The organism is Streptomyces sp. NPDC085900, from assembly GCF_044540925.1.
Classification (GTDB): domain Bacteria; phylum Actinomycetota; class Actinomycetes; order Streptomycetales; family Streptomycetaceae; genus Streptomyces; species Streptomyces gilvifuscus.
In genome coordinates this window covers 451526-508639 of record NZ_JBITSP010000001.1, presented here as the reverse complement: position 1 = coordinate 508639, position 57114 = coordinate 451526, and the positions used below count along the sequence as shown (strand labels likewise).

Sequence of the window (57114 nt, the reverse complement as noted above, 5' to 3'; positions counted from 1 at the left end):
GTACCGCGGGTCGGCGACCGGGAAGTCCCGGTGGACGACGGAGTCGGTGTGGCCCAGCCTGCGCCACAGCTCCTCGGCGATGTGCGGGGCCAGCGGGGCGACCAGCAGCACCAGCGGCTCGGCGACCGAACGCGGCACCGCCCCGCCCGCCTTGGTCAGGTGGTTGTTCAGCTCGGTGACCTTGGCGATCGCGGTGTTGAACCGCATGCCCTCCAGGTCACCGCGCACGCCGTCGATCGCCTTGTGCAGGGCGCGCAGCGTCTCCTCGTCGGGCTCGGCGTCGGTGACGGTGACCTCGCCGGTCGCCTCGTCGACGATGTTGCGCCACAGCCGCTGCAGCAGCCGGAACTGGCCGACCACCGCGCGCGTGTCCCAGGGCCGGGAGACGTCCAGCGGGCCCATCGCCATCTCGTACAGGCGCAGCGTGTCGGCGCCGTACTCGGCGCAGATCTCGTCCGGGGTGACCGCGTTCTTCAGGGACTTGCCCATCTTGCCCAGCAGCCGGGAGACCTTCTCGCCCTGGTAGTAGTAGGCGCCGTCGCGCTCCTCCACCTCGGCGGCCGGCACGGCGATGCCACGGGCGTCGCGGTAGACGTAGGCCTGGATCATGCCCTGGTTGAACAGCTTGTGGAACGGCTCCGCGGAGGAGACGTGCCCCAGGTCGTACAGCACCTTGGACCAGAAGCGGGCGTACAGCAGGTGCAGTACGGCGTGCTCGGCACCGCCGACGTACAGGTCGACACCGCCGTGCGGCTGGCCCTCGCGCGGGCCCATCCAGTACTGCTCGATCTCCGGGTCGACCAGCTGGTGCTCGTTGTGCGGGTCCAGGTAGCGCAGCTCGTACCAGCAGGAACCGGCCCAGTTGGGCATGGTGTTGGTCTCGCGCCGGTACTTCTTCGGCCCGTCGCCCAGGTCCAGGGTGACGTTGACCCAGTCCTCGTTGCGCGACAGCGGGGTCTCGGGCTGGGTGTCGGCGTCGTCCGGGTCGAAGGTGCGCGGGCTGTAGTCCTCGACCTCGGGCAGCTCCAGCGGCAGCATCGACTCGGGCAGGGCGTGGGCGATGCCGTCCTCGTCGTAGACGATGGGGAAGGGCTCGCCCCAGTAGCGCTGCCGGCTGAACAGCCAGTCGCGCAGGCGGAAGTTGACGGTCCCCTCGCCGATGCCCCGGCGCTCCAGCCACTCGGTGACGCGTGCCTTGGCGTCGACCACGCCCAGGCCGTCCAGGGAGACGCCCTCGCCCAAGGAGTTGACGATCTTCGCGTCGTACGACACGAAGGCCTCGTCCCAGGTCGAGGTGTCCGTGCCGCGGCCGTCGGTCGGCTCGACGACGCACTTGATGGGCAACTCGAAGGCGCGCGCGAACTCGAAGTCACGCGTGTCGTGCGCCGGGACGGCCATGATCGCGCCGGTGCCGTAGCCCATCAGGACGTAGTCGGCGATGAAGACGGGGATCTGCTCGCCGTTGACCGGGTTGGTGGCGTACGAGCCGATGAAGACGCCGGTCTTGTCCTTGGCCTCGGCCTGCCGCTCGACGTCGGACTTCGAGGCGGCCTGCGCGCGGTAGGCGGCGACGGCCTCGCCCGGGGTGGCGTGGCCGCCGGTCCACACCTCGTGGGTGCCCTCGGGCCAGGCGGCCGGGGTGAACTTCTCGACCAGCGGGTGCTCGGGCGCCAGCACCATGTAGGTCGCGCCGAACAGGGTGTCGGGGCGGGTGGTGAAGACGGTGACGTGCTCGCCGTCGATCGGGAAGTCGACGCGGGCGCCCTCGCTGCGGCCGATCCAGTTGCGCTGCTGCAGCTTGATGGCCTCGGGCCAGTCCAGCGCCTCCAGGTCGTCCAGCAGCCGGTCGGCGTAGGCGGTGATGCGCATGTTCCACTGGCGCAGCTTGGCCTTGAAGACCGGGAAGTTGCCGCGCTCGGAACGGCCGTCGGCGGTGACCTCTTCGTTGGCCAGCACGGTGCCCAGGCCGGGGCACCAGTTGACGGGCGCGTCGGAGGCGTAGGCCAGCCGGAACTCACCGAGGACGTCGGCCTGCTCGACGGCGCTCAGCTCGTGCCACGCGCGCGTGTGGCCGGGTACGCCCCGGTCACCGCTCTCGAACTGGGCGATCAGCTCGGAGATCGGGCGCGCCTTGTTCGCCTCGTCGTCGTACCAGGAGTTGAAGATCTGCAGGAAGATCCACTGGGTCCACTTGTAGTAGTCCGGGTCGATCGTGGCGAACGAGCGGCGCTTGTCGTGGCCCAGGCCCAGCCGGCGCAGCTGCGCCTTCATGTTCTCGATGTTGGCTTCGGTGGAGACACGCGGGTGCGTGCCGGTCTGCACCGCGTACTGCTCGGCGGGCAGGCCGAAGGCGTCGAAGCCCAGGGTGTGCAGGACGTTGTGCCCGGTCATGCGCTGGAAGCGCGCGAAGACGTCGGTGGCGATGTACCCCAGGGGGTGGCCGACGTGCAGGCCCGCGCCGGAGGGGTAGGGGAACATGTCCATGATGAACTTCTTGGGCCGGGCGACGATCTCGGGATCGCCCGCCAGGTCACCCTTGGGGTTCGGCGCCGCGTACGTGCCGTCGGCGTCCCAGAAGTCCTGCCAGCGTGCCTCGATCTCGGCTGCCATGGCGGCCGTGTAGCGGTGCGGCGCGGCATCCACCGGCGTACCAGTGGCGGCAGCGGGGTTCGTCTCGCTCATGATCCTTAAGCTCCATCGATCGTCTCTGCCAGCGGCTTCGTCGTTCCGGAAACGAAAAATCCCCTCGCACAGGAGGGGACGCCGCGCCGACTCCGACCAGGCGGTTCGCCGGTGGTCGGGACTGATCAGCGCGGCTCGCTAAGCAGAAGGCGTACGGCACGCATGGCGTTAGGGTACCGCAGCGCTTGAGCAGGATGCGACGCGCTTGCGTATGCATCCTTGGCACCGGGCCACCCCTCCCGGCGACAACTGAATCAAGGACGCAGCTTACTTCGCGTAACACCCACTACCCGGACATCGCAACAATCCCGTGCTCCTCTGATAACAACGCAATAACTCAAACCTCGTACCGATCGGTATGGCGCCACTTAAAGTTCGGCAGCGGGACCGCTTTCCCGAAACTGCTCGGAGTTGCCCCCATGAACCCTCGTCGTAGTAACACTTCGCTCCCCAGGCCGGGCCGGTCGGCCTACGGGGTGGCGACGGCTGTCGTCCTGCTGCTCATACCCGTCGTCGTGCTGCTCGGAGGCGGCTGGCTGCAGCAGTTCCTTAACTTCGGTGCGGGCGTCCTGTCGCTCGTCTGCCTCACCTGCTCGTGCATCTGGGGACTGGTCGCCCAGGACCGGCTGCTGCTCAACATCCGCCAGCGGATCGTGGCGCAGGCCATCCACCGGGTGACGGCGGTGGGGTCGATCGCCTTCCTGGTCGTGCACATCGGGATCAAGCTCGCGCTGGACCACGCCGACTGGATCGCGGCCCTGATCCCCTTCGGCTGGGTGCTGACGGGCAGCGGCGGCGCCAACCCGGGCAGCGCGACCCTCATCGGCATGGGCTCCCTGGCCGCGTACCTCATGATCTTCGTCGGCATCACCGGCGCACTGCGCAACCAGTTCGCCTCCCCGGCGCCCGTCGCGGCCCGCTGGCGCGCGATGCACATGCTGGCCTACCCGGCGCTGTGCTTCGCGGTGATCCACGGCCTGTTCGCGGGGCGCCCGGCGAAGCCGTTCTTCATGATCTCCTACGAGCTGTGCCTGGTCGGGATCATCGCGGCGCTGGGCCTGCGGGCCGCCCCGCGTCCGGTCAAGCGCAAGATCGCCGACCGTCTCGCCGTACTGCTGGGAAATGACCCGATGGCGGCCCGCGACGAGCTCGAGGCCAGCCGCGCCCGCCTCTCCGAGACCTCCTCCCTGCCGGGCTACGAGTCCGCCCGGGCACCGAAGCCGTCCCCCGCGCAGCCGGCGACGGCCCCGGGGGCCGCGTTCTACGACACCGCCGCCTCCCGCGCCATGACGCCGGAGCCCTCGAACGGCTTCGCGGCCGCCTATCGCGCGGTCACGCCCCAGCAGCCCCTGCAGCAGCCCTTCGGGATCGACCAGACCGCGCGCATGGACCTGCCCATGGAAATGCAGGCCACCGCGGCCGTCCCGCAGGTCGACGGCAGCACCTCGGGCAGCTGGCCGGTCCCCTCGCCCCCGCCGGTCGGCGAGGCTCCCCCGTCGGCGTACGACCCCATGCAGGACACCGGCTACAACAACATCCCGACCTACGGCAGCACGGGCACCGCCGCGTACCGGAACAGTGATGTGTACGACACCGGTGAGACGAACACCGGCTACGGCGCGTACAACCAGAACGACACGTACAACAGCGGTCCCGCCAATCAAGCAAGGCCCGGTGAGTCCTTCGACGCATCGGGCTCGGGCGAACCTTGGAACACGCCTTCCGGAGGCTATAGGTGAACGAGGCCCTGCCCGACGTCCCAGAAGTCCGCGTGGTCGGTCTTCCTCAGCTCACGTCGGGCTTCGACCTTGTGGAACGACTCGACCTGTCCATGCACCTGAAGGTGCACGGACCGCTCGAGCCCCTCGGTGGCGAGCAACTGGCCAAACTCTCCGAGGACATCAATCTGAAGGGCCGCGGCGGCGCGGGCTTCCCCTTCCACAAGAAGCTGCGCTCGGTCGCCGAGGCGGCGATCAAGCGCGGTGTACGGCCGGTCGTGGTCGTCAACGGCAGTGAGGACGAACCGGCCTGCCGCAAGGACACGGTGCTGATCAACCGTGCCCCGCACCTGATCCTGGACGGCGCACTGCTGTGCGCCGAGGCCCTGGGTGCCCGCACGCTCGTGGTGGGGGTCACCCGTGAGTCGACGCAGCGCTCCATGGAGGCGGCCCTCGCCGAACGCGGCCTGAGCAACGGACGCCGCTCGGCCCTGAAGGCCTTCGTCCAGCGCAACCCGGTCCGCATGGTCACCGGCGCCGCGGCCTCCCTGATCCGCTCCGTCGACGGCGGCCCGGCGATCCCGCCCGGCCGCAAGGTCAGCGCCTCGCAGAACGGCGTCGGCGGAGCACCCACGCTGCTGTCGAACGCCGAGACCTTCGCCCAGCTGGCGATCGCCGCCCGCATCGGGCCGGAGCGCTACGGCAACACCGGCCTGTACGACGAGCCGGGCACCGTCATGCTCACCGTCTCCGGCGCGGTCGCCCGCCCCATGGTGATCGAGGTCCCCACGGGCGTGCCGCTCCGCTACGTCCTGCAGCTCGCCGGCGCCCCGCAGGTCCCGCAGGGCGTGCTGACCGGCGGCTACCACGGCAAGTGGATCGACGCGGCGACCGTCAACGAGGCGATCATCTCCCGCAACTCCCTGGACGCGGTGGGTGGTGCGCTGGGCGCCGGCGCGATCCTGCCGATCAGTCAGGAGACCTGCCCGCTGGGCGAGTCGCTGCGCGTGGCGCAGTGGCTGGCCGAGGAGAGCGCCGGCCAGTGCGGCCCCTGCTACCTCGGCCTGCCCGCCGCGGCGCGCGGCATGGAGGACATCATCAACGGCGGCGGCCCGGCCGCCCTGGAGGCCCTCAAGCAGGTCGCCAAGAACGTCAAGCGCCGTGGCGCGTGCTCGCACCCGGACGGCTCGGCGATGTTCCTGGAGTCGACCATCAAGGCGTTCACCGACGACCTCGCCGCACACGTCCTCGGAAACGGCTGCGGACGGCCCGTGGAGGGCGTTCTGCCGCTCTTCGAGGGGGGCAGGGCCCCTACGGGCCTCCCAGGCGGCGCGGAGGCGTCCGAGCAGACCGGAGCCAGCCGGCAGAAGATCTACGTCGACTGGACGCTGTGCCGCGGCCACGGCCTGTGCGCGGACATCCTCCCGGAGGTCTTCGAACTCGGTGCCGACGGCTTCCCGACCGTCGCCCAGGCCCAGGTGCCGCGCTACGCGGAGGCCAAGGCGCTGCGCGCGGTGCGCCGCTGCCCGGCGCTGGCCCTGCGCATCGAGGAGGAGTCTCCCCGGGACCGCGCCCCGGCCCGGAACCTGCCGGTGCTCTCCCAGGGCCGTGGACGGCGCGCACTGGGCCGCTGAGGCACACGTCACGAAGGGCCGCCCGGACCGGGCGGCCCTTCGGCGTTCCGAACTGCCCCGGCCCGGGCGGGATTCACGGGAAAACGAAAGATCCCGCCGGATCGATACGATCCGGCGGGATCTTGCTGTGGAGCTAAGGAGAATTGAACTCCTGACCTCCTGCATGCCATGCAGGCGCTCTACCAACTGAGCTATAGCCCCTTGCTGTGTCGCCCCGGTTTCCCTGGCGGCGACGCCAACATTACACGGTCGACCGGGTGGAACACCAAATCGTTTCCCGCGGCCCGCGCGCGACGGACCTCAGGCCGTCACGAACGAGTAGAACCGCTTGAGAGTGCAGTGCTCCTCCAGGAGGCGGCCGTAGATCGGTTCGCCCTCCAGCTCGCGGTACGTCTCGATCGGGTCGCCTTTTATGATCAGCGCCCGCGCGCATTCCTCGCACCAGTACTGGTAGTCGGGGTTGACCGGTTCCATGTCGCGGACGATCGGCGTACCGCTGCCGCACCAGTCGCACTTTCGCCTGTGTGCACCCATCGATCAGCTCCAGCTGTGGCCGCAGGCCGTGCACACGTAGGAGATCCCGCCGTTGTCGCCGAGAACCTGGGCGACATGGACGGAACCGCAGGAAGGGCAGCGCAGGCGGGTGACCGTGTCCCGTGTCGACGCCGCTTCGAGGAGGTGGCCGACCTCCTCGAGGATGCTCGCAGGCATCACTGCTCCCTCCCGTCGGGCCGCGCCCCCTTCCGGCCGTTTGATTCTGCCACGGCCGGGCCGATACGGTCAGCGACGCCTCAGTACCAGTCCGGACACGGCACCCACCGCGGCCGTCCCGGCCAGCGCGAACATGCACGCCAGAAGCGCCTTCGCAGAGGTATACGCCTCCGGGGCCCCAAGTGACTCAAGCCGGTTCAGGAACAGTGTGCCGAACGCGGCGACTCCGGTCAGCTGTCCGAGCTGTGCGACCGTGGCGAGCAGTCCGCTGGCATCGGCCGCGTCCTCGGGGCGTACGGCGGCCAGGGCCCCGGTGAGGGTCGGGCTGAAGCCGAGCGCGAGTCCCGCTCCGACGCCCGCGTAGGCGACGTACAGCCATGCTCCGCCGTCGCCGCCGCCCTTCAGGACCAGACCGACGCCGGCCACGGCCAGCGCCGCGAGCACGAACCCGGCGGGGCTCAGGTACCGCTGCCAGGACGCCGGCCAGCGCCGCCAGGTCAGCCCGACCAGGCCGAAGACGACCGCCGTGGGCGCGAAGGCGAGACCGGCGCGCAGGGCGCTGTAGCCGAGGCCGCCCTGGATGTGCAGGGTGAGCGCGAACAGGAAGCCGCCGTTGACGGCCATGACCGCCAGGATGCGGAACACGGCCAGGCCCATGCCGGGCAGCCGCAGGACGCGCGGGGCGATGAGCGGGGCGCCGCCGCGGCGGGCGAGCCCGGACTCGTAGGCGCAGAACAGGGCGAACAGGAGCACCGAGGCGGCCAGCGACGCCCACGACCACAGCGGCCAGTCCTCCTCCTGCCCGAGCACCAGCGGCACCGTGAGCAACGACACGGCCGCGCCGAGCAGGAGCAGCCCGGGCAGGTCGAGGCCGCGGGTCCGGTCGCGCTCCGCCGCGTCCCGGGCGGGCAGCACGCGGCTGCCGAGGACCAGAAGGGCGAGGCCCACCGGCACGTTCACCAGGAACACCGGCCGCCAGCCGGTGCCGAACAGGTCGGCGTCGACGAGGACTCCGCTGACCACCTGTCCGGCCGCGGCGCCGACCGCGATGACCGCCGAGTAGGCGCCGAGCGCCCTGGCCCGGGCCTCACCGGTGAAGTTGCGCTGAATGAGGCTGAGCACCTGCGGGATCATCACGGCCGAGCCGGCGCCCTGCACCAGCCGAAAGAAGATGAGTTGGCCTGCGCCCTGGGCCAGCCCGCAGGCCAGCGAGGCCGTGGTGAACAGCGCGAGCCCGGCGAGGTGGACGCGGCCGTGCCCGAACCGGTCACCGAGGCGGGCGCCGGTGATCAGCAGCACCGAGTAGGTGATGGTGTAGCCGGCGATCACGAGCTGCAGATCGGCGCCGGAGGCATGGAGTTCGGTGCCGATGGTCGGGGCCGCGACGTTCACGATGAACACGTCGAGGACGGCCATGAACTGGGCGGCGAGGACTAGCGCCAGCAGCGGCCCGGGCCGGTTGTCAGTGGCGGGTGCTTCACTTTTCGCAGGACCTGGAACGGGCGTGAAACCCGGCCCGGTCTCGGATGTGGTCGTCATGCCGTCGAGCCTGACGACGCTCCGGTACGGGTGCCGAGAGCCCGCCGATGCTGGTACCGACAGCACCTGGCACCGGACAACTCCGGCATCGAGGATGGTCGTACGACGGTGACGTGACGCGGGGGACGTGACGATGACGACGACACAGCGACGGCGGCCCGAACTGGCCGCGTTCCTGCGGGGCAGGCGGGCCCGGGTGACACCGGCGGACGTGGGCATGCCGCCGGGTTTCCGGCGCCGCACACCGGGGTTGCGGCGCGAGGAGGTCGCCCAGCTCTCGGGCGTCGGCGTGACCTGGTACACATGGCTGGAGCAGGGCCGCCCGATCAACGCCTCGGCGCAGGTCCTGGACGCCGTGGCGCGCACCCTGCGGCTCGATCCGCCGGAGCGGGAGCATCTGTACCGCCTGGCGGAGGTGCCCTTCGAGCCGGACCCGGAGCGGATGACCCAGACCGTCGGCCCCGAGGTGCAGGGCATCGTCGACGCCCTCGATCCGATGCCCGCGGTGGTCTACAACTCGCGGTACGACGTCCTCGCCACCAACGCGGCGTACCGCGACCTGTTCACGGTGCCGCAGGCGCGCGGCCTCGCGGTTCCCAACGTGCTGTGGACGCTGTTCACGGTGTCCGAGGAGACCTGCCCGCTGGTGCACCGGGAGCGGGAACTGCCGGTGATGGTGGCCACACTGCGGTCCCACTACGGCAGACATGTGGGCGAGCCGGCCTGGGAGGGTTTCGTGCGCCGACTGTCGGCGGCCAGCCCGTACTTCGCCGAGCTGTGGGCGAGTGGCGAGGTGATACAGCCGGGCCGCCGGGTCAAGACGTTCCGTCACGAGGCCGTGGGCGAGGTGCGGCTGAACTCGCAGTCCCTGTCGGTCGACGGCATGCCGGAGTGCCGCATCGTGGTCTACACGCCGGAGGACGACATGAGCCGGGCGAGGATCGCGCTGCTGCGGCAGCACAGGGAGCCGCTGTGGCCGCCCACGGAGGAGGGAGTGCACGAGATCATCCGGATGTGGCAAACGGAAAATCCCGCCTCCTGAGGGAGACGGGATCCTCGTCCACCGATCTTTGACAACTCCACAGAGTGCCGATCGGCTTCACCGATATGTGGAGCTAAGGAGAATTGAACTCCTGACCTCCTGCATGCCATGCAGGCGCTCTACCAACTGAGCTATAGCCCCTCGCTCTTCCCCGCTGGGCGGGGCGAACAAGAAGAACTTTAGCCTGCGACCTGCCGGAAAGTGAAATCCGCTCAGTCGTCGTCGCCCAGCACCGGCTCCGGGAGCGTGCCGGCGTTGTGCTCCAGCAGGCGCCAGCCGCGGGCGCCCTCGCCGAGGACGGACCAGCAGCAGTTGGAGAGGCCGCCGAGGCTCTCCCAGTGGTGGGTCTCCAGGCCGAGGAGACGGCCGATGGTGGTGCGGATCGTGCCGCCGTGGCTGACCACGACGAGCGTCCCCTCGTCGGGCAGCTTCTCGGCGTGCCGCAGCACGACCGGGGCGGCGCGCTCGGCCACCTCGGCCTCCAGCTCGCCACCACCGCGCCGCACCGCCTCGCCGCGCTTCCAGGCGGCGTACTCCTCGCCGTGCCGCTCGATGATCTCCTCGTGCGTCAGCCCCTGCCAGACGCCCGCGTAGGTCTCGCGCAGCCCCTCGTCGAGGGTGACCTCCAGGCCGGTGAGCCCGGCCAGCTCGGCGGCCGTGTTCGCGGCGCGCTGGAGGTCGGAGGCGACGATCGCGTCGGGCTTGAGGGAGACGAGCAGCCGGGCGGCGCGGCGGGCCTGGGCCACGCCGGTCTCGGTGAGCGGGACGTCCGTGGTGCCCTGGAAGCGGCGCTCCACGTTCCAGGAGGTCTGGCCGTGGCGCCACAGGATGATGCGGCGGCCCCGGCCGGGCCGGCCCGCGGTGACCTCGCCGGTGGCGGTCATCACCACTCACCGCCCAGGTCGGCGGCCTCCTCGGCGGCCTGCACCTTGGCGTGCTCCGCAGCCTTGCCGCGGGTGGCCTTGGCGTCGGCGGGCAGCTCCAGCTCGGGGCAGTCCTTCCACAGCCGCTCGAGGGCGTAGAAGACGCGCTCCTCGCTGTGCTGGACGTGGACGACGATGTCGACGTAGTCGAGCAGGACCCAGCGGGCCTCGCGGTCGCCCTCGCGGCGCACCGGCTTGGCGCCGAGCTCCTTCTGCAGCCGCTCCTCGATCTCGTCGACGATCGACTTGACCTGACGGTCGTTGGGGGCGGAGGCCAGCAGGAAGGCGTCCGTGATCGACAGCACGTCGCTGACGTCGTAGGCGATGATGTCGTGCGCGAGCTTGTCGGCGGCCGCCTGGGCGGCGGTGTGGATGAGCTCGAGAGATCGGTCAGTGGCGGTCACTACATGGCTTTCCGTCGGCGGTCACTTGGCACCAAGGATCTCACGGACAGCCGGGAGCACCCCACGTGATTAAGGGATCACCTGGGGCGTTCGCCCGTGCCACCTGCCGTTTCCTGCGAGTTCCTACGAAGAGGACGGCTTGTAGTCCTGGCCGAGGGTCACCGAGACGTCCGCGTTCGAGGCGGTCTTGCCCTTGACGACGGAGCTGGTGGGCAGGCCCAGGGTCTTGGCGACCTCGGTGGCGTTCTGTTTGTCGGCGGCGTCCGTGTAGACGACCTTGGAGCTGGCCGTGGGGGTGGCGGTGCCGCCGCCGAGGAAGGTGAAACCGCCGTTGAGGAGGACCACGCGGGCCTTCTCGGTGTCGTCCTTCACGCCGCTGGCGTTCTCGACGTAGACGCGGACGGCGGAGCCCTGGTCGGGGCTCTTGGCGGTGCCGCCGAGGACGTCCTTGACCACACTGGCGGCGGCCTGCGCACTGAGCGTGCCGTCGCCCTGGACGGGCAGCAGGGCGGTCTTGTAGTCGCCGCCCTTGGCGAGGTCGGCGAGCTTGGCGAGGAAGGTGCCGAGGTCCTTGTCGGTGAGGGACGGGTCGAGGATCTGGGCCAGCGTCTGCACGGTGGTGGTCGCCGCCGTGGGGTCGGAGGACATCTTGCGCAGGACGCCCTGCATGACCTGGCCGAACCGCTCCAGCTGGGCGTTCTGGGCCTCGCCGGAGGCGCGGTAGGTGGCGTAGGCGACGGCCATCTTGCCGCTGAGGGTCTGGTCCGAGCCCTTGTGGACGAGAGGGGCGGTGCCCTTCTTCTTGGCGTCCGGGTCGGGCACGTCCGCGTTGGTGTCGATCTCGATGTTGCCGACCAGGTCGACGAGGTTCTGCAGGTAGGGGGTGTCCAGCCGCCAGGTGCCCTCGATGTTGGTGCCGAGGACGGTGTCGAGGGCGTCGCGGGTGCCGGAGGAGCCGTCCTCGTCGACCGACTTGGCGAGGGTGGTCGAGGTGCCGTCCTCGTCGGTGACCGCCAGGGAGTTGGGCAGCAGGACGGTGGTGCCCTGTTTGGTGGTGGTGTTGTCGACGAGCAGCGCCGTGGCGGTGCCGCCCTTCTTGGTGTTGTGCAGGTGGACGACGATCACGTCGCGGTTCTGGGCGCCCGCGGCCGTCGCCGTGCCGGTCTTGGAGTGCGAGGTGGACAGGCCGGGCAGCTTCCCGGCGTACCAGAGGTAGCCGACGCCGCCGACCGCGACCAGGGCCAGGACGACCACGAGGGCGATGAGCCGGCTGCGGGCGCGGCGCTTGGCCTCCTCGCGGCGCTCGGTGCGGTTCTCGGTGAAGTTCAGCCAGTCGATGACGTCTTCGGGGTCGCCGTCGGCTTCTTCGACGAAGGCGAACTGCTCGGTGTGGTAGTCGCGTTCGGGCCGGGAGGGGGGCGCTGTGTCCTCGGTCGGCGTGGCCGGGCCGGCCTGCTGCGGGATGTACGCGGTCTGTTCGGCGACCCGCGGCTGCTGACCACTGGCCGCGGTCTGCCCGTAGGGGTCGTACGGCTGGGCCGGCGCCCCGCCCTGGGGTCCGCCGGCGGCGTAGGGGTCGTAGGAGGGCACGGCCTGCTGCCGGCCGGTGCCGTACGGGTCGTACGGCGGCGCCGGCTGCCGGACGCCGGTCGCGTACGGGTCGTAGCCGTAGCCCTGCTGCTGCGCGTACGGGTCGTACTGCTGCTGGGGTGCCTGCTGCGGGGCGACCTGCCGGTACACGGGCCGGCCGTACTCGTCGTAGCCGACGAGTTCGTACTGGTCGCCCTGGTCGCCGCCGTGGCCCGCGTCGTATCGGTCGTTCACCGGTAGCCCCTCTCGGCTCACTCGCCGCGGTACAGCTCGCGCTTGTGGATATAGCGCACGACTCCGTCCGGCACCATGTACCAGATGGGGTCTCCCTTGGCGACTCTCGCACGGCAGTCCGTGGAGGAGATGGCCAGTGCGGGAACCTCCACCAGCGAGACGCCGCCCTCGGGCAGGCCGTGGTCGGTCAGATGGTGGCCGGGGCGGGTGCAGCCGATGAAGTGCGCGAGGGAGAACAGTTCCTCCGAGTCGCGCCAGGTGAGGATCTGACCCAGGGCGTCGGCGCCGGTGATGAAGAAGAGGTCGGTGTCCGGGTTGAGCGCGCGCAGGTCGCGCAGGGTGTCCACGGTGTAGGTGGGGCCGCCGCGGTCGATGTCGATGCGGCTCACCGAGAACTGCGGGTTCTCGGCGGTCGCGATGACCGTCATCAGGTAGCGGTCCTCGGCCGGGGAGACAGTGCGGTGGGTCTTCTGCCACGGCTGGCCGGTGGGTACGAACACCACCTCGTCCAGGTGGAACTGCGCGGCGACCTCGCTGGCCGCCACGAGGTGCCCGTGGTGGATCGGGTCGAACGTTCCGCCCATGACGCCGAGGCGGCGCTTGCCGGGGTTCGACGGGCCGTTCACCGGGCGGGTCTCGGTGCCGCTCGCCCGGCGGGCCGTGGTGCCGCTCGCGATGTCCATCGCCGGACCGGTAGGCATGTCCTGCTCTCCCATGCGTGCAGACCCTACCGGCCCGGCCTGAGCACTCCGTTCGACGGATGCCCGGGTTGTCCCGGTACCGGGCGATGCGTGGTTCAGCGGTCGCGGTTGAAGCGGGTGGTGATCCACAGCAGGAGCAGCAGGACGGCGAGGGCGCCGCCACCGGTGAGCGCGGGGTTGAGGCTCTCGTGGTTGCCGCCCTCGGCTTCGGCGAGGGTGACCAGGTGGGCAGCGGTGGTGTGGAGGCTCATCTTCGGCAGGACCTATCGTCGGGGTCCCCCCGCTCGAGAGGAGTCGAGAGTGGGGGAGGGCGGGATAAGACGTCGGCCCATGGTAAGCGGGGGCCGTGTCGGCGATCACGCCGACTCCGCCGTCGGGGAACCCTGGGCGGCCCTCAGTCGTCTTTCCGCTTGTAGCCCCGCAGCAGGAACCACCCGGCGAACGCGCAGCCCAGGATCATCACCACCAGCACGACCCGGAGCAGGTAGCCCGATCCCTGGTGCTGGGGGGCGCTGGCGGCCGCGGCGAACCAGGCGGCTGCTGGGATGTGCTCCATGGTGCGGGACTCTCCTTCGGTGTGGTGCCCGTCCACGGTAACTCCGCCTAGGCTGGGCCTTGCTTCGGGGGCGCAAAGGGCCACACAAGGGTCCGCAAAGGGCCACTCACACGCACATGGGGGAAGACATGTCCGACGACGGCCACGAGCACAACGGGCACGAGCACGTACCGAGCAGGCAGCGCCGGCGCTTCCCGGGGATCTCCTCGCGTGCGTACGAGCACCCGGCCGACCGCAGCGCGCTCGTGGCGCTGCGCAAGCTGAGCGGGTTCGACACGGTCTTCAAGGCGCTCAGCGGCCTGCTGCCCGAGCGCAGCCTGCGGCTGCTGTTCCTCTCGGACTCGGTACGGGTGTCCGACGAGCAATTCGCCCACCTCAACGACATGCTGCGGGACGCCTGTTACATCCTGGACCTGGAGAAGGTCCCGCCGATGTACGTCAACCAGGACCCGCAGCCGAACGCCATGTGCATCGGCCTGGACGAGCCGATCATCGTCGTCACCACCGGGCTCGTCGAGCTGCTCGACGAGGAGGAGATGCGGGCGGTCGTTGGCCACGAGGTGGGCCACGCGCTGTCCGGGCACGCGGTGTACCGCACGATCCTGCTGTTCCTGACGAACCTGGCGATCCGGGTCGCCTGGATCCCGCTGGGCACGCTCGCGATCATGGCGATCGTGACGGCGCTGCGCGAGTGGTTCCGCAAGTCGGAGCTGTCGGCCGACCGGGCGGGGCTGCTGGTCGGGCAGGACCTGCGGGCGTCGATGCGCGGCCTGATGAAGATCGCGGGCGGCAACCACCTGCACGAGATGAACGTGGACGCGTTCCTGAAGCAGGCCGAGGAGTACGAGTCGGGCGGCGACCTGCGCGACTCGGTGCTGAAGATCCTGAACCTGCTGCCGCGCTCCCACCCGTTCACCACCATCCGGGCGGCGGAGCTGAAGAAGTGGTCCGAGACCCGGGACTACCAGCGGATCATGGACGGCCACTACCCGCGGCGCGACGAGGACAAGGACACCTCGGTCTCGGACTCGTTCCGGGAGTCGGCGGCCAGCTACGCCGGCAATGTGAAGAGCTCCAAGGATCCGCTGATGAAGCTCGTCAGCGACATCGCCGGCGGGGCCGGTGGCCTCGGCGGCCGGGTGCGGCGCGGCTTCGACGGCTTCACGAGCTCGGCACCGGGCGAGGAGCGGCCGCCGCAGGACGAGCCGCCCACGGACGCTCCGCCGCGCACCGAGGACTGATCGACGCCGGGCGTTCGATGCCCCGGGGGCGCGGGGGCTGCGTGGGATGTGCAACCGCCGCGTCGGCGGGGCGAGCCCCCACCGGGCCGTAGTCGAGAACCCGCCCCGCGCCCCGTCACACCTTCGGCTGCGCCCCGGTGGCCAGCGTCCCGCACAGTGCCGTGGTGCCGCCCGTCGCGTACGGGTCGGTGCCCGCGGGGCCGCCCGACCTGGCCGTCTGGCCGGCCAGCAGCGGGTGGAAGTGGTTGGTGGAGTCCTCGGCGCAGGACAGCGGGCCGGCCTGGACGTAGGAGACGACGAGCTGTGCCTGGTGCAGGCGCAGGTCGTCGCGGTCGAAGCGGAAGTGCAGCTCGCGCCGGACGGTGAACAGGGAGGCCGGGGCCTTCGCGGCGGAGCCGGTCGGCTTCAGTGCGTACACGAAGGTGTGGTCCGCGCTGACCTCCAGGGTGGCGGAGTCGGTCTCGGTGGCCTCCATCGAGCCCTGGACGCGGATCCTGCGGTCCGCGAGCTCGGCACGGGTCTGGTCGAAGCGAACCAGCCAACCGGTGGGCTGGTGGCGGCCGTCGGCGGTCGGGCGGGCGAAACTCTGGTCGAACTGGTCGAGTTGGGCGCTGTCGAGCATGACGCGCACGGCGCGCACGTCCTGACTGCCGATCACCTCGGGGTAGAGCGAGGAGCGGACGATGTAGTCCTTGGCCGTGGTCAGGGCGGCGACCACCTGGCTGTCGGAGAAGTGCGCGGTGCGCCGGGCGGCGGGCAGGGGGATGCCCTCGGCGCCGATGCGGAACTGCGCGGCGGGGCTGTGCGCGTACAGGAACTCGGCGTCGGCCGTCCCGGGCACCTTGCCCTGTGGGGTGAGCGGGATGACGGTCATCCGCAGGGGTTCGACGGGCCGGCGGGCGACGGAGGTCTGGTAGGGGTGGCGTACGCCCATGTAGATCGCGGTGCCGAAGGCGACGGCGATCAGCACGACCAGGATCAGTGCCTGCCGGGACAGGCCCCGGTGCAAGGGCGGGCGGCGGCGCACTGCGGGGGCGTGGTCGGCCATGCGCTCGTGCGCCGAGTACTCCTGGAGGCGGGCAGCGCGGACGAACGACTCGTCGAAGACGACGGATCGATACTCGTCCTCTCCACCTCCGGGGCCGCCCTCGGGTGTCCCCTCAGGTGGGTCTCCAGGCCCGCCCATACATTCAGGGTAGGTCTCCGGACGCCCCGATAAACGCCCTGGTACACGACAAGTTCTGACAGGTTCTCACCAGGGCGGGAACCGTACGGGACCGGACGGCTCGGGGCCCCCGCTCAGGGGGTGCGCGGGATGACCGGTATGGCCGGCTGGGAGGTTTCGGCGGAGGCGGAGGGCGGCGGCGCGCTGCCCTGCTCCAGACCGGTCGACGCGGGCGGTGGAACCTGGTCCCGGCTGCTGGAGGAGGCGCCCCGGTAGACGGCGGCGAAGGCCAGCGCGACCATGCCGATCCCCATGACGAGGGCGAGCATCCAGGCGACCGGGCGGTGCCAGCGGACCTGTTTGCCGTAGGGGCCGGAGGTGCCGTAGCGGCCCTCGAGGACATCGGTGTCGTCCAGGTCGTCGAGCTCTGGATCATGGCCGAATCCGGAGGGTCGGTATCCCTCGTCGTACCGCTCGCCCCGTCCATGGGCCCGGCGGGCCTCCGCCTCGGAGGCCTCGGCTCTGGCCTGGGCTGCGGCCAGGAGGCGTTCGACGGCGGTCGGCTCGTGCACCACGGCCGCCCGCACGAAGGCCTCGTCGAAGACCACGGAGGCGAACTCTTCGTCCGACACCCCGCGGTCGTGGTCGTCGTCGGGCTCCCAGCCGTCAGGGAACGGCGTGCCCCCCACGTCCTCCGGCACGAATCCAGAGTAGACCTGGGGGGTCAATTTGGGCAGACGGTATGGAAATTCATCCGCCCTGTGAGACACCTCTCGCGGACAGGGGCGCATGCGAGGCGCACGTGCCGAGTGCATATGCGCCCCGCCGCGGGCCCCGGTCTCAGCGGCGGATGTGGCCGTCCCCGGTGACGATGTACTTGGTGCTCGTCAGCTCCGGCAGGCCCATCGGGCCGCGCGCGTGCAGCTTCTGGGTGGAGATGCCGATCTCCGCGCCGAAGCCGAACTGCCCGCCGTCGGTGAAGCGGGTGGAGGCGTTCACGGCGACGGTGGTGGAGTCGACCAGCTGGGTGAAGCGGCGGGCGGCCTGCTGGGAGGTGGTGACGATCGCCTCGGTGTGACCGGACGACCACAGCCGGATGTGCTCGACGGCCTTGTCGAGGGAGTCGACGACGGCGGCGGCGATGTCGTAGGAGAGGTACTCGGTGTCCCAGTCGTCCGGGGTGGCCTCGACGACGGTCGCCTTGGTGTCCTCGGCGTACTCCAGCACCCGCGGGTCGGCGTGCACGGTGACGCCGGCCTCCGCGAGGGCGTCCAGGGCGCGCGGCAGGAACTCGGGGGCGATGTCCCGGTGGACCAGGAGGGTCTCGGCGGCGTTGCAGACGCTGGGCCGCTGGGCCTTGGAGTTGATCAGGATGTCGACGGCCATGTCGAGGTCGGCCTGCGCGTCGACGTAGACGTGGCAGTTGCCGGTGCCGGTCTCGATGACGGGGACGGTGGACTCGTTCACCACGGTCTGGATCAGCGAGGCGCCGCCGCGCGGGATCAGGACGTCGACCAGGCCGCGGGCCCGCATCAGCTCGCGCACGCTCTCGCGGCTCTCGCCGGGCACCAGCTGGACGGCGTCGGCGGGCAGCCCCGCCCCGCCCACGGCATCGCGCAGCACACGGACCAGGGCGGTGTTCGACTCGTACGCGGAGGCGGAGCCGCGCAGCAGGACCGCGTTGCCGGACTTCAGGCACAGGGCCGCGGCGTCCACGGTGACGTTCGGGCGGGCCTCGTAGATGATGCCGACCACGCCGAGCGGGACGCGGACCTGGCGCAGGTCGATGCCGTTGGGCAGGGTCGAGCCGCGGACGACCTCGCCGACCGGGTCGGGCAGGGCGACGACGTCCCGCACGTCGGAGGCGATGGCGCGCACCCGCTCCGGGGTGAGCGTGAGGCGGTCGACGATGGCCTCGCTGGTGCCGGCCTCGCGGGCCTTGGCGACGTCCTTGGCGTTGGCCTCGACGATCTCGCTCGTACGGACCTCCAGCGCGTCCGCGATGGCGGCGAGCGCGTCGTCCTTGACCGCGCGCGGCAGCGGGGCGAGGTCGGCGGCGGCGGCCTTGGCGCGGTACGCGGCCTGGGCGACCGGGGACATGGAGTCGTACGGCGAGAGCGTGGTCATGAGGGAAGCGTAGTGCGCCGGACAGGGCCGTCCACCGCTCGTCCCACACCCCGAGACGGTCTCAAAAGGGGTGAACTCCGACAGGGGTCGCCGGTGGCGGCCCGTACCCCTCCGCGAGGCGCTGGTGGTAGGTCTCGCGGTCGATGACCTCCAGGCCGACGATCTCCCAGGGCGGCAGCTTGGCGGTCTGGCGGTGCTCGCCCCACAGCCGCAGGGCGACGGCGGCCGCGTCGTGCAGGTCGCGGGCCTCCTCCCAGTAGCGGATCTCCGCGTGGTCGGTGGCGTACCTGCTGGTCAGCAGAAAGGGGTGGTCGTGGGCGAGCTGTTCGAGGGCGCGCCGGACCTCGTGCAGCGAGGCGGCCTTGCCGGAGACGCTGAGGGTGATGTGCCACAGCCGGGGCAGGTCGGCGGGCTCCTCGTAGGACTCGCCGGCCGTGACACTGGTCAGACCACCGCGGGACGCCGCCGCCCCAGGGCGTACTCGTCTCACGACGGCCTCCTTTGCGCGGCATCGAGCGGTGCTCGTGCGGAACTTGTCCCTGAGACAAAGTTGAGCAGGCCGCAAGGGCTCGTGGGGCGGTTTTGCGGAACGTCCACCTCAGGGCGGGCCGTTTTGCAGGTCGTTCACCCTGTTTTCGGCCGCGGAACGCCCTGGCCGGGCATCCGGTGGGCGCGTCAGGGACGAAGGATCACCAGGTCGTCGCGGTGGACGACCTCGCGTTCGTAGGCCGGGCCCAGTTCGCGCGCCAGCTCTCGCGTCGAACGCCCGATCAGCTGGGGAATCTCCTTGGCGTCGAAGTTGACGAGCCCGCGGGCCACCGCGCGCCCCTCGCCGTCACGCAGCTCGACCGGGTCGCCGGCGACGAAGTCGCCCTCCACGCCGGCGATGCCGGCCGGCAGCAGCGACTTGCGCCGCTCGACGACCGCCCGTACCGCCCCCTCGTCCAGGGTCAGGTGACCCTGCGGGGTGGAGGCGTGCTGCAGCCACAGCAGGCGGTCGGCGTAGCGCTTGCCGGTGACGTGGAAGTAGGTGCCGGTGTCCCCGCCGGACAGCGCCTCCGCCGCGTGCACGGCGCTGGTGAGGACCACGGGGATGCCGGCCGCGGCGGCGATGCCGGCCGCCTCGATCTTGGTGACCATGCCGCCCGTGCCGACGCCGGCCTTGCCCGCGCTGCCGATCTCGACGTGCGCGAGGTCCTGCGGGGTGCGCACCTCGGCTATCCGCGAGGTGCCGGGGCGGCCGGGGTCGCCGTCGTAGACACCGTCGACGTCGGACAGGAGCACCAGCAGGTCGGCATGGACCAGATGCGCCACGAGCGCCGCGAGGCGGTCGTTGTCGCCGAAGCGGATCTCGTCGGTGGCGACGGTGTCGTTCTCGTTCACGATCGGGAACGCGCCCATGGCGAGCAGCTTGTCGAGGGTGCGGGAGGCGTTGCGGTGGTGGGCGCGGCGGCTCATGTCGTCGCTGGTCAGCAGCACCTGGCCGACGCGGACGCCGTAGCGGGCGAAGGAGGCGGTGTAGCGGGCGACGAGCAGGCCCTGGCCGACGCTGGCGGCGGCCTGCTGGCGGGCCAGGTCCCTGGGGCGGCGGCGCAGGCCCAAGGGGGCGAGTCCGGCGGCGATGGCGCCGGAGGAGACCAGGACGATCTCCCTCTCTCCCCCGCTGCGGCTCTTGGCGAGGACGTCGACGAGCGCGTCGACCCGGTCGGCGTCCAGACCGCCCGAGGCGGTGGTCAGCGACGAGGAACCCACCTTGACGACGATCCTGCGGGCTTCCGCCACGCCCTGCCTTGCCCCTGCCACCTGCTTGTCCGTCCCCTCGCGCGCTCGGGTTGCCCCGCCAGGCAATCTACGCGAAGGGGCACGGGCGGCGCGCATCGGTCCACTCACCGGACACGCGCCACGTAACCGGTTGCTCACGCGGTGCGTACGGCAAAAAGGTTGCACTGGTTGCCTATAGAAATAAAAGTCCCGGCAAACTTAATTTGAATGTCGTGTCACCCAGAGATCACCAGGCCCGTCCTGCACAGCGCATCCTCCTCCGGTCGGGGAAGAGTCCCTATGACGTCTTCTCGGTGGAGGAGGCTCTGCACCAGGACGTCATCGCCACCAACTCCGGCAACCTGATCTTCAGCGACGCCGCTCACAAGATCCTCGAGACCCCCGGCACGGAGGTGGTCTCGAACGGCATCCGGACGGATGTGTCGGCGGCGGAGCGGATCAACGAGGAGTACGACGTCTTCGTCGTGCCGCTGGCCAACGCCTTCCGGCCGTCCTTCGAGGGGCAGCTGAAGCGGCTGACGCGGCTGATCCGCCGGCTGCGCATCCCGGTGGTGGTGCTGGGCGTCGGCGCGCAGGCCGGGCTGAGCTACAACGCGGAGCGGCTGAAGCCCATGGAGGAGTCGGTGCGCGACTTCGTCTCCGCGGTGCTGGAGCGCAGCGCGTCCATCGGGGTGCGCGGCGAGTTCACCGAGAAGTACCTGCGGGACCTGGGCTTCCACGACGTCGAGGTCATCGGCTGCCCGTCGCTGTTCCTGTACGGCGATCGGCTGCCCGTGGACAAGCGGGTGCCGGAGCTGACCGCCGGGTCGCGGATCGCGGTCAACGGTTCGCACAGCGCGGTGCAGAAGCAGGGGCTGGGCAAGGTCATCGACCGGGCCCACGCCCGCTATCCGCACCTGACCTTCATCGGCCAGAACCTCAGCGACGCACGGCAGTTGCACTGGCGGGACCTGTCGCACCCGAACGCATCGGTGACCGCGATCCCGACCCACCCGGACCACCCGATGTACCGGGAGGACAAGGTCCGCGTCTACGTCGACCCGGTGACCTGGATCGACGACCTGCGCGGCTACGACTTCTCGTTCGGCTCCCGCATCCACGGCAACATCGCCGCGCTGCTGGCCGGCACGCCCGCGACGGTGCTGTGCGGCGACTCTCGGACGCTGGAGCTGTGCCGCTACTTCGAGATCCCGCACCGCAGGATCGACAAGCTGCCCGAGGACCTGGACCCGGCGCGGCTGTACGAGGAGGCCGACCTCACCGGTCTGACCGGCGGCCACGCGGAGCGGTTCGAGCGCTTCGCGGCGTTCCTGGGCCGCAACGGCCTGGAGAACACGTTCACCCACGGCGACGGCGGCGCGGCCTTCGAGGCCCGCATGGGGAAGCTGTCCTTCCCGGCGGGCATCCGCCCCTGGAACGACGCCGACCTGGCCTCGCTCACCTCCCGGTTCGGCTGGATGCAGACCCGGCTCGCCGAACTGTCCCTGGACAACGACCGGTTGAGGCGCGAGCTGGAGCGCACCGCGACGGCACCGGCCCCGACGTCCGTCTACCGCAAGGCCCGCCGCGTGGTGGCCCGCCCGATCAGACGAGCGCTGCAGACGGGCCGCCAGTAGCGGTGTCAGGCCGCCGCGGGCGCCTTCAGCACCCGGCGGGCCTTGCGCACCGCGCGGCGCAGGACCGAGGAGGGCGTGTGCTCGCGGTAGCCGGGGAAGGCCCTGGCCTCGCGCGGGGTGGCCAGGTAGACCGAGTCGGGTATGCCCGCCGAGGCGTCACGGAAGTACGGGTAGGCGAGGTAGACGTGGTGGCCCCGCTTCTCCAGCAGGGCCGCCGCCTGCTTCTTCGCCTTCACGAACTCCACGACGGGCAGCAGGAGTTCGGGCTTCTCCTCGGCCACCAGGTGCAGCCGCAGGCGCTCGTCGACCTTCAGCCGGCGCGCCACGCCCTCGGTCCAGAACTGCTCCATCAGCGGCTTGGCCAGCTCGAACTTGTGCCGCCGTACCTTCTCGCTGTCCTTGAGGTACTTGGGGCCGAACTGCGGCAGGAGGGTGACCACGAAGGGCCGGTGCATGAGGGAGTCGCGTCGCTCCCCGGGCGGCACCATGTCGGCTATCAGGTTCATCAGGGCGCGCGCGGAGTCGAAGCGCAGGGTGTAGCCGCCGCTCTTGGTCACGTGCTTGCCGTCGTCGCGGCCGACCAGGTAGTAGCAGGTGTGGTCGGCGATCACGGAGACGCCGTCGGCCCGCAGATAGGCCTCCATCGTGAACAGCGCGTCCTCGCCGGTCCACAGGGACTCGTCGAAGCGCATGCCGTGCCGCTCCAGGAGTTCCCGCCGGAACAGCTTCTGCGCGCTCAGCGTGAACTTGATGTTGGAGGAGAAGACGTCCGTACGTTCGAGGGTCTTGCCCCACATGGACTGCGGCGGCTTGCGGTTGATGCCCTCGACCCTGCCGAGGACGACGTCCGTGCCGTTGCGGTCGGCCATGTCGACCATGCGTTCCAGGGCCTCGGGGCCGAGCCGGTCGTCGGCGTCGAGGAAGAACACGTAGCGCCCGGCGGCCTTGCTCAGGCCGACGTTGCGGGGGCCGCTGGGGCCGCCGGAGTTGGCCTGCCGGATCACCGTGACGGGCATGGAGACGCGGTCGGCGAACTCCTCCAGGCACTCCCCCGTGCCGTCGGTGGAGCCGTCGTCCACCGCGATGACCTCGATGCGCCCCGGGTCGATGGTCTGTGCCTCGACGGACGCGAGGCATTCGACCAGGTAAGGCATCGCTTCGTACGCTCCGATGACGACAGTCACATCAGGCTGCGTCACGGTCACATTTCCCCCTCGTCACGGGATCTTTCCCCCGTATCGTCTTATTGGCTACCTGCTAGACGGACGACCAGGGGCGTGGGTTGCCCGTACGTACGTAAAAAGGGCCCGGTTTTCGAGGATCACTCCTCGGAAACCGGGCCCTTCTCACCGTTTTCACATACTGGGCCTCACGCGGTGGTGGGCGGCTGCGCCGACAGCGCGTCCGACAGTTCGTCGGCGCCGGGGGTGCCGGCCGCGGCGGCGCGGGACTCCTGGCCGAGGTTGCGGGTCTCGGCCTTGAGCGCCAGGTCGGCGACCGCGGTGTTGAACTGCTCGATGGAGGTCGGCTCGTCCGGGCCGAGCAGGTACTCCTTGAGCTCCTTGCGGTCCTCCGCCAGCGGGTCGGCGGCGGGGTCGCGGACCGCGGCCAGCAGCTCGCCCAGCTCGGCGGCGGAGTTGGACAGGATCGTGGCCGCGCGCACCGCGGTGTTCTGCCGCTTGAACTCCTCCACGCCCAGCTCGGCGGAGTCCGTCACCGCGTACGGCTTGCCGCTGGCGATGAAGTCGGAGACCACGCTGGAGATGTCGGAGACCATCGCGTCGGAGACGTTGAAGCAGTCGTACAGGCGCGGCTCGGCGCCCGTGACCACGCGGTGCTCGAAGCTGCCGCAGGAGCGCCAGTAGGCGTCGTTCCACTCGGCGCGCAGCCGGGCGACCTCCTCGTGCTTCTTGAGGTCGACCACGCCGTCACGGGTGGCCTCGGCCTCGTCGCCGCGGTCGCCCGCGGTGCCGGAGAGCTCGGCCAGGCGCGCCTCGACACGGGCCAGTTCGGCCTTGGCCTGTGCCTGGGCGGCGGTGTCGGCGGTGAAGCGGGGGTCGGCGGCGCGCTCGGCGGCGGCCTTCTCGACCAGCGCGGTGATGCGCTGGTGCGCGGCGCCGGCCTCCTTGCTGACGGTGCCGGTGAACGGGTGCGGCTTGTACAGCACACGGACCGGCGGGTCGGCCTTGATGAGCTTCTTCACGATGTTCTCGCCGGCCAGCACGAGCGAGGTGTTGCCCGGGTTGCCGTCCCATCCCTCCCAGGTGGGCGCGTACAACACGGTGGGGACACGGCCGTCGGGGACGCCCTGCCGGCCCTGGATCGGCGCCAGCTGCGGACGGCCGACCTCCACGATGTCGTCGTCGCGGACGCCGACATCCGCTATGGCATAACGGTCGCGGCCCGCGCGGCCGGCGGTCCACACCTCGTCGTACACCTTGCTGAAGGGGTTGACGCTGGCGAGCTTGTCGCTGTCGCCGTGGCCGATGAAGACGTGCTTCATGGTGGGCACGCGCAGCAGGTGGATGTTCTTGCCGACGTTGGCCGCGTACAGCGCGACGCGCACGGTGGTCAGGTCCATGTTCATCAGATGGACACCGCCGGGCACGCAGATGACCGGGGCGGTGGTGGGCGCCAGGTTGGCCAGGATGACCCGCTCGCGCAGGATGACCAGCGGCCGGGAGTCGAGCTGCTCCATCGTCTCCAGCCACATGTTGACCTGGTAGGCGGAGTCCTTGGAGCCGGAGAAGTACAGCACCGTCTCGGGCTTGTACTCGCGCAGCCAGTCGTCGACGGCCGCCAGAACCTTCTCGGCGTTCGGCGGGATCTTGCTGCCGCGGACGTACGGCATCAGGGCGAGGACGTACAGGCAGCCCAGGAAGATGGTGACGCCGATGCCGATGAAGCCGGGCACCGACGACTTCGTCTCCGCGGCGACCAGGATGCCGACGACGGCCGCGAGGTCGAGGTGGAGCATCTTCTCGGCCGAGCGGTTCAGCAGGAAGCGCGGCGGGGCGTCCGGGATGCGGATGCGGGACTTCAGGTCGACGTTGCGGGTGGCGACCGGCATCCGGCGGCGGTTGCGGATCAGGGTGACCAGGGCGCCGTGCGGGGCCTGGAGGCCGTAGAAGGCGATGAAGCAGGCGACCGCGCCGTAGTAGATCAGGTTGTCCGCGAGGGACAGCCGGGCCAGCAGCAGGATCAGCAGCAGCTCTCGGATCAGGAAGCGGATCGAGAGGCCGGCGCGGACCTTGCTGAGCCGGTTGACCAGGTAGCTGCCCTTGCGGTGCAGATAGTGGTCGGCCACGTACGTCACGGCGGCGGCCGCGGCGAAGGCGGGCACGCTCGGGACGAGCGCGGCCAGCATCAGCGCCGGGAAGCCCAGCATCATGAGCGCCGCCGCGGCCAGCTCGGCCGCGCTGCCCACCCGGGCGACGCGAATAGCGGTGGATATCACGGAGAACCTGCTCTGGGAGGGAGTGCCGGTTTTGAATGTATTCAGGCCTCTGCGAAGACCCGGACGATGCACTGCTCAATGCACTGCATTAACCCCGGAAAGCAGAGGCCTGAATAACGGAAGATTAATTCCCGTCGATTATTACACGCCGTCCTGGCGGTCCAGCACCGAGGCCAGGGCCTGCTCGAAGCCGGAGGCCTTCGCCGCGCCCGCCGTCGGGTCCTGCTGGCGGACGTCGATGACGTGCCCGGTCAGCTCGGACAGCAGCACGTCGAGCGAGGTGCGGGCGACCGCCTCGGAGGAGAGCAGGGTGCCCGCGGGCTCCTGGCCGAAGGCCTTGGTGCGCATCGGCGTCGCGGTGCGCTCCGGGTTGATGCAGTTGACGCGGATGCCGTCGCCGGCCCACTCGTCGGACAGGGCCTGGGTGAGGTTCACCATGGCGGCCTTGGTCGAGGAGTAGAGGCTGTACTCGGCGCGGCCGCGGGTGTAGCTGCTGGAGGTGTACAGCAGCAGCTGGCCCTTGGTCTCCGCCAGGTACTTGTACGCCGAACGTGCGATCTGCACCGGGGCGAGGTAGTTGACCTTCAGCGCTTCCTCGATGGTCGCGTTGTCGGTCTCGGCCAGCTTGCCGATGCGCAGCACGCCCGCGGTGTTGACGACGTAGTCGATCCGGCCGGTCTCCCCGTACGCCTTGGACAGCGCGTCGTCGACCTCCTCCGGGTTCTCGACGTGGGTGCCGGTGGTGGAGCGGCCGAGGGCGTACACCTTGGAGCCGTAGGACTCGGCGAGCTCGGCGATGTCCTTGCCGATGCCGTACGAGCCGCCGAAGATCACGATCGTCTTGCCGGTGAGCAGCTCGCGGTAGGCGTCCTCGCTCACCTGCTCGGGCGCGGCGGTCGAGGCCAGCTGGAACAGCTTGTCGGCGATGAAGACGTCGACGGGCTGGGTGACCTTCATGTTGTACTCGTCGCCCGCGACGACGTTGATCGGCACGTCGGGCAGGTACTTGAGCACGACGGAGCAGTCGTCGGTGGCCTGGAAGTTCGGGTCGCCGGCCGCGACCTCGTAGGCCCGCTTGATCGTGGACAGCTTGAAGGCCTGCGGGGTCTGGCCGCGGCGCAGCCGGGAGCGGTCCGGGATCTCGGTGATGAACTCGCCGTCCTGGCCGTGCGTGCGGGTCACGATGATGGTGTCCGCGGACGGGATGGCGACGTCGACGGCCTGGTAGCGCTCCAGCGCGACCACGCAGTCGTCGATCACGCGCCGGGAGAGCAGCGGGCGGACGGCGTCGTGGAAGAGGACGTTGAGGTCCTCGCCCTCGGCCAGGCCCTCACCGAGGGCCTCGATGGCGCGCTCGGTGGTCTCGTTGCGGGTCGAGCCGCCCTCGATGATCTTCTTGACCTTGGTGAACCCGGCCTTGGCGACGATCTTCTCGACGTCGGGCACGTAGCCCGGCGCCATCAGCACGATGATGTCGTCGATCGAGTCCGCCTGTTCGAAGGTGGTCAGGGTGTGCTCGATGACTGCCTTGCCGGCGATCTTCAGCAGCTGCTTGGGGATGGAGAGACCCACGCGCTGGCCGGTGCCACCGGCCAGGATCACTGCGGTGGTACGGGGCTTGGCTATGTGCTGGGACACAGAGGACCTACCTTGGGGCGACAGGGAACCTGGAAATGGTCCCACTTGCGGTAACCGCTGTGCAAGGTGAGCGCCGTTCACTGCATATGTGCGCGCCACCTGACATTCACCTTGCACTACTGGTGACACCGGGACACTCGCCGGGAGCGTCCGTGGAATTGCTGTGAGTAACCGCACAGGGGATCAGTGCCGTCGCGGCTTCTCGCTCAGTGCCCTCGCAGCTTCTTCAGGCAGCGGTGTCCGAGCACCTTCACGAGTTCCTTGGAGGACGTCTGGTGAACCGTGCGCGCCTTGGCGGGATTCGCGTGCCGCACGGGTGCCTCCGCGGCCGCGGCGAGGGCTCCGTAGAGCGCCTGGGCGGCCACCTCGGGAGCGATCCGCGCCTCGCCCGAGGCCGGCGGCGGTGACGTCGGTACGGCGGAGAGCAGCGCAGGATTCCCGAGGACGCGTACGCCCGTACGGGCGATGCGCTCCGCCATCTCGGCGGCTCTGGCCGCCGCGGCCTCGACGGCCCAGACGGGGGTGTAGATCTTCACGTCCCGGGGGCTCGGACTGCACGCATTCTTCATATGCATCACCGCGCCGTTGCGCACAAGCTTGGAATACAGCTCGTCCGGCAGCCCATTGCCGCGGAATTCCTTGTTAAGATTCCGCAGCATTTCGGTCTCGGCGAGGGTAAGGGAACGATTCGCCGTGTCCGGAACCGGTTGCAGCAGGTTCTCGGGCAGCCCGAGCAGCGCCTCGAAGGTGCGCATCAGGCCGCCCCGGTCCCGGTCGTCGACCACGACGACGGTGACCCGCTCCGGGCCCACCACCGCGGCCCAGCGCTCGACCAGCCGGTCGTGCCCGTGGCGGCGCCAGAAGCTGGGGGTGGGCTGCTCGTACGGCGCCTTCCGCAGCATGTGCCGGAGCCAGTCCTCGTAGCCCATGCGCAGGCCGTTCTGCACGTACTGCTGCCACTGCGAGGGCATGATCTTGGCCAGCGGGCGCAGGGTGACCAGGATGTGCGCCCGGTCGCCGCCGAGTTGCCCCACGATCCGCGCGACGGTCGCCTCGTCCTCGGCGTCGGCGAAGAACTCGCTGCTGACCACCGAGGTGCGCCTGCCGGCGGCCTCGACCTGTTTCACCAGCTTCGTCCAGTGCCCGTCGGTGGGCACGATGTCGCCCATCATCGCGGGCCGGGCGCAGGCGGCCAGCGCGGCCTCCATGGGGTGCCGGGTGTGCGCGGGGAACTCCACGCCGTGCGCGGGCAGTTGGTCCTTCGCGGCGAACAGGGCGCCCTGGATCGAGGTGGTCCCGGTCTTGTGCGGGCCGATGTGCAGCAGCCGGGTGCCCGCGGGCAGCGGATCGGGCCGCTTCACCGGGGCGTCATCTCTCGTACAGTCCGTCTCCATGGTCAGGGGATGGTAAGAGCCTTACCTGAGACTTACCTGAGAGAGACCTGGGACACGGATGAGCCCCAGGCCCCGTCGCGCACGGACGTCAGGCGAGTTCGACCCCGGGGCTGCCGTTCTCCACCCGCAGACGGGCCAGGGTGCTCGCGGACGCCGTCGGCCGCACCACCGTGTCGACCACCCTGACCTGCGCGTCGATACCGTGCCGGTCGATGTCGAAGAGGTGGTAGCCGCGGTGGGCGTCGATCAGCTTCCAGTGCGGGTTGTCCGGCATCAGCGGGTCCCACTGGGCGTGGAAGGCGGCCTGGTCCTGGTCGCCGTTGCTGGAGATGGACGTGCCGACGAACTCGGCGCCGACGACGTCGGATCCGGGGTCGGAGTAGTCCGTCCTCAGGTCGCTGATCATCGTGAGGTGGCGGTCGCCGCTGAGCACGACCGGGTTGCGGATGTCGGCGAACTCCCCCAGCAGGGCGTTGCGTTCGACCTGGTAGCCGTCCCAGGCGTCGTAGTACCAGAGCTTGCCGTCGCCGATCTGAAGGTCGGTCTCGGCCATCATGATCTGCGAGGCGACGATGTTCCAGCGGGCGGGCGAGCCTTGCAGCCCGTCCAGCAGCCACTGCTTCTGCTCGGCGCCCAGCATGGTCATCGACGGCGACTGGGCGCCCTCCTGCGTGGTCGCCTGGTCGGTGCGGAACTGGCGGGTGTCCAGGACGTTGAGGCGGGCGAGGCGGCCGAACTCCAGGCGGCGGTACATCTGGATGTGCGGGCCGTCGGGGACGGCGCTCGCGCGGACCGGCATGTGCTCGTAGTACGCCTGGAAGGCCGCCGTCAGCCGGGCCACGAAGGCGTCGTGCGGCTGTTTGGCGGGGTCCTGGGGGATCTCCCCGGCCCAGTCGTTGTCGACCTCGTGGTCGTCGAAGGTGACCACCCAGGGGGCGTTCGCGTGCATCGCGGCGAGGTCGGGGTCGGAGCGGTACTGGGCGTACCGGTTGCGGTACTGCTCCAGGGTGTACGGCTCCCCCGTGCCCTCGTGCCGGCGCGGGCCCGCCGACGACGGCGTGGACTCGTAGATGTAGTCGCCGACGAACAGGACGAAGTCGGGGTCCTGGTCGAGCATGTCGGCGTACGGCGTGAAGTAGCCGTGCTGCCAGTTCTGGCAGGAGGCCAGGGCGATGCGCAGCGAGCCGCCCTTGCCGCGGGGGTGGGGGGCGGTGCGGGTGCGGCCGGGCGGCGAGATCTGCCCGCCCACCCGGAAGCGGTACCAGTACGAGCGGTCCGGACGCAGACCGCGTACGTCGACGTGAACACTGTGCCCGTTCTCGGGGCGGGCCTGGGCGACGCCCCGGCGGGCGGTCTTTCTGAACCGCTCGTCCTCGGCGATCTCCCACTGCACCGGGACCACCTCGTCGGGCATGCCTCCGCCGTTCAGCGGGTCCGGGGCGAGGCGGGTCCACAGCACGATGCCGTCGGGCAGCGGGTCGCCGGAGGCGACACCGAGGCTGAACACACCGTCGGGCACGGCGTTTTCCGCGGCTCGGGCGGTGCCCGGGAGCCACAGCTGGGCAGAGGCCGCGGCGCCGAGAACGGCGGCACCGGCGGTCAGAAAACGGCGTCGGTCGGGCGAGATGGCTCCGGTCATCGTCGAACTCCCTTGCCTCGCTGGCCTCTTGGACTCGTGAAGGCTCACGCACCCGGGCGGTCCACCCGCTGAACGTGACCCTTCGCGTGCATGACAAATAGGCAGACAACAGAAGACCCGTTGCGACACGGGAACAACAGAATGAACCCGATCTTGTCGCAACGGGCCTCATGAACGAGCCGCGTGCGGTGATCCCACCAAGTTGGCCGAAAGACCCAGGGCGTCTACAGCGGCCCCGTCACGGCACCGAAGGCGCCGTCCCCTACTCCGCGAACGGATCGAAGTCGCCGTACTCCCGGTCCGCGTCGTCCCGCTCGGCCTGCCGGTCGCGCCGCCGCTGCGCCGCGGGCCTCGGCGCCTCGAAGCGATGGTCCTCGCCCCGGCGCCCCAGCATCTCCGCACCGGCCGTCAGCGTCGGCTCCCAGTCGAACACGACGGCGTTGTCCTCGGGACCGATGGCCACGCCGTCCCCGGAGCGGGCCCCCGCCTTCACCAACTCGTCTTCCACACCGAGGCGGTTGAGCCGGTCCGCGAGGTAGCCCACGGCCTCGTCGTTGTTGAAGTCGGTCTGCCGCACCCAGCGTTCGGGCTTCTCGCCACGCACCCGGAACAGCGGCTCGCCGCCGACGTCCTCGCGCGTCACGGTGAACCCGGCGTCGTCGACGGCCTTCGGCCGGATGACGATCCGCGTCGCTTCTTCCTTCGGCTTGGCGGCGCGCGCCTTCGCCACCATCTCGGCCAGCGCGAACGACAGCTCCCGCAGCCCGAGATGGGCCACCGCCGACACCTCGAAGACCCGGTAGCCCCGCGCCTCGAGGTCCGGCCGCACCATCTCGGCGAGGTCCTTGCCGTCCGGTACGTCGATCTTGTTGAGGACGACGATCCGGGGCCGCTTGTCGAGCCCGCCGTACTGCTTCAGCTCCTCCTCGATGATGTCGAGGTCGGAGACGGGGTCACGGTCGGACTCCAGGGTCGCCGTGTCCAGCACGTGCACCAGCACGCTGCACCGCTCCACGTGCCGCAGGAACTCCAGACCGAGTCCCCTGCCCTGGCTGGCCCCGGGGATCAGCCCCGGCACGTCGGCGATCGTGTACACGGTCGAACCGGCCGTGACGACGCCGAGGTTGGGCACCAGCGTCGTGAACGGGTAGTCGGCGATCTTCGGCTTGGCGGCGCTCAGCACCGAGATCAGCGACGACTTGCCGGCGCTCGGGTACCCCACGAGCGCCACGTCGGCGACGGTCTTCAGCTCCAGGACGATGTCCTGCAGGTCCCCCGGCTCGCCGAGCAGCGCGAATCCGGGCGCCTTGCGCCGCGCCGACGCGAGCGCCGCGTTGCCGAGGCCGCCCCGGCCGCCCTGTGCGGCGACGTACGAGGTGCCGTGCCCGACCAGGTCGGCGAGGACGTTGCCCGCCTTGTCGAGGACGACGGTGCCGTCCGGCACGGGAAGGACCAGGTCCTGGCCGTCCTTGCCGGAGCGGTTGCCGCCCTCGCCGGGCTTGCCGTTGGTGGCCTTGCGGTGCGGGGAGTGGTGGTAGTCGAGAAGCGTGGTCACCGACTGGTCGACGGTGAGGATGACATCTCCACCGCGTCCGCCGTTGCCGCCGTCGGGTCCGCCGAGCGGCTTGAACTTCTCACGGTGGACGGAGGCACAGCCGTGACCTCCGTTACCCGCGGCGACATGCAGTTCGACGCGGTCCACGAAGGTGGTCATGGTTCGGTGCCTCCAGAGACGTAAGTACTACTCGTGTTAACACGCGAAAGGCGGACCCGCCTTCCCGACCGGGAAGTGAGGTCCGCCTCGCGAAAAGCTTCCGATCAGCCGACTCAGGCGACCGGAACGATGTTCACGACCTTGCGGCCACGGAACGTGCCGAACTCCACCGCACCGGGCTGCAGCGCGAACAGCGTGTCGTCGCCGCCACGGCCGACGCCCGAACCGGGGTGGAAGTGGGTGCCGCGCTGGCGGACCAGGATCTCACCCGCGTTGACGACCTGACCGCCGAAGCGCTTCACGCCGAGCCGCTGGGCGTTCGAGTCGCGACCGTTCCGGGTGGACGATGCGCCCTTCTTGTGTGCCATCTCTCCTCAGTCCCTTACTTCGCAGCCGTGGGGATCTCAGTGACCTTGATCGCCGTGTACTGCTGGCGGTGGCCCTGACGACGGCGGTAGCCGGTCTTGTTCTTGTAGCGCAGAATGTCGATCTTCTGGCCCTTGTGGTGGTCCACGACCTCGGCCTGGACCTTGATGCCGGCCAGCACCCACGGGTCGCTGGTCACAGCGTCGCCGTCGACAACGAGCAGGGTCGAGAGCTCGACCGTGTCGCCAACCTTGGCAGTGGAAATCTTGTCAACCTCAACGATGTCGCCGACAGCAACCTTGTGCTGGCGACCACCGCTGCGCACGATGGCGTACACGCGGATCTCACTCTCTCGCTCGGGAACGGCACCCCCGCAGTCCAGCCACCCGGCACGGGCAGCCTCTCCGGAACGGCCGGCGCGGAACGCCCGGCGCTCTGGAGGAAGAGGTTTACGGGGATGTGGCGCGTCCTATATCCCTGGACACACCGAGGGTCAAGGTTACGGGGCCGTGGCCGAGGGGGTCAAACCGGACCGGGTCCCGCGGGTATGCGGCCGATCACACCGACCGGCCGCACCCCGCACCTCGTACTGCTCAGCTCTCGTCGGCGGCGGCGGAGACCGAGGTCTTCTTCGCCGTCGACTTGGCCGCGGCCGTCTTGGTGGTCTTCGCCGCCTTCTTGGCCGTCGTCTTCTTCGCGGCCGTCTTCTTGGCCGCGGTCTTCTTGGTGGCCGCCTTCTTCGCGGTCGCCTTCTTGGCCGTCTTACGGGCCGTCTTCTTGGCCGGAGCGGCCTCCTCGACGTCCCCGTCGGCGGCCGGATCCTCGTCCGTCGCGGCCGACGGGACGACCACGACGGCCGCCTCCTCGGACGCGGTGGGCGCGGTGGCCTTGCGGACCGCACGGCGCCGGGGCCGGGCCGGGGCGGCGCTCTCGGCGACCGTCTCGGAGGGCTCCTCGGCGGGCTCGGCGGCCGTCTCGGCCTCGACCTGCGGCTCGGCCACGGGCGCGGCCTCGGTGACCGTCACCACGGCCGCCTCGGCACCGGCCGGCGAACCGGCGGGCGCCGACACCTTGCGGGTGGCACGACGGCGGGTACGGCCCTTGGGCGCGGCGTCCTCGGCGGGCTCGGCGGCGACCACCGGGTCCTCCGCGGCGATCGGCTCGGCCTGCGCCTCGGCGGCCGTCTCCGGCTGCACGGGACGCTCGGCCTCCACCGCGGCCGGCACGACCTGGGCGGTGGGCACCTCGGCGACCTCGGTGTCGGACTCGGCCTTGGCCGCCTCGGACCCGGCCCGGTCGCCCTCCGGACGCGTCCGCCCCTTCGGCGCGCCGGCCGGAGCCGACGCACGCCGGCCGGACCGGCGCCGGGAACGGCCACCGCGCACGGCGGCCTCCGCCTCGGCGACGCTGCTGTACAGCTCCTCGTCGGGCTCGAAGACCGGCGCGGGAAGCGCGATCGGCTCGGCGGCCTCGGCGGCGACCTCGGCCTCCGTCTCCTCGGCCTCGGCCTCCGGCGACTCGACGGCCACCGCGGCCTCGTGCACGTGCTCGTGCCCGTCGCCGCCACGCCCGCGCTTCTTGCGCTTGCCGCCGCCCCCGCCGGAGCTCGGCTGCTCCATGTGGACGATGACACCGCGGCCGTTGCAGTGGACGCAGGTCTCGGAGAACGACTCCAGCAGGCCCTGGCCGACCCGCTTGCGGGTCATCTGGACCAGGCCCAGCGAGGTCACCTCGGCGACCTGGTGCTTGGTCCGGTCCCGGCCCAGGCACTCCAGGAGGCGCCGCAGCACCAGGTCCCGGTTGGACTCCAGCACCATGTCGATGAAGTCGATCACGATGATGCCGCCGAGGTCGCGCAGCCGCAGCTGACGCACGATCTCCTCGGCCGCCTCCAGGTTGTTCCTGGTGACCGTCTCCTCCAGGTTGCCGCCCTGGCCGGTGAACTTGCCGGTGTTGACGTCGACGACGACCATCGCCTCGGTCCGGTCGATCACCAGCGAACCGCCGCTGGGCAGCCAGACCTTGCGGTCCAGGGCCTTGGCGAGCTGCTCGTCGATCCGGTAGGTGGCGAAGACGTCGACCTCGGAGGTCCACCTCTGCAGCCGCTCGGCGAGGTCGGGCGCGACGTGCGAGACGTAGCCGTAGACGGTCTCCCACGCCTCGTCACCGCTGACGATGACCTTGGAGAAGTCCTCGTTGAAGATGTCGCGGACGACGCGGACGGTCATGTCCGGCTCGCCGTACAGCAGCGTCGGCGCGTTGCCGTTCTTCGACTTCTTCTGGATCTCCTCCCACTGCCCCTGCAGCCGCTCGACGTCCCGGCGCAGCTCGTCCTCGCTCGCGCCCTCGGCGGCGGTGCGCACGATGACACCGGCGTCCTCGGGGACGATCTTCTTGAGGATGGTCTTCAGCCGGGCCCGCTCGGTGTCGGGCAGCTTGCGGCTGATGCCGGTCATGGAGCCCTCGGGGACGTACACGAGGTAGCGGCCCGGCAGGGAGACCTGGCTGGTCAGACGCGCGCCCTTGTGCCCGATCGGGTCCTTGGTGACCTGCACGAGGACCGACTGGCCGGACTTCAGGGCGGACTCGATGCGGCGCGGGCCGTTGGCCATGCCCAGCGCCTCGAAGTTGACCTCACCGGCGTACAGGACGGCGTTGCGGCCCTTGCCGATGTCGATGAAGGCGGCCTCCATCGAGGGCAGGACGTTCTGCACCTTGCCCAGGTAGACGTTGCCGACGTACGAGGTCGCCTGCTCCTTGTTGACGTAGTGCTCGACGAGCACGCCGTCCTCCAGGACGCCGATCTGCGTGCGCTCGCCGCTCTGGCGGACGACCATCACGCGCTCGACGGCCTCGCGGCGGGCCAGGAACTCGGCCTCGGTGATGATCGGGACGCGCCGGCGACCCTGCTCGCGGCCTTCGCGGCGGCGCTGCTTCTTGGCCTCCAGACGCGTGGAGCCCTTGATGGACTGCACCTCGTCGGACGGCTCGGACTTCGGGCGGGGCTCGCGGACCTTGACGACGGTGCGCTCGGGGTCGCCCTCGCCGGGCTCGGTGTCGACGGAGGTGTCTCCGGCGCGACGGCGGCGACGACGGCGACGGCGGCTGCTGGAGCTGGAGCCGCCGGGCTCGTCGTGAGCGTCCTCGGCGTCCTCTTCCTCCTGCTCGGCGGTGTCCTCGGCGTCCTGGTCGGCCTGCTCGGCGGCGACGTCGTCGGAGTCCTCGTCCTCGCCGGAGGCGTCCGCGGACTCACCACGGCGGCGGCGACGGCCACCGCGGCGACGGCGACGGCGCGAGCCGGTCTCCTCGGACTCGTCGCCCTCGTGGGCGTCCTCGGCCGACTCCTCGGCCTCCTCCGGCTCGTCCTCGTCCGTGGGCTCGACGCGCTCCACGGTCTCGGCGGCGGCCGGCGCCTCGGCCTCCTCGCCGAACGCACCGCCCCGGCGGCGGCGACGGCGCCGGGCCCCGGTCTGCTCCTCCTGGAACTCCTCGGGCTCGGCGGTCTCGGTGGCGGACCCGGCCTCGGCGGCCGCCTCCGCGGCGGCCCGCTCGGGCGTCTGGAACTTCGGCTCGGTGAACACCGGCGCCTGGAAGACGGCGACGGCGGGCCGCGCCGGACGCAGCCGGCTGTCCTCCTCGGCGGACGCCTCGCCGGTCGTCCTGGCGGGCTCGGAGAACCCGGTGGCGGCCTTGCGGGCGACCCGGCGGCGGCGACGCGGGGAGGCGTCCTCCTCGGCCGGGGCGGCGGCGGGCTCCTGCGCGGCCTCGGGGGCCGGGGCGCTGACCGCTGCCTCCGTCTCCTCCTCCGGCGTCCCCGCGGGCGCGGTCACGCGACGCGTGGCACGCCGACGGGCGCGGCGCGGAGCCGCTTCCTCGTCACCGGCCACGGTGGGCTCGGCGGTCTCGGGGGCACCGGCCGTGTCGGCCTCCGTGCCCTGCTCGACCTGCTCGCTCCCGGCCTCGGCCGGCTGAGCGGCCTCGGGGGCTCCGGCGGGCGCGGTCGCGCGGCGGCCGGTACGGCGGCGGGTGCGGGCGGCGGGCGCGGCCTCCTCGGCAGGCGCCTCGGCCACGGCCGCGGGCTCCTCGGCGCTCTCGCTCTCGGCGGCAGCGGCGGGTACGACGGTCTCGGCGGCCTCCGCGGACGCAGCGGCGGCGGTCGGCGAGGTGACCCGGCGGGTGGCGCGACGACGGGTGCGCGGCGGAGCGGCGTCCTCACCGGACACGACCGCCTGCTCGGTCTCGGCGCTCACGGCAGCCTCGGAGACCTCGGCGGCCGCTGCGGGCACGACGGTCTCGGCCGCCTCGGCGGATGCCGGAGAGGCGGTCGGCGCGGACACGCGGCGCGTCGCACGGCGACGGGTGCGGGCGGCGGGCGCGGGCTCCTCGACGGGCGCCGGTGCGGCGGCCGCCGTCTCCTCGGCACCCTCGGCCTCAGCGGCCTCCTCGAGCTCCTGCGGCTCTGCGGCCTCTACGGCCTTCTCCTCGTCCTCGGCCGGTATGGCCGGCACGGTGACTTCCTCCGGCGTCCCGGCGGCGGCACCCGCAGGCGGGCCCGCCGGGCGGGAAGCGGCACGGCGCCGACGACGCGGCGGCAGGGTGTCGCTGGGAGTGTTCAGTTCTTCGGAACCCTCGGTGGGTTCGGTCGGTTCGAGCATGCGGGCTTGTCTCCCGTCAGGCTCCCGGGCTCCGCGCCTGGTCCGGCGTCGATGACTCGACCGCCGTTGACGTCCGCGGCTCGCGCGATGCGCGGTGCCGCCGTCCGGGGCGCGGGCGCCGCACGGGAGCTCTCCGTGTCTTGTCTCGCCGGTTCCGTACACCCTGTTGGGTACGGCCTGGCGAAAGTCTTCTGTGTCGGTGCGCTGCCCGACCCAGGTGGCTCCCGAGTACGAGGGCGGCGCTACGACGTCCGTCCTTCGCGAGACCTTCCTTACGCCGGCGCCGTCGCGGCGGCAGCGGCCGTGTGGGCCTCAGCTGCCTCGCGGTCGGGCGCGAGCGGGTCGGTCACCGTGCCGGTCTCTTCATCGAACAGCCCCTGCGCCAGCCTGGTCACCGCTGCGGGGACCGGCGGCGCCAGGTCGGCCACGGCGCGGAGACCGGACAGGACGTCGTCGGGTCGTACGGCAGGCGTCACGTGCCGAACAACCAGCCGCAGTATCGCACAGGGCTGGTCGGTCGGCCTATCAGCCGGTTCACTGTGCGTTTCGAGATCTGCCCGCGCCTCGAGATCCGCGACCGCGGAACGGGCGTCGAAGGTCCGGACGCCGTTCTTCGTCGTCCGCTGGACCTCGACGGTCCCGGCGACCTTGAAGGCGGCGACCGCGCGCTCGGCGTCCTCGGGCGCCACGCCGTCCAGGCGCAGCTCCCACACGGAGGCGGTCAGCCGGTCGGCGAGCCCGGAGGTGCGGGCCTCGACGGCGTCGACGACGTCGAGCCCGGCGGGCAGCGACTCGTCGAGCAGGATCCTGAGTTTCTCCGGGTCCCGCGCCTCGGTGAGGGCGATCTCCAGGTACTCCGCCTCACTGCCCGTGCCGGTGGGTGCGGCATTGGCGTACGACACCTTCGGATGCGGTGTGAACCCCGCCGAGTACGCCATGGGCACCTCGGCGCGGCGCAACGCACGCTCGAAGGCGCGCTGGAAGTCACGGTGGCTGGTGAACCGGAGGCGGCCGCGCTTGGTGTAGCGCAGTCGGATGCGCTGCACCGCGGGTGCGGGCGGCCGGCCTTCGGGCTGTCGCTTGCCCAGTGTCGTTCAGTCCTTCGTGAGAGCGGTCGTACTTCTACCAAGAGTACGTGTCTCGCCGCCCGTGGGTTCCCGCCGGTCGATCCTCTCGGGTCGCGCGGGCTCCCCGAACAGCATCCGGCGGAAGTCCGCCCGTGCCTGCCGTACGGACTCCCGGGCGGAGGCCAGCGCCTCCCTGGTGGCCCGTCCCACACTGCGCGCGACGGCGGCGGCGGGCCGCAGCACGGCGTCCCGGACGGCATGGCCGACGGGGGTGAGCACCGTGCGGTACACCCACCGCACCGGCTCCACGAAGACCAGCCGGAAGAGGGTGGCGAGGGCGCGGCCGACGGCGAGCGAGATCCGTCCGGCCACCCGCCAGGCGTGCCCGAGGGCGTCACCGACCTCGCGGGCGACGACGGCGAGGACGCGTCCGACGGGGACGAGGACCCAGCGCCACAGCGCCGGCGCGGGCAGGACCAGCAGCACCCGGGCGAGCCAGTACAGCGCGACGCCGATGCCGGTGGCGACCGTGCCCACGAGCCACGCCAGCCCCTTGGCGCACGCGGCGATCGCGTGCCCCACCGGGGTGAGGATCCACGCGTACACCCATCCCGCGGGGAGGACGAGGAGGTACCGCGCCAGCCAGGCCAGCCCGGTGTACACCCCGGCCCCCAGGGCCGCGAGCAGCCACCACACGCCACGCGCGACAGGGGTGATCACCCGTGCGTACACCCAGGCCAGGGCATGTCCGACGGGCGTCAGCACCGACCGGTACAGCCACACCAGGGGGATGACGACGAGCACCTTGCCGAGCAGTCCGAGCGCCTTGCCGACGGGCACGACGACGTATCGCCACAGCCCTATGAGCGGCCAGACGAACAACGCCCGCCCCACCCACAGCAGGGCCCTCCCCACCGGCCTGAAGACGGTGTCCGTCAGGAACCTGCCCGCCACCACCAGCGCGTCCCACACCATGCGCACCGGGACGACCAGCACGAGCACGACGATCCGCACCGGCAGGCGGATCGCGACGACGAGACACCCTTCCGGTGTCTGCGGCGCGGGCCGCTGCGGGGGTTTCTCCAGGTCCATACCGACGTAGACGCGCGGGCGGCGCGGATGGATGCGGTCCCGGGGCCGAACGGCCCCCACCGTGGCAGCGACAGGCCCTGGGAACGGGCCTACCGTCATCTGCACCCGCCCGCGCCGGCGGCGCACGCTGACCACATGACCGGCAATCACACATCCCCAGGCACCGGGTCATGGCACCTGAAGGGCTTCATGATCCTCACTCCGTCGCAGATCGAGGTCACGGCCGGAGAAGAGTTCACTTCGTCCGTGAGCGTGTGGCCCGCGGGGCCACGGCACGTCGTCAGGGCGTCCGCGCCCGCCGGCTCGGACCTGCGGGTCTCGGTGGAGGGCCACAAGGTCACGGTCACCGGGCGGCTCGGGCGTACGGGCGAGAAGCACACCGTTCAGGTGTCGATGAGCGACGGGGCGGACGTCGCGCACGACACCCTGACCATCGAGGCCACCGACCTGCACCGGCCGATCCCGCCGTTCCTGCACTCCACCACCGGCTGACCACGGCCGGCCGCCACGACCGAGCCGCGCGTGCCGCACCTGCCGGGAAAGTCCATACTTGTGGCAGGAACGTCGCCATCCTCGTCAGAGGGAGGTGGGTGCGGACATGTGCCGCTGGATCGCCTACTCGGGCACGCCCATCCTGCTCAGCCGCGTCCTGTTCGAGCCGCAGCACAGTCTGATCGACCAGAGTCTGCACTCCCGCCTGGGCGTGGAGACCACCAACGGCGACGGCTTCGGAGTCGGCTGGTACGCCGAGGATCTCGTCACCCCGGCGGTGGTGCGGGACGTGGGCCCGGCCTGGAACAACCGCAATCTGCAGGAGGTCGCCCACCACGTCCGTTCGGGACTGTTCTTCGCCCACATCAGGGCGACGACCGGAACGGCCGTGCAGCAGACCAACTGCCACCCCTTCCGATGGGATCGCTGGCTGTGGATGCACAACGGCGTGATCAACGATTTCCCACGGCTGCGACGTGAACTTGCCCTCGCCGTCGACCCCGCCCTCTACCCCGAGATCGAGGGTTCGACCGACTCCGAGCTGATGTTCTACCTGGCCCTGACGCTCGGTCTCACCGACGACCCGCCGGACGCCGTGGCCCGCATGGCCGGCCTGGTCGAGGAGACGGGACACAAGCACGGCGTGCGGCACCCGCTCCAGATGACCCTCGCCGTGTCCGACGGCGATCGCCTGTGGGCCTTCCGCTACTCCAGCGAGGGCTCCTCGCGGTCCCTGTACTACAGCACCCGGGTCGACTCCCTGCGCGCCCTCCACCCGGACGCCGCGTTCCTGCGCGAGGTCGGGGAGGAAACCCGCCTGGTCGTGTCCGAACCCCTGGGCGACCTCCCCGGGGCCTGGAACGAGGTCCCCGAAAGCAGCTACGGCATCGTCCATCCGGACCAGGACACCCTCCACGCCTTCCAGCCCCGGTCCGACCACCGGTGACACCGCTGCGCGGGGTCCACCACCGTCCGGGTGCGCTTCGAGGCCCTGCCACCAGGGCCTGCGGACCAGCGACGTCCGGGTGCCCCCCGGCGCGAGGAGTACTGTGAGGAGTACGAGGGTGGGGCGTGCGGACCCGACACGTCGTCCTCAGCACACCACCCACCCCAGGGGCAGCCCTTGACCCCGGCCGCACCTCCTTCAGAGCGGCCTCATCGAGGGCAGGAGCCCCGGCCATGACACCCAGCTCCCTCACGTCCGTCACGGCGCCCCCGCCGGACACCGCCTCGCCGCCCCAGGGCTACGACGGCACCTCCCCCTTCCCCGCGGACGCGCCGTCCCCGCCCCGCACCGGCGCCGACCGCGTGTACGTGGCCGTGACCGGGCTGATCGTCGTCCTGCCCTTCGTGGCCCTCGGCCTGGCCGGCCGGCTGCTGTGGGGCAGCCTGATCCACCCCACGGACATCGTGCTCGCCGCCGTCCTCTACACGATCACGGGCCTCGGCGTCACGGTCGGCTTCCACCGCGGTCTCACCCACGGCGGCTACCGGGCCGTCCGCCCCCTACGGATCGCACTGGCCGTGGCCGGTTCGATGAGTTTCCAGGGCGACGTCATCGGCTGGGTCGCCATCCACCGCCGCCACCACGCCTTCACCGACCGCCCCGGCGACCCGCACTCGCCGTACCGCTACGGCACGCACCTGCGCGGCCAGTTGCGCGGGGTGCTGCACGCCCACGTGGGCTGGCTGTTCCGCAACGACGGCACCCCCGTCGAACGGTACGCCCCCGACCTGCTCGCCGACCGCGACATCCGCGCCGTCTCCCGCGCCTTCCCCCTGCTGAGCGTCCTCACGCTCGCCCTGCCCTTCGGGCTGGGATGGGCCATCGGCGGCAGCTGGCTGTACGGCGTGACCGCCCTGCTGTGGGCGGGACTTGTCCGCATCGCCCTGCTCCACCACGTCACCTGGAGCGTCAACTCCCTCTGTCACCTGATCGGTGAGCGCCCCTTCCGCACCCGCCGTCACGACCGGGCCACCAACCTGTGGCCGCTGGCCCTGCTCTCCTTCGGTGAGAGCTGGCACAACCTCCACCACGCCGACCCCACCAGCGCCCGGCACGGAGTCGACCGCGGCCAGATCGACGTGTCCGCCGCCGTCATCCGCCTCTTCGAACGCCTCGGCTGGGTGCACGACGTGCGCTGGCCGACGCCGGACCGGATAGCGGCCCGCCGCGTCTGACGTCGACCGTCCACTCCCGCACGGCAGCCGACAGGAGCCCCTCATGACCGCCGCACTGCAACCCCCGCTCCCCTCACACCCTGTCCTGCGCCTGCGCCTGGCCCCCGACGGCCCGCCCCGGTCCATCGACGGGGCGTGGTGGCCGCGCTCCTACGACCTCCTCACCGAACTTCCGCGCCTGCTGGCCGGGTTGCCCCGGGAGTGGGGTCATGTCACCAACGTCACCGTCAACGGGGCGACATGGGCCGCCGGGCCCGGCCGGATGTTCGTCGCCGACCAGGTCGTACGGCTGCGCAGGAACGTGGCCGCGTCCGCTCCGCACACCGTCGTCCTGCTCGCCCCCGGCCGAGGTCGCTGGGACCTGCTGGTGGTGCCCCCGGACACCACCGAGGAGGCCGCGGAACCGCTCATGGCGGCCGCGGCGGACGCCATCGGGGGAGGCTCGCCATGGGCACCGGATCCGATTCCCCCCGGGTGACCTCGCTCCCACCGGACGCCGCCCTCCCCCAGCCCGTGAAGCCCGGTACGGCCGTCGTACGACTGGAGACCACGACCGACCGGCAGGGCGTTCTCGACGGCGCGTGGTGGCCGCGCTCCCGTGACATCGCGGCCGAGCTGCCCGCCCTGATCACCGCGCTGACCGACCTGCTGGGCCCGGTCACGCGGGTCGGCCTGGACACCGACGCCTGGGACGAACTGCCGAGGCGACTGGTCGTCGGCGACCGCGTCGTCCGTGTCGACTCCTTCCCGGTCGGTGACGACACCGTCCTCATCACCCGGGGCGAGGCGGACCACTTCTCCCTCCTCGTGGTCCCGCCCCACGCGACGCCCGAGGCGGCACGCGCCGCGATGGCCGCGGCGGTGCGCGCCGACAACGTCACCGGGGCCGCGCAGATCCTCATCGACACCGGCACCGGGGCGTGAGAGCGGTCAGCCGTGACGGTCCGCGGAACGGTCCGGTGCCGGTGGCGGGATGGCCGCGGTGTCGAAGCCGCCCGAGATGATCTGCGTGGCGAACTCCGACAGACGCAGGTGACGGGCGCGGGCGTACGCGCGGAACGCGGCGAAGGCGTCGTCGACGGAGCTGTCCCAGCGCTCCGCCAGCACGCCCTTGACCTGTTCGATCAGGATGCGGCTGCTCAGCGCGGTCTCCAGCTGGCTGTTCTCCACGTGCGACTGCTCCAGCGTGCGCTGCTGCAGTATCGCGATGGTGGCCACGTCGGCGAGGGCGCGGGCGAGCGCGATGTCGTCGTCGCCGAGTCGGTGCGCCCTGGTCTGGAAGAGGTTGAGCGCGCCGACGACCCGGTTGCGCAGGCGCAGGGGGATGGCGTGGGTGGCCACGTACCCGGTCGCGCGGGCGCGGGCGGCGAAGCGTGGCCAGGCCACGGTCGTCTCCGGGCGCGTGAGGTCGATGTTGGTGCGGGCGTTGCCGGTGCGGTAGCACTCCACACACGGGCCCTGGTCGTGCTGGAGCGCGAACAGCTCCAGCAGCCGGGTGTGTTCGTCCGAGGCGGCGATGATCTGCAGTTCGCCGTTCGCGTCGGCGAGCAGGATGCCGGCCGCCGCCACGTCGAGCAGCTCGACGCAGCGTGTGGACAGCCGTTGCAGCAGGTCGATCACGTCGAAGTCGTCGACGAGGGAGTCAGCGACCTCCACGAAGATCTCGGCCAGACGTCGTTCGCGGGCCATGCCGATCATCCCTTTCCTCCGTCGGGCGAATGCGGCCCGCTTCCATCGTCGTCGAAGTCGTCGGTGAAGTCGCCGGTGGAGCCGCCGGTGGGTTCGTCGCGGAAACGGAGCCGGCGGGCGACCACGTCCTGGGCCACTTCCCCGAGGGGGCGTTCGCTGCCGTAGGCGTGGGCCCGCAGGCGCAGCAGCGCCTCCTGCATGGACACGCCGAGCTGGACACTGATCATGCCCGTGGCCTGGTGCACGGCCGGGCGATGCAGGCCCGACGGCGGCTCCGGAACGTCGAGCGCCGAACCGTCTGCGTCGCGGCGCAGGTCCCCGCCCAGGAACACACTGGTCAGCGCCGCCGCGAGGGCGCCGGCGTCCGCGTACTGCTGCGCGCCCATCCGCCGCTCCCCGTCGCACAGCACGGTCAGCACACCGACCCGGATGGCGCCGAGGCCGAGCGGGAAGCAGCAGACGCCGTGCACACCCATCTTCGCCGCGGCGGGCAACAGCGCGGGCCAGCGTGCGAGGCGCACCCGGTCCAGGTCCGGCTCCAATACGGGCAGGCCGTTGTGGATGGCCTCCGGCCCCGGTCCCTCGCCCAGCGTGAACTGGAGCTCCTCGAACCGGGCGCTCAGATCGGGGTGACACCACAGTGGCTCCGGCGTCCGCTCGGCGCCGACGAGCAGGGTCAGCGCGACGCCCCCGGCGCCGAGGGCCCGTGCCCAGGCCGGCGTCGGATCACCGGGCCTGTCGAGGTGCAGCCGACGCAGCACCTCGGCCATGCCGTCGCTGATCACGGCGCCCGATTCTGCCACGGGCCGGACTCCGTGCCGCGGTCGCGCGCGAAGGCCGGCGCGGTCGTCCCGTCCAGCTCGGAGCCTGCCCGGACCACGCGGCACTCGTCGCACAGATCGCTCATGCGCGCCCATCTCCTCGCGAGAGTGGCTTCGGCTTTGCGCAGGGCCTCTGTTGCGCGGGACGGTCGTGCACGGAGAGGGCCGGGGGCACGGGCGGCCGTATCCCCAGCGTACCGCCGCACACAGGGGCGGCGGGGCCCGTCGGCGGGGCAGCCGGGCACATGGCTTGTTCCGGCGGTGCCGAGCGACACCTGAGGCGACCGCGTGCACCAGGGCCCCACGACGATCCCCGGGCCCCGGCGCTCGCCCCTGTCACGGAGTCGGCAGACGCAGGGCCATCAGGGCCACGTCGTCCGTACTGCCGGGGGGCATACGCGCGAGCAGCTCGTCGCACAGCGCGTCCAGCGGTGCGTCGGCGAGCGCGAGGGCGTGGTGGCGCAACCGGACCAGACCGGAGTCGAGGTCGCTGCCGGGGATCTCGATCAGGCCGTCGGTGTAGAGGAGGAGGGTGGAGCCCGGCGGCAGGGGCAGCGTGGCGTTCGGCCTGCTCGCGCCGGTGGTCGGGGGAGCACCGAGGACGAGTCCCTGGCCGGCTTCGAGGTACCGCGCCTGTCCGCCGGGGACCAGCAGGAGGGGCGGCGGATGTCCGGCGCTGGTCCACCGCAGGGTCCAGGGGCCGGTGTGCGGGTCGCCTTCGATCCGGGCGAGGACGAGGGTGGCCATCGGGACGGTGGTGATGGCGGGCATGGCGTCGTCGAGACGGTCGACGACGGCGCCGGGCGGCTCGCTGCGGTCCCAGGCCAGGGACCGCAGGATGCCGTGGAGCTGGGCCATCCCGGCAGCCGCGGTCAGGTCGTGGCCGACGACGTCACCGATGACCAGTGCGAGCGCGCCGTCCTTCAGCTCGAAAGCGTCGTACCAGTCGCCGCCGACCTGGGAGCCGACCGGGGCGGGCTGGTAGCGGGCGGCCAGTCGCAACCGACCCGGCTGGGGCAGCGGGGCGAGCAGGTTGCGCTGCATCGCCTCGGCGACGGCGCGCTGGCGCCCGTACCGGCGGGCGTTGTCGACGACCAGGCCGACCCGGCGGCCGATGTCGCTCACCACACCCAGGTCGGCGGTGTCGAAGGGGTGCGCCGCGTCGGTGCGCACCAGCGTCAGGGCGCCGGTGACCGGCCGTCTGGAGCCCAGCGGCACCGTGATGAAGGATGTCGCGTGCACCGTCCGCAGGAAGTCGCTGTGGAGGGCGGACAGGGGCGAGCCGGACAGGGCTCCCGCCTGGGTGTCGTACGTCCGGGTGTCCCGCCTCTGCGTGTCGTCCTGCTCGTGCCACAGAACGGGGGATCCGCCGTTCAGCACCTGGACGAGAGGCGAGCCGTCCGCCTCCGCCGGCTCGGGAAGGCGCTCGCGCCCGCCCTCCAGCTTGGCCTCCGGGCCCGTCGGCCCCGACACCGTCACCCGGTGGACCTGCCCGGAGCCGGTCCGGAGATCCACCGCCGCCCAGTCGGCGAGGCGAGGGACCAGCAGGCGGCCCAGCCGGGCCAGGGCCTCGTCGGTCTCCAGGGTCTGCCCCAGTACGTCGGTGATCTCCGCGACCAGCGTCAGCCGCTCGTTGAGGTCCTCCAGAGCGCTCGTGTAGGCCGCGCGTTCACTGCGTGCGCCGTGGTCGCCCTGGACGTCGGTGAAGAGCAGGACCATGCCCTCGAGGGAGCCGTCGGCCAGCAGCGGAGAAGCGGACCAGGAGATCGTGACCAGGCGCCCGTCTCCGCGCAGATAGCTGTCGCCCTCCCCGCGTGCGGCGACCCCCGCGGCCAGCGACTGAAGCAGCGAACACTGCTTGCGCGGCTGTGTGCCCCCGTCCGGGTCCCGGTGCAGCAGCTCGTGAGCGTCCATCCCGCGCATCGCGTCCGCGGGCCGGTCCAGCAGGCGTTCGGTCTCCGGGTTGACGGCGAGGATCCGCCCGGCCGGATCCACCACCATCAGGGCGGTGCCCAGCTGCTCGACGACGCGCGACCAGAGCCCCGGCCCGGCCGCGGGCCACGGCGGCCCGTCGCCTCCCAGGTCCTCCACCATCGCGCCCTCCGTTCATGGCGGCCGTCAGCGACGGTACGCCGTCCAGCGCGCCGGAACAGCCGTACCCGCGCAGAGGGCCACGTGAACGACGAAGATCCCGGTGGCGACGGCCCTGTCATGGTATGGCCGAAACATCCTGCCGTCCTGAGGTGGCTGCCGGGCCGTACGACCGACCCGGCGGGGCCGTGTCCACCTCGTCCTCGCTCACCTCAGTGCGTGTGCCCGCTCGAAGCCGGCGCCGGACCGGCGTTCTTGACCGTGAGAGGCAGCAGCTTCTTGCCGGTGGGCCCGACCTGGATGTGGGTGTCCATCTGCGGGCACACCCCGCAGTCGAAGCACGGTGTCCAGCGGCAGTCCTCGACCTCGGTCTCGTCGAGCGCGTCCTGCCAGTCCTCCCAGAGCCAGTCCTTGTCCAGGCCGGAGTCGAGGTGGTCCCAGGGGAGGACCTCCTCGTAGGTGCGCTCGCGGGTGGTGTACCAGTCGACGTCCACGCCGAAGGGGGCCAGCGCCTTGTCGGCGCAGCTCATCCAGCGGTCGTAGGAGAAGTGCTCGCGCCAGCCGTCGAAGCGGCCGCCGTCCTCGTAGACGGCGCGGATGACCGCGCCGATGCGGCGGTCGCCGCGGGAGAGCAGGCCTTCGACGATGCCCGGCTTGCCGTCGTGGTAGCGGAAGCCGATCGAGCGGCCGTACTTCTTGTCGCCGCGGATCTTGTCGCGGAGCTTCTCCAGGCGGGCGTCCGTCTCCTCGGCGGAGAGCTGCGGGGCCCACTGGAAGGGGGTGTGCGGCTTGGGGACGAAGCCGCCGATGGAGACCGTGCAGCGGATGTCGTTGGAGCGGGAGACCTCGCGGCCCTTCTGGATGACCCGCGTCGCCATGTCGGCGATCTGCAGGACGTCCTCGTCCGTCTCCGTCGGCAGGCCGCACATGAAGTACAGCTTCACCTGGCGCCAGCCGTTGCCGTAGGCGGTGGCGACGGTGCGGATGAGGTCCTCCTCGGACACCATCTTGTTGATGACCTTGCGCATGCGCTCCGAGCCGCCCTCGGGCGCGAAGGTGAGGCCGGAGCGACGGCCGTTGCGCGTCAGCTCGTTCGCCAGGTCCACGTTGAAGGCGTCGACCCGGGTGGAGGGGAGCGACAGGCCGATCTTGTCCTCCTCGTAGCGGTCCGCGAGGCCCTTGGCGATGTCGCCGATCTCGCTGTGGTCCGCCGAGGAGAGCGAGAGGAGGCCGACCTCCTCGAAGCCCGTCGCCTTCAGGCCCTTGTCGACCATCTCGCCGATGCCGGTGATGGAGCGTTCCCGGACCGGGCGGGTGATCATGCCGGCCTGGCAGAAGCGGCAGCCGCGCGTGCAGCCGCGGAAGATCTCCACCGACATGCGCTCGTGGACCGTCTCGGCCAGCGGGACCAGCGGCTGCTTCGGGTAAGGCCACTCGTCGAGGTCCATGACCGTGTGCTTGGACACGCGCCACGGGACGCCCGACTTGTTGGGGACCACGCGGGCGATACGGCCGTCGGGGAGGTACTCGACGTCGTAGAACGCGGGGATGTACACGCCGCCGGTCTTCGCGAGGCGGAAGAGGACCTCCTCGCGGCCGCCGGGGCGGCCCTCGGCCTTCCACTCCTTGATGATCCGCGTCATGTCCAGCACGGCCTGCTCGCCGTCGCCGATGATCGCCGCGTCGATGAAGTCCGCGATCGGCTCGGGGTTGAAGGCGGCGTGACCGCCGGCCAGGACGATCGGGTCGTCCAGCCCACGGTCCTTCGACTCCAGCGGGATGCCCGCCAGGTCCAGGGCGGTGAGCATGTTGGTGTAGCCCAGCTCCGTGGAGAAGCTGAGCCCGAACACGTCGAAGGCCTTCACCGGGCGATGGCTGTCCACGGTGAACTGCGGGACGCCGTGCTCCCGCATCAGCGCCTCCAGGTCCGGCCACACGCTGTAGGTGCGCTCGGCGAGGACGCCCTCCTGCTCGTTCAGGACCTCGTAGAGGATCATGACGCCCTGGTTGGGCAGGCCGACCTCGTAGGCGTCCGGGTACATCAGCGCCCAGCGGACGTCGCAGGACTCCCACGGCTTGACCGTGGAGTTGAGCTCTCCGCCGACGTACTGGATCGGCTTCTGCACATGGGGGAGCAGAGCTTCGAGCTGCGGGAACACCGACGCAGCGACTTCGGCAGGCATCTCGCGAACCTTCGTGGGATGGGCTGGATGGACTGGACTGACAGGGGTGACCATCTAGCGTAACGCGGCCACGGCCCCTCCCCGACCGCCCGGACGCCCGTGACCGCCTCCCCCGTCCTCGACCGACCGTCAGATGTCCGTCGCCTCCGTGATCTTCCGCCAGGCCACGGGCAGCGCCAGCTCCGTGGCCGCCGCCCGCTGCTCCTCGCGCCCGTAGAGCACCCCGTACGTGAAGGAGCTCTCCCCCGCCGCGTGCGCCAGGGCCGACAGCTCGCGCAGGCTCTGGCGGGCCATGACGCTGTCCTGGTGGTCGCCGAGCAGCGTCTGGACCGACTTCATGGACTTGACCAGGGCGGACGCGCGGTCGCCGAGGGCGCCGACGGCGGCCTCGGCCGAGTACCGTGCCCGCTTGGCCTTCTTGCGGGACTCGTGCAGCGCCAGGTCGCGCTCGGTGCCGGGGTCGAGGGCGACGGCGCGTTCCACCAGCTCCGACAGTCTCCCGAAGTCCTTGCGTACGGCCTTGGCGATCACCTTCTCCGGCTTGCCGCCGGCGTCCTTGAGAAAGGGCGGCTCGTCGACCAGCGCGTCCAGGGTGTCGAGCAGGGCCAGGTACCGCGACGAGTCCAGTACGCCGGTCAGCCGTCGGCGGGAGCCGCCGCGCCGGGCGTCCGCCCACCGCCCCAGGCGGGTGCGGACGGGACCGTTGACCAGCGTCGTGGGCAGTCCTTCGAGGGCCGTCGACAGCCGCTCGGCGAGGACCTCGCTGTCCCGTCCCACCCCTAGTTCGGAGGCCAGCCACTTCAGTTCCTCGCCGACGGGATCGGTGACGGTGCGGTCGAGGACCTTCGCGTAGCTGCGGAAGGCGCTGCGCATACGGCGGGTGGCGACGCGCATCCGGTGCAGTGCGTCGTAGGTGTCCTGTCGTACCGCCGGGTCGAGGGCGACGATGGTGTCCCGCTGCTCGCGGACGTAGGCGAGGACGTGGTCCCCGGCGGTCACCGGCGGGGGCGGGGTCGGCTTGCCGTTGCGGCGCTTCTTCTTCGGTGACGTCTCCGTGAGCGCCCGGGCGAGCTTCGAGGCCGATCCGGACGGCCGTACGCCCGCCTTGCGCAGTCGTTTGTCGACCTTGTCGAGGAAGGCGGGGTCGCCGTCGTCGGCGAGTTCCACCTCCAGTTCGGTCCACTGGGCGGTGCCGCCGGCGCCGGTGAGCCGTTCGGCGTGTACGGCGTCCACGCTGACCTCGGCGAGGACGCGGCCCGTGGCGTCGACGAGGTCGCTGACGTCACGGTCGGAGCGCAGCCGGACCACGGGCAGCAGTTGGGCGTCCCGGACCCGGGAGCGGATCAGTGCGGCGAGGACGCTCGGGAGGGTGTCGGAGAGCGGGGCGCGGATCTCGTCCCGTACGCCGGGGGCGACGGGGAACTTCAGGTGCCAGCCGGCGTCCGCGCCACCGGTGCGGCGGCGCAGCGTGATCGAGGCGGCGGCGAGTCGCTCGTCCGCGGTGTCGTAGTAGGTGGCGTCCAGGTGGGCGACGCCCTTGTCGACGACGGCGTCGACGCCCGCGACGCCGGTCAGATCGGGCAGCCCGCTGTCGTCGGACTCGTACTTGCGCTCGATCTCGCGTTTTGTGTCCGCCATGACCCGAATCTAGTGGGATTCGGGTCATGGCGGCAGGGCCGATCGGGCCTGCGCTCAGGCGGACATGGGTCTTTGCACCTTGATCGACTGCAGCAGCCCGACGGCCATCCACACGGCGAACATCGACGAGCCGCCGTAGGACACGAACGGCAGCGGCAGGCCGGTGACGGGCATGATGCCGAGGGTCATGCCGATGTTCTCGAACGCCTGGAAGGCGAACCAGGCGACGATGCCGGCGGCCACGATCGTGCCATAGAGCTCCGTCGAGTCGCGGGCGATGCGGCAGGCGCGCCACAGGACCACGCCGAGCAGGAGGATGATCAGGCCCGCGCCGACGAAGCCGAGCTCCTCCCCCGCGACCGTGAACACGAAGTCGGTCTGCTGCTCGGGCACGAACTGGCCGGTGGTCTGCGAGCCGTGGAAGAGCCCGGCGCCGGTGAGGCCGCCCGAACCGATCGCGATGCGGGCCTGGTTGGTGTTGTAGCCGACGCCGGCCGGGTCGAGGCTGGGGTTGGCGAAGGCCGCGAACCGGGCGATCTGGTACTCGTCCAGGATGTGCAGCTGCCAGATGGCGATGCAGCCGACGACGCCGGCCGTGATCATGCCGAAGACCCAGCGGTTGGAGGCGCCGGAGGCGAGCAGCACGCCGAGGATGATCGTCACCAGGACCAGTACCGTGCCGAGGTCGGGCATGAGCAGCACGATCAGGATGGGTACGGCGGCCAGGCCCAGCGACTGCAGGACCGTGCGGTGGTCGGGGTACTTCTTGTCGCCCGCGTCGACCCGGGCCGAGAGCAGCATCGCCATGCCGAGGATGATCGTGATCTTCACGAACTCGGCGGGCTGCAGGGAGAATCCGCCGCCGAAGACGATCCAGTTGCGGCTGCCGTTGATGGTGGCGCCGAGCGGGGTGAGGACCAGCAGCACCCCGAACAGGGAGATGCCGTAGAGGATCGGGACGGCGGTGCGCAGGGTCCGGTGGCCGAGCCAGATCGTGCCGAGCATCAGGGCGAGCCCGATGCCGGTGTTCATGATGTGCCGGATCAGGAAGTAGTACGGGTCGCCCTGGTTGATCTCCGTGCGGTTGCGGGTCGCGGAGAAGACGAGGAGCGAGCCGAGGGCGGACAGGGCGAGGCCCGACAGCAGCATCGGCCAGTCCAGGCGGCGGGTGACCGAGTCGCGGGCGAAGATCCGCGTCCAGCCGGCCCGCTCGGGTCCGTACCCGGAGACGGAGAAGCTGTTGGCACCGGTCATGTGAGCATCCTCCGGCTTCCCCTTCTGCGCGGCCTGCGGCGGGTGTTGCGGTTGGTCGCGGTGGGCGAGGCGGTGGTCGCGCCGGGCTGGGTCCCGTCGGGGGACGTGGCGCCGTCCTTCTGGGCCTTCTCCAGGTCCTTGACCGGGTCCTTGGAGACCTTCGGGGAGGCGATGGTGCCGTCCGTCTGGATCTTCGGCAGGACCTTCTGCGGGGTGGGCAGCAGTGCCTTCTTCTTGTCGATGGAGCCGTCGGGCTGCACGCCGTACATCGCGCTGTAGATGTTGCGCACGGCCTCACCGGAGGCGCCGGAACCCGTACCGGCCTGGGCGATGGTCATGACGACCGTGTAGTCCTTGGAGTACGTGGCGAGCCACGAGGTGGTCTGCTTGCCGTAGACCTCGGCGGTACCGGTCTTGGCGTGCAGCTCGATCTTGTCCTGCGGCCAGCCCTGGAACTTCCAGGCGGCGGTACCGCTGGTGATGACGCCGGCGAGGGCCTTGTCCATGCCCTTGAGGGTGGCCTGGCTGACCGGCAGCTTCGCCTTGACCTTGGGCTTGATCTCCTGGACGGTCTTGCCGTCGGCGCTGACGACGGCCTTGCCGATGGTGGGGACGTACTCGGTGCCGCCGTTGGCGAGCGCCCCGTAGATCATGGCCTCCTGGATCGGCGTGACGAGCGTGTCGCCCTGGCCGATGGAGTAGTTGATCGAGTCACCCTCGCGCATCTTGTTGCCCTCGAGGCAGTTCTCGTAGGCGATCTTCTCGACGTACGAGCCGTCCTTCTTGCCGGTCTTGCACCAGGCGTCCTTGTTGGCCTTCCAGTAGGACTCCTTCCACTGGCGGTCGGGGACGCGGCCGGTGACCTCGTTCGGCAGGTCGACGCCGGTCTCCTTGCCGAGGCCGAACTGGTGGGCGGCCTTGTAGAAGTAGTCCTTGGGCTGGCCCTTCTTGGGGTTGATGCCGCCGTCCTTCTTCCACTGCTGGTCGGCGAGGCCGTAGAAGACGGTGTCGCAGGAGACCTCCAAGGCGCGGCCCAGGGAGATCGGGCCGAAGTTCTCGCCCTCGAAGTTCTTGAAGACCTGGCCGCCCACCGAGTACGAGCTGGTGCAGGGGTAGCCGCCGTCCCACACGTAGCCGGCCTCGACGGCGGCGGCCGTGGAGACCACCTTGAAGGTCGAACCGGGCGCGGACTGACCCTGTATGGCCCGATTGAGCAGCGGGTAGTCGGAGTTCTTGCCGGTGAGTGCCTTGTAGTCCTTGGCGGAGATGCCGCCCACCCACACGTTCGGGTCGTACGTGGGCGCGGAGGCCATGGCGACGATGCGGCCGGTCTTGGCCTCCATGACGACGACGGCGCCGGAGTCGGCCTTGTAGTTCTCGCCGGTGATCTTGTCGAACTGCTCGCGAGCCCTCTTCATCGCCACGTTCAGCTCGTACTCGGCGACGCGCTGGACGCGGGAGTCGATGCTGGTGACGAGGTTCGCGCCGGGCTGGGCGGCGTCGGACTTGGCCTTGCCGATGACACGGCCGAGGTTGTCGACCTCGTAGCGGGTGACGCCGGCCTTGCCGCGCAGTTCCTTGTCGTACTGGCGCTCCAGGCCCGAGCGGCCGACCTGGTCGGAGCGCAGGTAGGGCGAGTCGGTGTCCTTGGCCTGCTGGATCTCGTCGTCGGTGACCGGGGAGAGGTAGCCGAGGACCTGGGCGGTGTTGGCCTTGCCGGGGGCCCCGTAGCGGCGCACGGCCTCGGGCTCGGCGGTGATGCCGGGGAAGTCCTCGGAGCGCTCGCGGATCTGCAGGGCCTGGCGAGGGGTGGCCTCGTCGGTGATGGGGATCGGCTGGTACGGCGAGCCGTTCCAGCACGGCTGGGGGGTCTTGGCGTCGCACAGCCGGACCTTCTGCATGACGTCCGCGGGCTTCATGCCCAGGACGCCGGCCAGCTTGGTCAGGACGGCCTTGCCGTCGTCCTTCATCTTCAGCAGGTCGGTGCGGGAGGCGGAGACCACCAGCCGGGTCTCGTTGTCCGCGAGCGGTACTCCGCGCGCGTCCAGGATGGAGCCGCGCACGGCGGGCTCGACGACCTGCTGGACGTGGTTGCCGGAGGCTTCCTTCTGGTACGCGGCGCCCTCGCGGATCTGCAGGTACCACAGGCGTCCGCCGAGGGTGCCGAGCAGGGAGAGGACGAGGATCTGGATGACGACGAGGCGGATCTGGACGCGTGGCGTCCGTCCGGTCTCGGGAATGTTGGTCACGTTGGCTGCCTCCCCCTCTCAGTGCGCGAATGTGTGAGCGCGTACGCATGATGAACGACCGACCTGTGAGGCGCCGTTCCGCGAAAAGTGCCCCGTTCGGGTGAACTGACCCGCTCTCACAGCCGCTTGACCCCCTTGATGCGTCCCACCCGGGCGGTGCGGGTGCGCGCCTTGGTCTTCAGGGCGCCGAGGCCGCCGCGCTGGCCGCCGATCTTCAGGCCGGTACCGGCGGAGATCCAGCCGGAGGAGATGTCGGTGGCCTTCTTGCCCGAGGAACCGGTCTCGGCGAGCGGGTCGTTGTCGGCGCGCCGGGCCAGGGCCATGATGCCGGGCACCACGAAGGGGGCGAGCAGCAGGTCGTACAGGGCGGCCGTGAACAGCAGCCCGGCCAGGCCGACATGGCGGGCGGCGGTGTCGCCGACGAGGGCGCCCACCCCGGCGTACAGCAGGGTGGAGCCGATGGCGGCGGCGACCACGACGACCATGGGGCCGGTGGCCGACTTGAGTCTGCCGTTCTCCGGTTTGACCAGACCGGCGAGGTAGCCGATGACGCACAGGACCAGGGCGTAGCGGCCGGCCGCGTGGTCGGCCGGGGGCGCGAGGTCGGCGAGCAGGCCGGCGCCGAAGCCGACGAGGGCGCCGCCGACATGGCCGTAGACCATGGCCAGGCCCAGGACGGTCAGGAGCAGCAAGTCGGGTACCGCGCCCGGGAGATGGAGCCTGGACAGGACGCTCACCTGGATCACCAGGGCGACGACCACCAGTGCCGAGGAGAGCAGGATCCGGTTGACACGCATGGGGATTCAGCTCCTACTGCTACGGGGTCGGGCCGTCGGTGGGCGCGTTGGCCGAGGGGGTGACCGTGACGGTGACCGTCGGCGTCGGGATCGGCTTGGGCTTCTTCGGCAGCACCGTGTCGCGGGGGTCCTTCTTCGGGGCCTCGACGACGACGCCGACGATGTCGAGCTTGGTGAAGCCGACGTACGGCGTGACGTAGATGGTCCGGGTCAGGCCGCCCTCGGAGGGCTGGACGCGGGAGACCACGCCGACCGGGACGCCGGGCACGAAGGGCTTGTCGGCCTGGGAGCCGAAGGTGACGAGCCGGTCGCCCTTCTTCACGTCCGCCTTGCCGTTGAGGAGTTCGACGCGCAGCGGCCGGTCGCCCTGGCCGGAGGCGAAGCCGAGTTCGTCGCTGTTCTCCATGCGGGTGCCGACGGTGAAGTCGGGGTCGTTGGCGAGCAGGACGGTGGAGGCGTTGGGGCCGACGGTCGTCACGCGTCCGACCAGGCCGTCGCCGTTGAGGACCGTCATGTCCCGCTTGATGCCGTCGTCGGCGCCGGCGTCGATGGTGATGGTCCAGGAGAAGCCCTGGGCGGCTCCTATGGCGATGACCTGGGCGCCCTTGATGCCGTACTGTCCCTCGCCGGCGATCTTCAGCATCTTGTCGAGCTGCTTGAGGCGGCTGGTGTTGCGGTCGTCGCTGCCGAGCTTTGCCTTGAGGGCCGCGTTCTCCTTCTCCAGCCGGGCGAGCCGGTCGTGCTTGGTGCCGGAGTCGCGGATCGCGGAGACGGCGTTGCCGACCGGGTCGACCGCCGCCGACACACCGTTCTCGATCGGGCCGAAGGCCGCGGCCGCCGCCTGGCGGGCACCGTCGACGGGTGAGTCCTCCCCGCCGCGGATGTCCACGGTGATCAGCGCGAACGCGACGGCGATCAACAGCACCAGGAGCAGCCGGCTCTCTCTCGTGTCCCTCACGTGCGGCGGCCGTGCCTTCCTCATAGGAATGTGCGGGTGTTCAGGTTTTTTCGGAGGTGCGGAGGCTTATGCGTGAGCTTATGCCTCTATATCAACGATCCGCCGCACGAGAGGAGATCATCTCGTACGGCGGAATCGAAGAGTTACCTCATCTGCGCGGCTGGGCGTCCAGCACCTGCTGGAGCGCCTCGAACTCCTCCACGCACTTGCCGGAGCCGAGCGCCACGCTGTCCAGCGGGTCCTCGGCGATGTGGATCGGCATGCCCGTCTCGCGCCGCAGCCGCTCGTCGAGACCGCGCAGCAGTGCTCCGCCGCCGGTCAGAACGATTCCGCGGTCCATGATGTCGCCGGACAGCTCCGGCGGGCACTTGTCGAGGGTCGTCTTGACGGCGTCGACGATGGCGTTGACCGGTTCCTCGATGGCCTTGCGCACCTCGGCTGCCGAGATGACGACGGTCTTGGGCAACCCGGACACCAGGTCCCGGCCGCGGATTTCGGTGTGTTCGTCAGCGTCGAGGTCGTACGCCGAACCGATCGTGATCTTGATCTGTTCGGCCGTCCGCTCACCCAGAAGGAGGCTGTACTCCTTCTTGATGTGCTGGATGATCGCGTTGTCCAGTTCGTCGCCCGCGACGCGGATGGACTGGGCGGTGACGATGCCGCCGAGCGAGATGACCGCGACCTCCGTCGTGCCGCCGCCGATGTCCACCACCATGTTGCCCGTGGCCTCGTGGACCGGCAGGCCGGAGCCGATGGCCGCGGCCATGGGCTCCTCGATGATGTGCACCTGGCGGGCGCCGGCCTGGGACGACGCCTCGATGACGGCGCGGCGCTCGACGCCGGTGATGCCCGAGGGCACACAGACGACGACCCGCGGACGAGCCAGATACCGCCGCTTGTGGATCTTCAGGATGAAGTAGCGGAGCATCCGCTCGGTGATCTCGAAGTCGGCGATCACGCCGTCCTTGAGCGGGCGGACGGCGACGATGTTGCCGGGCGTGCGGCCGATCATCTTCTTGGCTTCGGCACCGACCGCGAGGATGCCACCGGTGTTCGTGTTGATCGCGACTACGGACGGCTCGTTGAGTACGATCCCGCGACCCCTGACGTACACCAGCGTGTTGGCGGTCCCGAGGTCGACAGCCATGTCACGGCCGATGAACGACATTGAGTTCCCCATCAGGATTCGTCTGGCCTTCCTGGGAGCTTTTGAGGGCTTTTCAGGTCGGCGAAGTGGGTGCTGTGACGTGAAGGCTTCCATCGTATCGGCGCCCGCACGGACACTGCGTAAGGGTCTCCGCCATTGTCAGCAGATGCTGGGTGCGTTCGCTTGGTGAGAGGGGCGTTCGGGGGTGCTCGTTCCCTCGATCGCCACGCATATGCCAGAAAGTCCGGGGGGCACCGCCCCCGGACTCGCCGTTCCGCCGGGGCAGCGTTACGCGCGGCCCGGGAAGAAGATCTTCACCTCGCGCTCGGCGGACTCCTCGGAGTCGGAGGCGTGGATCAGGTTCTCGCGCACGATCACGCCGTAGTCGCCACGGATGGAGCCCGGCGCGGCGGCGATCGGGTCGGTCGGGCCGGCGAGCGCGCGCAGCCCCTCGATGACCCGCTCGCCCTCGACGATGAGCGCCACGACCGGGCCGGAGGCCATGAACTCCACCAGCGGCTCGTAGAAGGGCTTGCCCTTGTGCTCGCCGTAGTGCTGCTCCAGCGTCTCCTGGTCCAGTGTGCGCAGCTCCAACGCGGTGATCTGCCAGCCGGCCTTGCGCTCGATGCGGCTGATGATCTCGCCGGTCAGGCCACGGCGGACTGCGTCGGGCTTGAGCAGGACGAGGGTGCGCTGGCTCACTGCGGGCTCCTAGCGATCAAGAGTCGTGCGGGGTGTTCGAAGATTACAGGGCGTGTCGGGGCCTTCGTCACGCAGCGTCAGGTGTAGAGGAGCCGCTCTGGGCCGCGAATCTGGCCTTCGCCTCGTCGATCTTCCTGCCGTAGTGCACCGAGGCCCACCACAGGGCGGCGAAGACCGCGCCCAGGAAGAACATCGTCGGCACGATGAACCCGGAGGCGATCAGCG

At 70.8% G+C, this 57114-nt stretch carries 49 protein-coding genes and 2 tRNA genes (2 of these 51 only partly in view); 10 read left to right on the top strand and 41 right to left on the bottom strand.

Features of this window, described 5'->3' with window-relative positions; all coding sequences use genetic code 11:
* Positions 1 to 2682, bottom strand: the 5' portion of a protein-coding gene (gene leuS, locus ACIGDI_RS02240; protein WP_399889241.1) for a leucine--tRNA ligase. Its footprint begins 201 nt before the window's first position; only the first 2682 of its 2883 coding nucleotides appear in the window; its start codon is at positions 2680 to 2682; its stop codon lies off the left edge, out of view.
* Between the two features lie 419 nt (positions 2683 to 3101).
* On the opposite strand from leuS, the gene ACIGDI_RS02235 reads away from it, so the two are divergent.
* Positions 3102 to 4421 (top strand): ferric reductase-like transmembrane domain-containing protein, encoded by a 1320-nt coding sequence (locus ACIGDI_RS02235; RefSeq protein WP_399889238.1) that lies wholly within the window; start codon positions 3102 to 3104, stop codon positions 4419 to 4421.
* Complete coding sequence (locus ACIGDI_RS02230; RefSeq protein ID WP_200700828.1) at positions 4418 to 6034, top strand: NADH-quinone oxidoreductase subunit NuoF family protein; 1617 nt, start codon at positions 4418 to 4420, stop codon at positions 6032 to 6034. The genes ACIGDI_RS02235 and ACIGDI_RS02230 overlap by 4 nt, the downstream gene beginning before the upstream one ends.
* Before the next feature lie 128 nt (positions 6035 to 6162).
* Here the strand turns inward: ACIGDI_RS02230 and ACIGDI_RS02225 are convergent.
* The 4 genes from ACIGDI_RS02225 to ACIGDI_RS02210 all read right to left on the bottom strand — a co-directional run bounded on the left by ACIGDI_RS02225 (position 6163) and on the right by ACIGDI_RS02210 (position 8284).
* Positions 6163 to 6235: transfer RNA gene (locus ACIGDI_RS02225), tRNA-Ala, on the bottom strand.
* A 99-nt stretch (positions 6236 to 6334) separates the two neighbouring features.
* Complete coding sequence (locus ACIGDI_RS02220) at positions 6335 to 6568, bottom strand: hypothetical protein (RefSeq protein ID WP_003976229.1); 234 nt, start codon at positions 6566 to 6568, stop codon at positions 6335 to 6337.
* Between the two features lie 3 nt (positions 6569 to 6571).
* A complete protein-coding gene (locus ACIGDI_RS02215) occupies positions 6572 to 6745 on the bottom strand; it encodes a hypothetical protein (RefSeq protein WP_200700829.1) in 174 nt (57 codons plus the stop codon).
* A 69-nt stretch (positions 6746 to 6814) separates the two neighbouring features.
* The gene (locus ACIGDI_RS02210) at positions 6815 to 8284 is read right to left on the bottom strand and encodes an MFS transporter (RefSeq protein WP_399889234.1); all 1470 of its coding nucleotides are present in this window, start codon (positions 8282 to 8284) and stop codon (positions 6815 to 6817) included.
* A 133-nt stretch (positions 8285 to 8417) separates the two neighbouring features.
* Here ACIGDI_RS02210 and ACIGDI_RS02205 point away from each other — a divergent pair, with 133 nt between their 5' ends.
* Entirely contained in the window at positions 8418 to 9326 is a 909-nt protein-coding gene (locus ACIGDI_RS02205) for a helix-turn-helix transcriptional regulator (protein WP_399889231.1), read from the top strand.
* Positions 9327 to 9394: 68 nt separating this feature from the next.
* Here the strand turns inward: ACIGDI_RS02205 and ACIGDI_RS02200 are convergent.
* From ACIGDI_RS02200 to ACIGDI_RS02170, 7 genes are all read right to left on the bottom strand, one after another.
* Positions 9395 to 9467 (bottom strand) — tRNA-Ala (locus ACIGDI_RS02200).
* 71 nt (positions 9468 to 9538) lie between these two features.
* A complete protein-coding gene (locus ACIGDI_RS02195) occupies positions 9539 to 10210 on the bottom strand; it encodes a histidine phosphatase family protein (protein ID WP_399889228.1) in 672 nt (223 codons plus the stop codon).
* Positions 10210 to 10653 carry a ribosome silencing factor gene (gene rsfS, locus ACIGDI_RS02190; RefSeq protein ID WP_200700833.1) on the bottom strand — a complete coding sequence of 148 codons (444 nt, stop codon included), beginning with the start codon at positions 10651 to 10653 and terminating at the stop codon, positions 10210 to 10212. The genes ACIGDI_RS02195 and rsfS overlap by 1 nt, the downstream gene beginning before the upstream one ends.
* Before the next feature lie 123 nt (positions 10654 to 10776).
* Complete coding sequence (locus ACIGDI_RS02185; protein WP_399889225.1) at positions 10777 to 12477, bottom strand: LCP family protein; 1701 nt, start codon at positions 12475 to 12477, stop codon at positions 10777 to 10779.
* A gap of 17 nt (positions 12478 to 12494) precedes the next feature.
* Positions 12495 to 13193: a nicotinate-nucleotide adenylyltransferase gene (gene nadD / locus ACIGDI_RS02180; RefSeq protein WP_399889222.1), complete on the bottom strand. Its 699-nt coding sequence runs from the start codon at positions 13191 to 13193 to the stop codon at positions 12495 to 12497.
* Positions 13194 to 13273: 80 nt separating this feature from the next.
* Positions 13274 to 13429: a hypothetical protein gene (locus tag ACIGDI_RS02175; RefSeq protein ID WP_200700836.1), complete on the bottom strand. Its 156-nt coding sequence runs from the start codon at positions 13427 to 13429 to the stop codon at positions 13274 to 13276.
* A 143-nt stretch (positions 13430 to 13572) separates the two neighbouring features.
* Positions 13573 to 13734, bottom strand: coding sequence for a hypothetical protein (locus tag ACIGDI_RS02170; protein WP_200700837.1), 162 nt, complete (start codon positions 13732 to 13734; stop codon positions 13573 to 13575).
* A 128-nt stretch (positions 13735 to 13862) separates the two neighbouring features.
* Here ACIGDI_RS02170 and ACIGDI_RS02165 point away from each other — a divergent pair, with 128 nt between their 5' ends.
* Positions 13863 to 14975 (top strand): M48 family metallopeptidase, encoded by a 1113-nt coding sequence (locus tag ACIGDI_RS02165; protein ID WP_399889219.1) that lies wholly within the window; start codon positions 13863 to 13865, stop codon positions 14973 to 14975.
* 115 nt (positions 14976 to 15090) lie between these two features.
* Here the strand turns inward: ACIGDI_RS02165 and ACIGDI_RS02160 are convergent, their stop codons facing one another.
* The 5 genes from ACIGDI_RS02160 to proB all read right to left on the bottom strand — a co-directional run bounded on the left by ACIGDI_RS02160 (position 15091) and on the right by proB (position 20049).
* Positions 15091 to 16161: a hypothetical protein gene (locus ACIGDI_RS02160; protein ID WP_399889216.1), complete on the bottom strand. Its 1071-nt coding sequence runs from the start codon at positions 16159 to 16161 to the stop codon at positions 15091 to 15093.
* Positions 16162 to 16274: 113 nt separating this feature from the next.
* A complete protein-coding gene (locus ACIGDI_RS02155) occupies positions 16275 to 16868 on the bottom strand; it encodes a hypothetical protein (protein ID WP_399889213.1) in 594 nt (197 codons plus the stop codon).
* A 112-nt stretch (positions 16869 to 16980) separates the two neighbouring features.
* Positions 16981 to 18267, bottom strand: coding sequence for a glutamate-5-semialdehyde dehydrogenase (locus ACIGDI_RS02150; RefSeq protein WP_399889210.1), 1287 nt, complete (start codon positions 18265 to 18267; stop codon positions 16981 to 16983).
* Positions 18268 to 18328: 61 nt separating this feature from the next.
* Positions 18329 to 18757, bottom strand: coding sequence for a hypothetical protein (locus ACIGDI_RS02145; RefSeq protein ID WP_399889207.1), 429 nt, complete (start codon positions 18755 to 18757; stop codon positions 18329 to 18331).
* Between the two features lie 185 nt (positions 18758 to 18942).
* Positions 18943 to 20049 carry a glutamate 5-kinase gene (gene proB / locus ACIGDI_RS02140; RefSeq protein ID WP_399889204.1) on the bottom strand — a complete coding sequence of 369 codons (1107 nt, stop codon included), beginning with the start codon at positions 20047 to 20049 and terminating at the stop codon, positions 18943 to 18945.
* 212 nt (positions 20050 to 20261) lie between these two features.
* Here proB and ACIGDI_RS02135 point away from each other — a divergent pair, with 212 nt between their 5' ends.
* A complete protein-coding gene (locus ACIGDI_RS02135) occupies positions 20262 to 21665 on the top strand; it encodes a polysaccharide pyruvyl transferase family protein (RefSeq protein ID WP_399889201.1) in 1404 nt (467 codons plus the stop codon).
* A 5-nt stretch (positions 21666 to 21670) separates the two neighbouring features.
* On the opposite strand, the gene ACIGDI_RS02130 is transcribed toward ACIGDI_RS02135, so the two are convergent.
* The 11 genes from ACIGDI_RS02130 to ACIGDI_RS02080 all read right to left on the bottom strand — a co-directional run bounded on the left by ACIGDI_RS02130 (position 21671) and on the right by ACIGDI_RS02080 (position 38687).
* On the bottom strand, positions 21671 to 22819 hold the full coding sequence (locus ACIGDI_RS02130) for a glycosyltransferase family 2 protein (protein ID WP_399889198.1): 1149 nt from the start codon (positions 22817 to 22819) through the stop codon (positions 21671 to 21673).
* 215 nt (positions 22820 to 23034) lie between these two features.
* Positions 23035 to 25122 carry a hypothetical protein gene (locus ACIGDI_RS02125; RefSeq protein ID WP_399889195.1) on the bottom strand — a complete coding sequence of 696 codons (2088 nt, stop codon included), beginning with the start codon at positions 25120 to 25122 and terminating at the stop codon, positions 23035 to 23037.
* 141 nt (positions 25123 to 25263) lie between these two features.
* On the bottom strand, positions 25264 to 26760 hold the full coding sequence (locus ACIGDI_RS02120) for a D-ribitol-5-phosphate cytidylyltransferase (protein WP_399889192.1): 1497 nt from the start codon (positions 26758 to 26760) through the stop codon (positions 25264 to 25266).
* 206 nt (positions 26761 to 26966) lie between these two features.
* Positions 26967 to 28154, bottom strand: coding sequence for a hypothetical protein (locus ACIGDI_RS02115; RefSeq protein WP_399889189.1), 1188 nt, complete (start codon positions 28152 to 28154; stop codon positions 26967 to 26969).
* An 88-nt stretch (positions 28155 to 28242) separates the two neighbouring features.
* Positions 28243 to 29793 (bottom strand): alkaline phosphatase D family protein, encoded by a 1551-nt coding sequence (locus ACIGDI_RS02110; protein WP_399889186.1) that lies wholly within the window; start codon positions 29791 to 29793, stop codon positions 28243 to 28245.
* Between the two features lie 262 nt (positions 29794 to 30055).
* Positions 30056 to 31507 carry a GTPase ObgE gene (gene obgE, locus ACIGDI_RS02105; protein ID WP_399889183.1) on the bottom strand — a complete coding sequence of 484 codons (1452 nt, stop codon included), beginning with the start codon at positions 31505 to 31507 and terminating at the stop codon, positions 30056 to 30058.
* Between the two features lie 113 nt (positions 31508 to 31620).
* Entirely contained in the window at positions 31621 to 31875 is a 255-nt protein-coding gene (gene rpmA / locus ACIGDI_RS02100; protein ID WP_040253648.1) for a 50S ribosomal protein L27, read from the bottom strand.
* Between the two features lie 14 nt (positions 31876 to 31889).
* Positions 31890 to 32210, bottom strand: coding sequence for a 50S ribosomal protein L21 (rplU, locus tag ACIGDI_RS02095; RefSeq protein ID WP_003990208.1), 321 nt, complete (start codon positions 32208 to 32210; stop codon positions 31890 to 31892).
* 256 nt (positions 32211 to 32466) lie between these two features.
* On the bottom strand, positions 32467 to 36528 hold the full coding sequence (locus ACIGDI_RS02090) for an Rne/Rng family ribonuclease (RefSeq protein ID WP_399889180.1): 4062 nt from the start codon (positions 36526 to 36528) through the stop codon (positions 32467 to 32469).
* Between the two features lie 272 nt (positions 36529 to 36800).
* A complete protein-coding gene (locus tag ACIGDI_RS02085) occupies positions 36801 to 37574 on the bottom strand; it encodes a TIGR03936 family radical SAM-associated protein (RefSeq protein ID WP_399889177.1) in 774 nt (257 codons plus the stop codon).
* Positions 37575 to 37622: 48 nt separating this feature from the next.
* On the bottom strand, positions 37623 to 38687 hold the full coding sequence (locus ACIGDI_RS02080) for a hypothetical protein (RefSeq protein WP_399890452.1): 1065 nt from the start codon (positions 38685 to 38687) through the stop codon (positions 37623 to 37625).
* 189 nt (positions 38688 to 38876) lie between these two features.
* Between ACIGDI_RS02080 and ACIGDI_RS02075 the strand changes: the two genes are divergently transcribed.
* The 5 genes from ACIGDI_RS02075 (at position 38877) to ACIGDI_RS02055 (ending at position 42284) form a co-directional block, all read left to right on the top strand.
* On the top strand, positions 38877 to 39179 hold the full coding sequence (locus ACIGDI_RS02075) for a hypothetical protein (protein ID WP_399889174.1): 303 nt from the start codon (positions 38877 to 38879) through the stop codon (positions 39177 to 39179).
* Positions 39180 to 39285: 106 nt separating this feature from the next.
* Positions 39286 to 40125, top strand: a complete 840-nt coding sequence (locus ACIGDI_RS02070) for a class II glutamine amidotransferase (protein WP_399889171.1) — start codon at positions 39286 to 39288, stop codon at positions 40123 to 40125.
* Between the two features lie 233 nt (positions 40126 to 40358).
* Entirely contained in the window at positions 40359 to 41360 is a 1002-nt protein-coding gene (locus tag ACIGDI_RS02065; protein ID WP_399889168.1) for an acyl-CoA desaturase, read from the top strand.
* A gap of 43 nt (positions 41361 to 41403) precedes the next feature.
* Positions 41404 to 41838 carry a DUF5994 family protein gene (locus ACIGDI_RS02060; protein WP_399889165.1) on the top strand — a complete coding sequence of 145 codons (435 nt, stop codon included), beginning with the start codon at positions 41404 to 41406 and terminating at the stop codon, positions 41836 to 41838.
* A complete protein-coding gene (locus tag ACIGDI_RS02055) occupies positions 41808 to 42284 on the top strand; it encodes a DUF5994 family protein (protein ID WP_399889162.1) in 477 nt (158 codons plus the stop codon). The genes ACIGDI_RS02060 and ACIGDI_RS02055 overlap by 31 nt, the downstream gene beginning before the upstream one ends.
* Positions 42285 to 42290: 6 nt before the next feature.
* On the opposite strand, the gene ACIGDI_RS02050 is transcribed toward ACIGDI_RS02055, so the two are convergent.
* The 13 genes from ACIGDI_RS02050 to ACIGDI_RS01990 form a co-directional block, all read right to left on the bottom strand.
* Positions 42291 to 43058 carry a GAF domain-containing protein gene (locus tag ACIGDI_RS02050; RefSeq protein ID WP_399889159.1) on the bottom strand — a complete coding sequence of 256 codons (768 nt, stop codon included), beginning with the start codon at positions 43056 to 43058 and terminating at the stop codon, positions 42291 to 42293.
* Complete coding sequence (locus ACIGDI_RS02045; RefSeq protein WP_399889156.1) at positions 43055 to 43852, bottom strand: ANTAR domain-containing protein; 798 nt, start codon at positions 43850 to 43852, stop codon at positions 43055 to 43057. Before ACIGDI_RS02045 ends, ACIGDI_RS02050 begins: the two co-directional genes overlap by 4 nt.
* Positions 43831 to 43956: a hypothetical protein gene (locus ACIGDI_RS02040; protein WP_399889153.1), complete on the bottom strand. Its 126-nt coding sequence runs from the start codon at positions 43954 to 43956 to the stop codon at positions 43831 to 43833. Before ACIGDI_RS02040 ends, ACIGDI_RS02045 begins: the two co-directional genes overlap by 22 nt.
* Before the next feature lie 250 nt (positions 43957 to 44206).
* Positions 44207 to 45964, bottom strand: coding sequence for a SpoIIE family protein phosphatase (locus tag ACIGDI_RS02035; RefSeq protein WP_399889150.1), 1758 nt, complete (start codon positions 45962 to 45964; stop codon positions 44207 to 44209).
* Positions 45965 to 46173: 209 nt separating this feature from the next.
* Positions 46174 to 48144 (bottom strand): TIGR03960 family B12-binding radical SAM protein, encoded by a 1971-nt coding sequence (locus ACIGDI_RS02030; protein WP_200701522.1) that lies wholly within the window; start codon positions 48142 to 48144, stop codon positions 46174 to 46176.
* A 129-nt stretch (positions 48145 to 48273) separates the two neighbouring features.
* Positions 48274 to 49782, bottom strand: a complete 1509-nt coding sequence (locus ACIGDI_RS02025; RefSeq protein WP_399889146.1) for a CHAD domain-containing protein — start codon at positions 49780 to 49782, stop codon at positions 48274 to 48276.
* A gap of 54 nt (positions 49783 to 49836) precedes the next feature.
* A complete protein-coding gene (gene rodA, locus ACIGDI_RS02020) occupies positions 49837 to 51036 on the bottom strand; it encodes a rod shape-determining protein RodA (RefSeq protein WP_399889143.1) in 1200 nt (399 codons plus the stop codon).
* On the bottom strand, positions 51033 to 53285 hold the full coding sequence (gene mrdA / locus ACIGDI_RS02015; protein ID WP_399889140.1) for a penicillin-binding protein 2: 2253 nt from the start codon (positions 53283 to 53285) through the stop codon (positions 51033 to 51035). Before mrdA ends, rodA begins: the two co-directional genes overlap by 4 nt.
* Positions 53286 to 53401: 116 nt before the next feature.
* Positions 53402 to 54082 (bottom strand): rod shape-determining protein MreD, encoded by a 681-nt coding sequence (gene mreD / locus ACIGDI_RS02010; protein ID WP_399889137.1) that lies wholly within the window; start codon positions 54080 to 54082, stop codon positions 53402 to 53404.
* Positions 54083 to 54101: 19 nt separating this feature from the next.
* On the bottom strand, positions 54102 to 55040 hold the full coding sequence (gene mreC / locus ACIGDI_RS02005; RefSeq protein WP_399889134.1) for a rod shape-determining protein MreC: 939 nt from the start codon (positions 55038 to 55040) through the stop codon (positions 54102 to 54104).
* A 148-nt stretch (positions 55041 to 55188) separates the two neighbouring features.
* Positions 55189 to 56208, bottom strand: coding sequence for a rod shape-determining protein (locus ACIGDI_RS02000; protein WP_004931372.1), 1020 nt, complete (start codon positions 56206 to 56208; stop codon positions 55189 to 55191).
* Between the two features lie 267 nt (positions 56209 to 56475).
* Entirely contained in the window at positions 56476 to 56889 is a 414-nt protein-coding gene (gene ndk / locus ACIGDI_RS01995) for a nucleoside-diphosphate kinase (RefSeq protein ID WP_142151946.1), read from the bottom strand.
* A gap of 67 nt (positions 56890 to 56956) precedes the next feature.
* Positions 56957 to 57114, bottom strand: partial view of a DUF4233 domain-containing protein gene (locus ACIGDI_RS01990; protein WP_200701528.1) — the end only. 199 nt of this gene lie beyond the right edge of the window; the window shows 158 of its 357 coding nt (coding positions 200-357); its start codon lies off the right edge, out of view; the stop codon is at positions 56957 to 56959.

Excerpts from the sequence above, each read along its gene's own strand:
- ACIGDI_RS02075 (WP_399889174.1), top strand. The coding sequence starts at position 38,877 with ATGATCCTCACTCCGTCGCAGATCGAGGTCACGGCCGGAGAAGAGTTC.
- ACIGDI_RS02205 (WP_399889231.1), top strand. The coding sequence starts at position 8,418 with ATGACGACGACACAGCGACGGCGGCCCGAACTGGCCGCGTTCCTGCGG.
- ACIGDI_RS02160 (WP_399889216.1), bottom strand. The coding sequence starts at position 16,161 with ATGGGCGGGCCTGGAGACCCACCTGAGGGGACACCCGAGGGCGGCCCC.
- ACIGDI_RS02090 (WP_399889180.1), bottom strand. The coding sequence starts at position 36,528 with ATGCTCGAACCGACCGAACCCACCGAGGGTTCCGAAGAACTGAACACT.
- ACIGDI_RS02025 (WP_399889146.1), bottom strand. The coding sequence starts at position 49,782 with ATGGCGGACACAAAACGCGAGATCGAGCGCAAGTACGAGTCCGACGAC.
- ACIGDI_RS02030 (WP_200701522.1), bottom strand. The coding sequence starts at position 48,144 with ATGCCTGCCGAAGTCGCTGCGTCGGTGTTCCCGCAGCTCGAAGCTCTG.
- ACIGDI_RS02235 (WP_399889238.1), top strand. The coding sequence starts at position 3,102 with ATGAACCCTCGTCGTAGTAACACTTCGCTCCCCAGGCCGGGCCGGTCG.
- ACIGDI_RS02220 (WP_003976229.1), bottom strand. The coding sequence starts at position 6,568 with ATGGGTGCACACAGGCGAAAGTGCGACTGGTGCGGCAGCGGTACGCCG.
- ACIGDI_RS02060 (WP_399889165.1), top strand. The coding sequence starts at position 41,404 with ATGACCGCCGCACTGCAACCCCCGCTCCCCTCACACCCTGTCCTGCGC.
- ACIGDI_RS02055 (WP_399889162.1), top strand. The coding sequence starts at position 41,808 with ATGGGCACCGGATCCGATTCCCCCCGGGTGACCTCGCTCCCACCGGAC.
- ACIGDI_RS02080 (WP_399890452.1), bottom strand. The coding sequence starts at position 38,687 with ATGGACCTGGAGAAACCCCCGCAGCGGCCCGCGCCGCAGACACCGGAA.
- mreD (WP_399889137.1), bottom strand. The coding sequence starts at position 54,082 with ATGCGTGTCAACCGGATCCTGCTCTCCTCGGCACTGGTGGTCGTCGCC.
- ACIGDI_RS02065 (WP_399889168.1), top strand. The coding sequence starts at position 40,359 with ATGACACCCAGCTCCCTCACGTCCGTCACGGCGCCCCCGCCGGACACC.
- rpmA (WP_040253648.1), bottom strand. The coding sequence starts at position 31,875 with ATGGCACACAAGAAGGGCGCATCGTCCACCCGGAACGGTCGCGACTCG.
- ACIGDI_RS02170 (WP_200700837.1), bottom strand. The coding sequence starts at position 13,734 with ATGGAGCACATCCCAGCAGCCGCCTGGTTCGCCGCGGCCGCCAGCGCC.
- ACIGDI_RS02050 (WP_399889159.1), bottom strand. The coding sequence starts at position 43,058 with ATGATCGGCATGGCCCGCGAACGACGTCTGGCCGAGATCTTCGTGGAG.
- ACIGDI_RS02070 (WP_399889171.1), top strand. The coding sequence starts at position 39,286 with ATGTGCCGCTGGATCGCCTACTCGGGCACGCCCATCCTGCTCAGCCGC.
- ACIGDI_RS02175 (WP_200700836.1), bottom strand. The coding sequence starts at position 13,429 with ATGAGCCTCCACACCACCGCTGCCCACCTGGTCACCCTCGCCGAAGCC.
- ACIGDI_RS02195 (WP_399889228.1), bottom strand. The coding sequence starts at position 10,210 with ATGACCGCCACCGGCGAGGTCACCGCGGGCCGGCCCGGCCGGGGCCGC.
- rodA (WP_399889143.1), bottom strand. The coding sequence starts at position 51,036 with ATGACCGGTGCCAACAGCTTCTCCGTCTCCGGGTACGGACCCGAGCGG.
- nadD (WP_399889222.1), bottom strand. The coding sequence starts at position 13,193 with ATGGGAGAGCAGGACATGCCTACCGGTCCGGCGATGGACATCGCGAGC.
- ACIGDI_RS02115 (WP_399889189.1), bottom strand. The coding sequence starts at position 28,154 with ATGGAGACGGACTGTACGAGAGATGACGCCCCGGTGAAGCGGCCCGAT.
- ACIGDI_RS02000 (WP_004931372.1), bottom strand. The coding sequence starts at position 56,208 with ATGTCGTTCATCGGCCGTGACATGGCTGTCGACCTCGGGACCGCCAAC.
- ACIGDI_RS02035 (WP_399889150.1), bottom strand. The coding sequence starts at position 45,964 with ATGGTGGAGGACCTGGGAGGCGACGGGCCGCCGTGGCCCGCGGCCGGG.
- ACIGDI_RS02150 (WP_399889210.1), bottom strand. The coding sequence starts at position 18,267 with ATGACCACGCTCTCGCCGTACGACTCCATGTCCCCGGTCGCCCAGGCC.
- ACIGDI_RS02110 (WP_399889186.1), bottom strand. The coding sequence starts at position 29,793 with ATGACCGGAGCCATCTCGCCCGACCGACGCCGTTTTCTGACCGCCGGT.
- obgE (WP_399889183.1), bottom strand. The coding sequence starts at position 31,507 with ATGACCACCTTCGTGGACCGCGTCGAACTGCATGTCGCCGCGGGTAAC.
- ACIGDI_RS02215 (WP_200700829.1), bottom strand. The coding sequence starts at position 6,745 with ATGCCTGCGAGCATCCTCGAGGAGGTCGGCCACCTCCTCGAAGCGGCG.
- ACIGDI_RS02210 (WP_399889234.1), bottom strand. The coding sequence starts at position 8,284 with ATGACGACCACATCCGAGACCGGGCCGGGTTTCACGCCCGTTCCAGGT.
- ACIGDI_RS02165 (WP_399889219.1), top strand. The coding sequence starts at position 13,863 with ATGTCCGACGACGGCCACGAGCACAACGGGCACGAGCACGTACCGAGC.
- ACIGDI_RS02130 (WP_399889198.1), bottom strand. The coding sequence starts at position 22,819 with ATGCCTTACCTGGTCGAATGCCTCGCGTCCGTCGAGGCACAGACCATC.
- ACIGDI_RS02040 (WP_399889153.1), bottom strand. The coding sequence starts at position 43,956 with ATGAGCGATCTGTGCGACGAGTGCCGCGTGGTCCGGGCAGGCTCCGAG.